59 protein-coding genes and 1 riboswitch (2 of these 60 only partly in view) are annotated in these 55914 nt (G+C 56.6%); of the genes, 31 read left to right on the forward strand and 28 right to left on the reverse strand.

The window, feature by feature from the left end:
* The 3 genes from H7F20_RS08810 to H7F20_RS08820 form a co-directional block, all read right to left on the reverse strand.
* On the reverse strand, positions 1–499 hold the 5' end (the start) of the coding sequence (locus tag H7F20_RS08810; protein WP_185785718.1) for a phospho-sugar mutase. 1220 nt of this gene lie to the left of the window's left edge; 499 of the gene's 1719 nt are visible here — the first part of the coding sequence; it begins with the start codon at positions 497–499; its stop codon lies beyond the left edge, outside the window.
* Between the two features lie 107 nt (positions 500–606).
* Positions 607–1596 (reverse strand): glycosyltransferase family 2 protein, encoded by a 990-nt coding sequence (locus tag H7F20_RS08815; RefSeq protein WP_185785876.1) that lies wholly within the window; start codon positions 1594–1596, stop codon positions 607–609.
* 45 nt (positions 1597–1641) lie between these two features.
* Complete coding sequence (locus H7F20_RS08820; protein ID WP_185785719.1) at positions 1642–2157, reverse strand: DUF4199 domain-containing protein; 516 nt, start codon at positions 2155–2157, stop codon at positions 1642–1644.
* A 166-nt stretch (positions 2158–2323) separates the two neighbouring features.
* Here H7F20_RS08820 and H7F20_RS08825 point away from each other — a divergent pair, with 166 nt between their 5' ends.
* The 3 genes from H7F20_RS08825 (at position 2324) to mtaB (ending at position 5317) form a co-directional block, all read left to right on the forward strand.
* Entirely contained in the window at positions 2324–2599 is a 276-nt protein-coding gene (locus H7F20_RS08825) for a type B 50S ribosomal protein L31 (protein ID WP_185785720.1), read from the forward strand.
* Positions 2600–2740: 141 nt separating this feature from the next.
* Positions 2741–3916, forward strand: a complete 1176-nt coding sequence (locus H7F20_RS08830; protein ID WP_185785721.1) for a GlmU family protein — start codon at positions 2741–2743, stop codon at positions 3914–3916.
* 72 nt (positions 3917–3988) lie between these two features.
* Positions 3989–5317 carry a tRNA (N(6)-L-threonylcarbamoyladenosine(37)-C(2))-methylthiotransferase MtaB gene (gene mtaB, locus H7F20_RS08835; protein ID WP_185785722.1) on the forward strand — a complete coding sequence of 443 codons (1329 nt, stop codon included), beginning with the start codon at positions 3989–3991 and terminating at the stop codon, positions 5315–5317.
* 71 nt (positions 5318–5388) lie between these two features.
* Here the strand turns inward: mtaB and H7F20_RS08840 are convergent, their stop codons facing one another.
* Complete coding sequence (locus H7F20_RS08840) at positions 5389–5682, reverse strand: GNAT family N-acetyltransferase (protein ID WP_185785723.1); 294 nt, start codon at positions 5680–5682, stop codon at positions 5389–5391.
* A gap of 198 nt (positions 5683–5880) precedes the next feature.
* Here H7F20_RS08840 and H7F20_RS08845 point away from each other — a divergent pair, with 198 nt between their 5' ends.
* Genes H7F20_RS08845 through cls form a run of 3 tightly spaced genes read left to right on the forward strand, consistent with a single transcriptional unit; the run spans position 5881 to position 8984 of the window.
* Complete coding sequence (locus tag H7F20_RS08845) at positions 5881–6528, forward strand: alpha/beta fold hydrolase (protein ID WP_185785877.1); 648 nt, start codon at positions 5881–5883, stop codon at positions 6526–6528.
* Positions 6529–6561: 33 nt separating this feature from the next.
* Complete coding sequence (locus H7F20_RS08850) at positions 6562–7521, forward strand: lytic transglycosylase domain-containing protein (protein WP_185785724.1); 960 nt, start codon at positions 6562–6564, stop codon at positions 7519–7521.
* A complete protein-coding gene (gene cls / locus H7F20_RS08855; RefSeq protein ID WP_185785725.1) occupies positions 7521–8984 on the forward strand; it encodes a cardiolipin synthase in 1464 nt (487 codons plus the stop codon). The genes H7F20_RS08850 and cls overlap by 1 nt, the downstream gene beginning before the upstream one ends.
* 4 nt (positions 8985–8988) lie before the next feature.
* Here cls and H7F20_RS08860 read toward each other — a convergent pair whose 3' ends face one another.
* Together H7F20_RS08860 and H7F20_RS08865 are read right to left on the reverse strand one after the other, a co-directional pair.
* Positions 8989–9504, reverse strand: a complete 516-nt coding sequence (locus H7F20_RS08860; RefSeq protein ID WP_185785726.1) for a DUF2892 domain-containing protein — start codon at positions 9502–9504, stop codon at positions 8989–8991.
* A complete protein-coding gene (locus H7F20_RS08865) occupies positions 9494–10438 on the reverse strand; it encodes a DUF6263 family protein (protein ID WP_185785727.1) in 945 nt (314 codons plus the stop codon). Before H7F20_RS08865 ends, H7F20_RS08860 begins: the two co-directional genes overlap by 11 nt.
* Positions 10439–10547: 109 nt before the next feature.
* Between H7F20_RS08865 and rpmH the strand changes: the two genes are divergently transcribed.
* Both rpmH and carB read left to right on the forward strand, forming a co-directional pair.
* Positions 10548–10706, forward strand: a complete 159-nt coding sequence (gene rpmH, locus H7F20_RS08870; protein ID WP_185785728.1) for a 50S ribosomal protein L34 — start codon at positions 10548–10550, stop codon at positions 10704–10706.
* Positions 10707–10795: 89 nt separating this feature from the next.
* Positions 10796–13648, forward strand: a complete 2853-nt coding sequence (gene carB, locus H7F20_RS08875; protein WP_185785729.1) for a carbamoyl-phosphate synthase large subunit — start codon at positions 10796–10798, stop codon at positions 13646–13648.
* Between the two features lie 88 nt (positions 13649–13736).
* On the opposite strand, the gene H7F20_RS08880 is transcribed toward carB, so the two are convergent.
* The 3 genes from H7F20_RS08880 to H7F20_RS08890 form a co-directional block, all read right to left on the reverse strand.
* The gene (locus H7F20_RS08880) at positions 13737–14330 is read right to left on the reverse strand and encodes a YkgJ family cysteine cluster protein (protein WP_185785730.1); all 594 of its coding nucleotides are present in this window, start codon (positions 14328–14330) and stop codon (positions 13737–13739) included.
* Positions 14331–14408: 78 nt separating this feature from the next.
* Positions 14409–14960, reverse strand: coding sequence for a YceI family protein (locus H7F20_RS08885; protein ID WP_185785731.1), 552 nt, complete (start codon positions 14958–14960; stop codon positions 14409–14411).
* A complete protein-coding gene (locus H7F20_RS08890; protein ID WP_185785732.1) occupies positions 14957–15355 on the reverse strand; it encodes a hypothetical protein in 399 nt (132 codons plus the stop codon). Before H7F20_RS08890 ends, H7F20_RS08885 begins: the two co-directional genes overlap by 4 nt.
* Before the next feature lie 221 nt (positions 15356–15576).
* Here H7F20_RS08890 and H7F20_RS08895 point away from each other — a divergent pair, with 221 nt between their 5' ends.
* Entirely contained in the window at positions 15577–16437 is an 861-nt protein-coding gene (locus H7F20_RS08895; protein WP_185785733.1) for a DUF5777 family beta-barrel protein, read from the forward strand.
* A gap of 10 nt (positions 16438–16447) precedes the next feature.
* Here H7F20_RS08895 and gndA read toward each other — a convergent pair whose 3' ends face one another.
* Entirely contained in the window at positions 16448–17863 is a 1416-nt protein-coding gene (gene gndA, locus H7F20_RS08900) for an NADP-dependent phosphogluconate dehydrogenase (RefSeq protein WP_185785734.1), read from the reverse strand.
* Between the two features lie 110 nt (positions 17864–17973).
* On the opposite strand from gndA, the gene zwf reads away from it, so the two are divergent.
* On the forward strand, positions 17974–19497 hold the full coding sequence (gene zwf, locus H7F20_RS08905) for a glucose-6-phosphate dehydrogenase (RefSeq protein WP_185785735.1): 1524 nt from the start codon (positions 17974–17976) through the stop codon (positions 19495–19497).
* A gap of 9 nt (positions 19498–19506) precedes the next feature.
* Positions 19507–20229 carry a 6-phosphogluconolactonase gene (gene pgl, locus H7F20_RS08910; RefSeq protein WP_185785736.1) on the forward strand — a complete coding sequence of 241 codons (723 nt, stop codon included), beginning with the start codon at positions 19507–19509 and terminating at the stop codon, positions 20227–20229.
* Here the strand turns inward: pgl and H7F20_RS08915 are convergent.
* The 5 genes from H7F20_RS08915 to H7F20_RS08935 all read right to left on the reverse strand — a co-directional run bounded on the left by H7F20_RS08915 (position 20209) and on the right by H7F20_RS08935 (position 25080).
* Positions 20209–20574 (reverse strand): 6-phosphogluconate dehydrogenase, encoded by a 366-nt coding sequence (locus tag H7F20_RS08915; RefSeq protein WP_185785737.1) that lies wholly within the window; start codon positions 20572–20574, stop codon positions 20209–20211. The two genes, pgl and H7F20_RS08915, sit on opposite strands and share 21 nt — an antisense overlap.
* Before the next feature lie 6 nt (positions 20575–20580).
* Positions 20581–21945, reverse strand: coding sequence for a DNA recombination protein RmuC (locus tag H7F20_RS08920; protein ID WP_185785738.1), 1365 nt, complete (start codon positions 21943–21945; stop codon positions 20581–20583).
* Between the two features lie 62 nt (positions 21946–22007).
* The gene (locus tag H7F20_RS08925) at positions 22008–22823 is read right to left on the reverse strand and encodes an ABC transporter ATP-binding protein (protein WP_185785739.1); all 816 of its coding nucleotides are present in this window, start codon (positions 22821–22823) and stop codon (positions 22008–22010) included.
* Between the two features lie 68 nt (positions 22824–22891).
* Complete coding sequence (locus tag H7F20_RS08930) at positions 22892–23923, reverse strand: iron chelate uptake ABC transporter family permease subunit (protein ID WP_370588492.1); 1032 nt, start codon at positions 23921–23923, stop codon at positions 22892–22894.
* Positions 23920–25080 (reverse strand): ABC transporter substrate-binding protein, encoded by a 1161-nt coding sequence (locus tag H7F20_RS08935; RefSeq protein ID WP_370588493.1) that lies wholly within the window; start codon positions 25078–25080, stop codon positions 23920–23922. The genes H7F20_RS08930 and H7F20_RS08935 overlap by 4 nt, the downstream gene beginning before the upstream one ends.
* Before the next feature lie 68 nt (positions 25081–25148).
* A riboswitch (cobalamin riboswitch) is annotated at positions 25149–25358 on the forward strand.
* Positions 25359–25431: 73 nt separating this feature from the next.
* On the opposite strand from H7F20_RS08935, the gene H7F20_RS08940 reads away from it, so the two are divergent.
* Positions 25432–27294 (forward strand): TonB-dependent siderophore receptor, encoded by a 1863-nt coding sequence (locus tag H7F20_RS08940; RefSeq protein WP_185785740.1) that lies wholly within the window; start codon positions 25432–25434, stop codon positions 27292–27294.
* Positions 27295–27333: 39 nt separating this feature from the next.
* On the opposite strand, the gene H7F20_RS08945 is transcribed toward H7F20_RS08940, so the two are convergent.
* Complete coding sequence (locus tag H7F20_RS08945; protein ID WP_185785741.1) at positions 27334–28851, reverse strand: S41 family peptidase; 1518 nt, start codon at positions 28849–28851, stop codon at positions 27334–27336.
* A gap of 232 nt (positions 28852–29083) precedes the next feature.
* On the opposite strand from H7F20_RS08945, the gene H7F20_RS08950 reads away from it, so the two are divergent.
* The 5 genes from H7F20_RS08950 (at position 29084) to H7F20_RS08970 (ending at position 32135) form a co-directional block, all read left to right on the forward strand.
* Positions 29084–29596, forward strand: a complete 513-nt coding sequence (locus H7F20_RS08950) for an RNA polymerase sigma factor (RefSeq protein ID WP_185785742.1) — start codon at positions 29084–29086, stop codon at positions 29594–29596.
* Positions 29597–29612: 16 nt separating this feature from the next.
* Entirely contained in the window at positions 29613–30005 is a 393-nt protein-coding gene (locus H7F20_RS08955; RefSeq protein WP_370588494.1) for a hypothetical protein, read from the forward strand.
* 10 nt (positions 30006–30015) lie between these two features.
* The gene (locus H7F20_RS08960) at positions 30016–30567 is read left to right on the forward strand and encodes a DUF4252 domain-containing protein (protein ID WP_185785744.1); all 552 of its coding nucleotides are present in this window, start codon (positions 30016–30018) and stop codon (positions 30565–30567) included.
* Positions 30568–30634: 67 nt separating this feature from the next.
* Positions 30635–31186: a DUF4252 domain-containing protein gene (locus H7F20_RS08965; protein ID WP_185785745.1), complete on the forward strand. Its 552-nt coding sequence runs from the start codon at positions 30635–30637 to the stop codon at positions 31184–31186.
* Between the two features lie 133 nt (positions 31187–31319).
* Positions 31320–32135 carry a mechanosensitive ion channel family protein gene (locus H7F20_RS08970; protein ID WP_185785746.1) on the forward strand — a complete coding sequence of 272 codons (816 nt, stop codon included), beginning with the start codon at positions 31320–31322 and terminating at the stop codon, positions 32133–32135.
* A gap of 17 nt (positions 32136–32152) precedes the next feature.
* Here the strand turns inward: H7F20_RS08970 and purB are convergent, their stop codons facing one another.
* Positions 32153–33496: an adenylosuccinate lyase gene (gene purB, locus H7F20_RS08975; protein WP_185785747.1), complete on the reverse strand. Its 1344-nt coding sequence runs from the start codon at positions 33494–33496 to the stop codon at positions 32153–32155.
* A 35-nt stretch (positions 33497–33531) separates the two neighbouring features.
* Entirely contained in the window at positions 33532–34101 is a 570-nt protein-coding gene (locus tag H7F20_RS08980; protein WP_185785748.1) for an adenylosuccinate lyase, read from the reverse strand.
* Positions 34102–34139: 38 nt separating this feature from the next.
* On the opposite strand from H7F20_RS08980, the gene H7F20_RS08985 reads away from it, so the two are divergent.
* Positions 34140–34613 (forward strand): heme-binding domain-containing protein, encoded by a 474-nt coding sequence (locus H7F20_RS08985; protein WP_185785749.1) that lies wholly within the window; start codon positions 34140–34142, stop codon positions 34611–34613.
* Here H7F20_RS08985 and H7F20_RS08990 read toward each other — a convergent pair.
* Positions 34573–35268, reverse strand: a complete 696-nt coding sequence (locus H7F20_RS08990) for an NAD-dependent deacylase (RefSeq protein WP_185785750.1) — start codon at positions 35266–35268, stop codon at positions 34573–34575. The two genes, H7F20_RS08985 and H7F20_RS08990, sit on opposite strands and share 41 nt — an antisense overlap.
* A gap of 153 nt (positions 35269–35421) precedes the next feature.
* Between H7F20_RS08990 and H7F20_RS08995 the strand changes: the two genes are divergently transcribed.
* From H7F20_RS08995 to H7F20_RS09005, 3 genes are all read left to right on the forward strand, one after another.
* The gene (locus H7F20_RS08995) at positions 35422–36075 is read left to right on the forward strand and encodes an RNA methyltransferase (protein WP_185785751.1); all 654 of its coding nucleotides are present in this window, start codon (positions 35422–35424) and stop codon (positions 36073–36075) included.
* Between the two features lie 78 nt (positions 36076–36153).
* Positions 36154–36684 carry an SRPBCC family protein gene (locus H7F20_RS09000; RefSeq protein WP_185785880.1) on the forward strand — a complete coding sequence of 177 codons (531 nt, stop codon included), beginning with the start codon at positions 36154–36156 and terminating at the stop codon, positions 36682–36684.
* Between the two features lie 40 nt (positions 36685–36724).
* Complete coding sequence (locus H7F20_RS09005) at positions 36725–37105, forward strand: VOC family protein (RefSeq protein ID WP_185785752.1); 381 nt, start codon at positions 36725–36727, stop codon at positions 37103–37105.
* A gap of 21 nt (positions 37106–37126) precedes the next feature.
* On the opposite strand, the gene H7F20_RS09010 is transcribed toward H7F20_RS09005, so the two are convergent.
* The 4 genes from H7F20_RS09010 to H7F20_RS09025 all read right to left on the reverse strand — a co-directional run bounded on the left by H7F20_RS09010 (position 37127) and on the right by H7F20_RS09025 (position 42255).
* Positions 37127–38815: an alpha-amylase family glycosyl hydrolase gene (locus tag H7F20_RS09010; protein WP_185785753.1), complete on the reverse strand. Its 1689-nt coding sequence runs from the start codon at positions 38813–38815 to the stop codon at positions 37127–37129.
* Positions 38816–38865: 50 nt separating this feature from the next.
* The gene (locus H7F20_RS09015) at positions 38866–39639 is read right to left on the reverse strand and encodes a carboxypeptidase-like regulatory domain-containing protein (RefSeq protein WP_185785754.1); all 774 of its coding nucleotides are present in this window, start codon (positions 39637–39639) and stop codon (positions 38866–38868) included.
* A gap of 72 nt (positions 39640–39711) precedes the next feature.
* Positions 39712–41487 carry a DEAD/DEAH box helicase gene (locus H7F20_RS09020; RefSeq protein ID WP_185785755.1) on the reverse strand — a complete coding sequence of 592 codons (1776 nt, stop codon included), beginning with the start codon at positions 41485–41487 and terminating at the stop codon, positions 39712–39714.
* Between the two features lie 189 nt (positions 41488–41676).
* Positions 41677–42255 carry a non-canonical purine NTP diphosphatase gene (locus H7F20_RS09025; protein ID WP_185785756.1) on the reverse strand — a complete coding sequence of 193 codons (579 nt, stop codon included), beginning with the start codon at positions 42253–42255 and terminating at the stop codon, positions 41677–41679.
* A 65-nt stretch (positions 42256–42320) separates the two neighbouring features.
* Here H7F20_RS09025 and H7F20_RS09030 point away from each other — a divergent pair, with 65 nt between their 5' ends.
* Together H7F20_RS09030 and serA are read left to right on the forward strand one after the other, a co-directional pair.
* The gene (locus tag H7F20_RS09030; protein ID WP_185785757.1) at positions 42321–42782 is read left to right on the forward strand and encodes an isoprenylcysteine carboxylmethyltransferase family protein; all 462 of its coding nucleotides are present in this window, start codon (positions 42321–42323) and stop codon (positions 42780–42782) included.
* Positions 42783–42927: 145 nt separating this feature from the next.
* On the forward strand, positions 42928–44811 hold the full coding sequence (gene serA / locus H7F20_RS09035; RefSeq protein ID WP_185785758.1) for a phosphoglycerate dehydrogenase: 1884 nt from the start codon (positions 42928–42930) through the stop codon (positions 44809–44811).
* Here the strand turns inward: serA and H7F20_RS09040 are convergent.
* Positions 44805–45554, reverse strand: a complete 750-nt coding sequence (locus H7F20_RS09040; protein WP_185785759.1) for a class I SAM-dependent methyltransferase — start codon at positions 45552–45554, stop codon at positions 44805–44807. The genes serA and H7F20_RS09040 overlap by 7 nt on opposite strands.
* 32 nt (positions 45555–45586) lie before the next feature.
* Positions 45587–46060 carry a 23S rRNA (pseudouridine(1915)-N(3))-methyltransferase RlmH gene (locus tag H7F20_RS09045; protein WP_185785760.1) on the reverse strand — a complete coding sequence of 158 codons (474 nt, stop codon included), beginning with the start codon at positions 46058–46060 and terminating at the stop codon, positions 45587–45589.
* Positions 46061–46190: 130 nt separating this feature from the next.
* Here H7F20_RS09045 and nadC point away from each other — a divergent pair, with 130 nt between their 5' ends.
* Genes nadC through priA form a run of 3 tightly spaced genes read left to right on the forward strand, consistent with a single transcriptional unit; the run spans position 46191 to position 50535 of the window.
* Positions 46191–47048 carry a carboxylating nicotinate-nucleotide diphosphorylase gene (gene nadC, locus H7F20_RS09050; protein WP_185785761.1) on the forward strand — a complete coding sequence of 286 codons (858 nt, stop codon included), beginning with the start codon at positions 46191–46193 and terminating at the stop codon, positions 47046–47048.
* On the forward strand, positions 47049–48020 hold the full coding sequence (locus H7F20_RS09055; protein ID WP_185785762.1) for a YihY/virulence factor BrkB family protein: 972 nt from the start codon (positions 47049–47051) through the stop codon (positions 48018–48020).
* The gene (gene priA / locus H7F20_RS09060; RefSeq protein ID WP_185785763.1) at positions 48013–50535 is read left to right on the forward strand and encodes a primosomal protein N'; all 2523 of its coding nucleotides are present in this window, start codon (positions 48013–48015) and stop codon (positions 50533–50535) included. The genes H7F20_RS09055 and priA overlap by 8 nt, the downstream gene beginning before the upstream one ends.
* Here priA and H7F20_RS09065 read toward each other — a convergent pair whose 3' ends face one another.
* Entirely contained in the window at positions 50536–51228 is a 693-nt protein-coding gene (locus H7F20_RS09065; protein WP_185785764.1) for a LytTR family DNA-binding domain-containing protein, read from the reverse strand.
* Between the two features lie 243 nt (positions 51229–51471).
* On the opposite strand from H7F20_RS09065, the gene rpsF reads away from it, so the two are divergent.
* From rpsF to hisS, 5 genes are all read left to right on the forward strand, one after another.
* Entirely contained in the window at positions 51472–51810 is a 339-nt protein-coding gene (gene rpsF, locus H7F20_RS09070; protein WP_185785765.1) for a 30S ribosomal protein S6, read from the forward strand.
* Positions 51811–51814: 4 nt separating this feature from the next.
* Positions 51815–52111 carry a 30S ribosomal protein S18 gene (rpsR, locus tag H7F20_RS09075; protein WP_185785766.1) on the forward strand — a complete coding sequence of 99 codons (297 nt, stop codon included), beginning with the start codon at positions 51815–51817 and terminating at the stop codon, positions 52109–52111.
* A gap of 12 nt (positions 52112–52123) precedes the next feature.
* Positions 52124–52576: a 50S ribosomal protein L9 gene (gene rplI, locus H7F20_RS09080; RefSeq protein WP_185785767.1), complete on the forward strand. Its 453-nt coding sequence runs from the start codon at positions 52124–52126 to the stop codon at positions 52574–52576.
* A gap of 112 nt (positions 52577–52688) precedes the next feature.
* Positions 52689–53162 carry a DUF6495 family protein gene (locus H7F20_RS09085; protein WP_185785768.1) on the forward strand — a complete coding sequence of 158 codons (474 nt, stop codon included), beginning with the start codon at positions 52689–52691 and terminating at the stop codon, positions 53160–53162.
* 59 nt (positions 53163–53221) lie between these two features.
* Entirely contained in the window at positions 53222–54604 is a 1383-nt protein-coding gene (gene hisS, locus H7F20_RS09090; RefSeq protein ID WP_185785769.1) for a histidine--tRNA ligase, read from the forward strand.
* On the opposite strand, the gene H7F20_RS09095 is transcribed toward hisS, so the two are convergent.
* Together H7F20_RS09095 and H7F20_RS09100 are read right to left on the reverse strand one after the other, a co-directional pair.
* On the reverse strand, positions 54605–55153 hold the full coding sequence (locus tag H7F20_RS09095) for an NUDIX domain-containing protein (RefSeq protein ID WP_185785770.1): 549 nt from the start codon (positions 55151–55153) through the stop codon (positions 54605–54607).
* A gap of 3 nt (positions 55154–55156) precedes the next feature.
* Positions 55157–55914, reverse strand: the 3' portion of a protein-coding gene (locus H7F20_RS09100) for a M42 family metallopeptidase (protein WP_185785771.1). The gene runs 331 nt beyond the window's last position; the window shows 758 of its 1089 coding nt (coding positions 332–1089); its start codon lies beyond the right edge, outside the window; the stop codon is at positions 55157–55159.

Consider the following 55914-nt stretch of genomic DNA (forward strand, 5'->3'; position numbering starts at 1 on the left):
TCTGCCCGCCGTCGGTCCAGTACACCTTGTAACCGTTGTATTCCGGGGGGTTGTGGGAAGCCGTAAGCACCACCCCTGCATGGCAGTTGAGCCTGCGGACGGCAAAGGAGAGTTCCGGGGTGGTCCGGAGTTCCGAAAACAGGAAAACCTGGATGCCGTTGGCGGAGAATACCTCGGCCACCAGCCGCGCCAGGGACTTGCTGTTGTTGCGGCAATCGTAGGCAATAACCACCTGGATCTTCTCGCCTTCATAGATGCTTTTCAGGTAGTTACTCAGCCCCTGGGTGCTTTTGCCCAGGGTGTATTTGTTGATGCGGTTCGTGCCGGTGCCCATGATCCCGCGCATCCCGCCGGTGCCGAATTCCAGGTTTTTGTAAAACCGGTCTTTCAGCTCCTCGGGATCGTTTTCAATAAGGTCCTGAATTTCCTTTTTAACGGCCGGGTCAAAGAAGTCGGTCAGCCAGCTTTTCGCGGTTTCCAGGATGGTTTCCGAATCCATATTCTCAATTTTAAACAAAGGTACATTAGAATTACAAAACAGGGGGAACCGGCTGGCAAAAGCCGTGGCTGTACAGGCAACTGATCCGGCGCCGGCCAGGGTGCCGGTCAGGGGTTTGCCCGGGGGGCCGGAACCTGCTGAGCGGTTTCACCCAGGTTGACCGTTTCATAGATGGAATAGCGCTCCCCCCCGCGTTTGGTCCTCAGGATCATCTCGCCCACAAAGCCGGAGAGGAAAAACTGCGTCCCCATAATCATGGCAGCCAGGGCCAGGAAGAATTGCGGCCTGTCGGTAAGCAGGCGGCCCGCCGGGTTCAGGAACAGCTTATCGATACCCAGGTAGAGCGCAAAGCCAAAACCAATCAGGAACATGAGTACCCCCAGTGCCCCGAAAAGGTGCATGGGCCGTTTGCCGAACTTGGAAACGAACCAGATGGTGATCAGGTCCAGGAAGCCGTTGATAAATCGTTCGGCCCCGAATTTGGTCTTCCCGAATTTCCGCGCCTGGTGTTGCACGACCTGTTCCCCGATCCGGGTAAAACCAGCATTCTTGGCGAGCACTGGGATATACCGGTGCATTTCCCCCGAAACCTCAATTTCCTTGATCACCTCGCTGCGAAAGGCCTTGAGCCCGCAGTTGAAATCGTGCAGCCGCACCCCGGAAGTCTTCCGCGCCGCCCAGTTGAACAGTTTGGACGGCAGGTTTTTCATCAGCAGGGAATCGTACCGCTTTTTTTTCCAGCCCGAGACCAGGTGATAGCCCTCTTCCCGGATCTGACGGACCATCGCGGGGATCTCCTCCGGGTTGTCCTGCAGGTCAGCGTCCATGGTGATGACGATGTCCCCCTGTGCCTGGCGGAACCCGGCATGGAGCGCCTGTGATTTTCCGTAATTCTTCAGGAAGCGGATGCCCCGCACGTTGGGGTTGGCTGCCGCCAGCCCTTCGATGACCTCCCAGCTGCCGTCCGTGCTCCCGTCGTCTATGAAGAGGATATCGTACAAAAAACGATTGGACTGCATCACAGATACAATCCAATCGTGGAGTTCGCTTAGCGATTCCGCCTCGTTCAGCAAGGGGATGACAATGGACAGGTGCATGGTTGGAATTCCGGTTCTGCCCAAATGTACAATTTTAGGCCTAAATCAGGCTTCTTCCGATTTTTTGAAGATGAGTCCGCCTACCAGGCCGATAATCAGTCCGAAAACCACGGAGACGATCAGCATGACCGGGTAGCCGAACCAGAAGAATTTCTTGCCCATCTCAATACTCTGCTCGATTTGCTCCGGCGTCATGTTCTGGGTGGAGCTGGCATCCGCCATCCGCGCCTCCATGATCTTGGTGGCAAAATCCGGATCCAGGACGTTGGCCATCAGGATGGTATATAGTACCTGGATCAGGGCGGCAATAACGGCAATCCCGGCGCCCAGCTTCAGGGCCTCGCCGATACTCAGCAGCCCCCCGTTGGCCTTTTTGAAACTGAGGATGCCCCAGAATATGACCGCGACGGAAATCACGATATTGACGACCTGAATCACGGGGCTTTGGGTGGTGTGGGCATCCACCAGGAAGAGCATCAGGGCAAATGCCACTCCGATCACGCCCAGTATGAGTCCGTAATTCAGGGAATATTTGCCGGTTTTTGGTTGGTTCTGTTCCATTTGTCGAATTTTAGTTTTTTGTTGGTTGTTAGTTGCGTTTGCGGCTCAAATGTTACAGGAAAGATAGTGATTCTCTGGAGAAAAATCTTTGCGACACTTGGAGGTTTATCATTAAATTTGTTTACATTTGCAGCCTGAAAAATTGAGGATTCAAAACAAGCGTACGATGAGAAAAGATATTCATCCTGACAATTACCGGTTGGTGGCATTCAAAGATATGTCGAATGATGACGTATTCATCACCAAATCTACCGCGGAAACCCGGGAAACCCTCGAGGTTGATGGGGTGGAGTACCCGCTGGTCAAGCTGGAGATCTCCCGTACGTCCCACCCATTCTACACGGGCAAATCCAAACTGATCGATACCGCCGGCCGGATCGACAAGTTCAAGAACAAATACAAGAAGTTCGACAAGAAGGAAGAGCAGAAGGAAGAAAAATAACCCGGTACTTTTCTGTCAACATATTAACGGCCCTTCAAGGGGCCGTTTTTTTATGCCCTTTTCGATCATCCGCCAACAATCGGGGTCCAACCGGAATTTGTCCGTGAACCGCTTTTTGTAGCTTTGCGGTAAAACGGCTCCATGCAGTACATCCTTTTTGACGGGGACCGCAGGACGGCCCTCCTGCCTTTCACCTATACCCGCCCGGTGGGCGACATCCGGATAGGGATCCTGACCCTGCGCGAAAAATGGGAAAAGCACCTGGACGCCCCGGTAAGTTTCAGGACGGAGGAATACCTTTCCGGTAAGTTCCCCATGGAAGCAGGGGGCGACAACCTGCTGATCCACGCTTCTGTTTTCCCCGAGGCCCCGCTGGTGGCTGCCCTGAAACAACTCAAATCCGGTGAAGCCCTCTGGAAGGGGGACCTGATCCTGGGCTTCCGCAGTGCGGATCCGGATGTGGAGGCCGACCGGTCCGGGTTCCGGAACCACGAATACCCGGGCGAGGTCTGGCAGCTGCGCAATACCTGGGATATCTTTTCCATGAACGGCCGCGCCCTGGAGGCCGATTTCGAGCTGGTGACCCGGGGGCGGACCTCTGCCCCCATATCGGAGACCAACCGGCTGGTAAACCCCGGGCGGATTTTCCTGGAAGCCGGGGCAGAGGTGGAGCACAGCATCCTCAATGCAAGCGAGGGACCGATCTACGTAGGGCGGAATGCGCTGATCATGGAGGGCAACCTGGTCAGGGGAGGTCTGGCCCTTTGTGAGCACGCGGTGGTCAAAATGGGGGCCAAGATTTATGGACCCACAACGGTGGGGCCGTATGGGAAGGTCTGCGGGGAAATCAACAATTCCGTGATTTTCGGCTATTCCAGCAAGGGACACGACGGATACCTCGGGAATTCCGTCCTTGGGGAGTGGTGCAACATCGGGGCGGATTCCAACAATTCCAACCTGAAGAACAACTACGCCAAAGTGCGGCTCTGGAACTACGAGTCCGAGCGTTTCGACCCTACCGGCCTCCAATTCTGCGGCCTGATGATGGGTGATCACAGCAAAACGGCCATCAATACCATGTTCAATACGGGGACGGTCATCGGGGTCAACTGCAATATCTACGTGCCCGGTTTCCCGAGGAATTTTGTCCCGAGCTTCAGCTGGGGGGGTGCTTCCGGATTTTCCACCTACCAGCCGGGAAAGGCCTTTGAGGCTGCACAGGTCATGATGGCCAGGCGGGGAGTTGACTTCACGGAGGAGGATGCACGCATCCTGCAACACGTCTTTGAGGAAAGCGCCAGATGGCGAAAACAGTAAGCCGGCCTGCTGCCCGCTTGCCCAAAGGGCGCAAATCCGTATCTTTGCCCACCTGAATCCGGAAGCCCGACTATGGATCGTACCGTTGCCTATTACACCCTGGGATGCAAGTTGAATTTTGCCGAGACCTCGACGATCGCCCGCGACCTGTCACGGCAGGGGTTCGTCAAGACAGCCTTTGAGGAGCCCGCGGACCTGTACGTGATCAACACCTGTTCGGTCACCGACAATGCGGATAAACGCTGTCGGGGGATCGTTCGGCAGGCCCTGAGGACCAACCCGGAGGCATTTATCGCGGTGGTGGGGTGCTACGCCCAGCTCAAGCCGGAAGAAATCGCTTCCATCCCCGGAGTTGACCTGGTCCTGGGGGCTTCCGAGAAATTTGAGCTTTCCCGTTACCTGGACGACCTCTCCAAGAACGATATGGGGGAGGTGCATTCCTGCGAAATCGGGGAGGCCGATTTCTATGTGGGCAGCTATGCAATCGGCGACCGGACCCGGGCATTTTTGAAGGTTCAGGACGGTTGCGACTACAAATGTACCTATTGCACCATCCCGCTGGCCCGCGGCATCTCCCGCAGCGATACCCTGGAGAACGTACTGGCGAACGCCAGGGAAATTTCGGAAAAGGGGATTCGGGAAATCGTACTGACTGGTGTAAACATCGGCGATTACGGCAAAGGAGAATTCGGGGACAAGCGACACAAGCACACTTTCCTCGACCTGGTCCGGGCCCTGGATGAGGTCCCCGGTATTGAGCGGGTTCGGATCTCATCGATCGAGCCAAACCTGTTGCGGAACGAGACCATTGACTTTGTCTCAGGGAGCCGGCATTTTGTACCCCATTTCCATATCCCGCTGCAGAGTGGCAGCAATGACATCCTCAAGCAGATGCGCCGCCGCTACCTCCGTGAACTGTACGCGGACCGGGTCGGGCGGATCCGGGAGGTAATGCCCCACGCCTGTATCGGGGCGGACGTAATCGTTGGCTTTCCCGGGGAAACCGAAGCCCACTTTATGGAGACCTACCGGTTCCTCCATGAACTGGATATCTCCTACCTGCATGTGTTTACCTATTCCGAGCGGGACGATACCGCGGCCGCGGCCATGGAGGGTGCAGTTCCCGTTGCCGAGCGCCGCAGGCGCAGCAAGATGCTCCGGAGCCTTTCTGCCAAGAAGCGGCGGGCCTTTTACAGGGGGCAGTTGGGTACGGTGCGGACAGTTTTGTTCGAAAGTGAGAACAAACGGGGCTACATCCACGGCTTTACCGAAAACTACGTGAAAGTGAAGGCCCCCTGGGATCCATCCCTGGCGGGTACCCTGCAACGCATCCGCCTGACGGCGATTGACCCGGATGGCCTGGTGCGGATCGAACCTGTTTCCGAAGAAATACAGGCATAAAAAATCCCGGGTGTGACCGGGATCATATCGAGGGGCACGGCAAACAGGGATGTTTGCCAGGCCGGAAACTGTCAGATACGGATGCCAACGGGCAGCATCTCCTTATATTGCCTGTTCTTCCTGAGAAAGCCTGCTATCTGGGGACTGGTTGGGACTACCCTGAGATTCTGATCCTGGATGTGGTTCAATACCGCCTTGATGAAATCCTCCTTGAAACCCTCCCGGGTAATATCTTCCGGAATCACCAGTTTGGTCAGGAACACCTTGCGTTCCTGAGAAGAGTACTCAATCTTGGCCAGATGCCCGTTTTCCCGCGTTTCAAATTGACGCAGAAAGCTATTGTCCTTAATCGCCAGCTCGCTCATATGTTGTGATTTATTTTGGTTTCAGATAAAAAAATTACGAACTATGGAAAGTCGTAATTTGGCTTTGAAGGGGCCTGGTTTTTCGATTATGCAAAAATTAACCCCGATAGCGATCAAATTTAGGCAAAATTATGCTAAAAACCTAAGAATAAACCGGTTTTGACCAAAGCTCAGAATTCCCCGATCCCCGTATACCTGATGCCTGGTCTGGCCGCCAGCCCCGATATCTTTGAGCATATCAGCCTGTCGGAGGCTCGATTCAGGATTCACTATCTGGAATGGTTCCTCCCCGAAGCCGGGATGAGCCTCTTGGACTATGCCCGGAAAATGAGCGAACAGGTGGGAGAGGCGAACCCGGTGCTGATCGGGGTTTCATTCGGCGGGATGCTCGTCCAGGAGATGACCCGATTCCTTTCCGTCCGGAAAGTGATCATTATCTCCAGCATCAAAAGCAGGAATGAGATGCCACGCCGGCTGCTGGTAGCCCGGTACACCAAACTGCACAAGCTCCTGCCCACCTCGCTCGTAAACAATGTGGAGGTGCTGTCCCGGGTTGCCTTCGGGGAGGCCATCGGGAAACGGCTGAAACTCTATGAGCGCTACCTGGGCATCCGGGACGCCGGTTACCTCGACTGGTCCATTGACAAGATCGTAAACTGGGACCGCGAAGAGCCAGTTCCGGGCCTGGTGCATATCCACGGGGAGAAGGACGCCGTATTCCCATTCAGCTACATAGGGGATTGCATTGCCATACCGGAGGGTACCCATACGATGATCCTGCACCGGCATCGCTGGTTTAATGAGCACTTGCCTGCAATTATTTTGCAGGATGGGAGTTCTATTTAATACCTTTGGGCAACAAACCTTAATCTTTTTCCTATGCGACTTCTGAAAAACGGCCTGATGCTGATCGGTTTGCTGAGTGTTCTCAGCACCCTGGTTTTTGCGGTACAGCAAACAATGGAACCGGAGGAACAGCCCCTTGCGGAGACCCCAATTCAGGACCCGGAGAAGAATGTTTCCCCGGCCTACCGGATATCTGCCATCGATATCCCGGAAGACCTCAACTTTTCCGGTGAGCCCGTACCCCAGGAAGACCCGGAAATCATGGAACGCGTAGACCGGGAATTTCTGGTCAACACCTACTGGCAATCCAATGCCCTGCTGCTGATGAAACGGGCGCATAAATACTTCCCCGTGATCGAGCCCATCCTCGCTAAAAACGGCGTCCCGGACGATTTCAAATACCTGGCCGTTGCGGAAAGCGGGCTGGAGAATGTGGTTTCCCCGGCAGGCGCAACCGGTTTCTGGCAGATCATGAAGGCGACCGGACGGGAGTACGGCCTGGAAATCAACGACAACGTGGACGAACGGTACCATCTGGAAAAGGCGACTGAAGTAGCCTGCCGCTACCTCAAGCGCTACAAGGAAAAATACGGCAGCTGGACCATGGCCGCAGCCGTCTACAATACGGGGACAGGTTCCATCGACAGGTACATGGGCATCCAGAAGGTGGAAAACTATTACGACCTGCTCCTCGGTGCCGAAACGGGCCGCTACGTGTTCCGGATCCTGGCCATCAAGGAAATCCTTTCCCACCCGGATAAGTACGGGTTTATCATCGAGAAAGGGGACCTCTACAGCGACGTGCCCACCTTCTCCGTGGAAGTGGATACGCCTGTTGCAGACTTCGCGGATTTTGCGCGCCAGTACGAGATCAACTATAAAATCCTCAAACGCCACAACCCGTGGCTGCGCGAGCCGCACCTGAACAATGCCTCCGGCAAGATGTACCAGATCGCCATCCCGCATAAAGGATACTACAAGACGGGTCCCTGATGTCTCAGTACCTGCAGGACAATCTCTGGACATTCCTCCTGCTGGTCAATTACCTGCTGGCCATTGTCATTGCGTTCATCATATTGCTGAAGAACGACAATCCGGTAAAGACGCTAACCTATATTTTTGCACTGGCTACCCTGCCCTTTGTGGGCCTGCTGGTGTATTACTTCTTTGGCATTGATCACCGCAAGAACAAGATCTTCCAGAAACGCTACCTCACCGACAATACCAAGTTGCAGAAATGGCGCAGCCGGTTCGGCCTCACCGAAGCCCAGGGGGAGGACCTGGAAAAGCGCTTCGGGCCGGGCATTTTCCGCGTCTACCAGTTGCTGCAGTACAACCAGCGTTCCGTTCTCACCTTTGAGAACAACGTGGAAATCCTGATCAACGGGGAGGCCAAGTTCCCGCGGCTGCTTGCGGACCTCGAAAAGGCCACCCACCATATCCATCTGGAATACTTTGTGCTTTACGACGACGCGGCCGGCCTTCCGGTCATCGATGTGCTTTGCCGCAAGGCACGGGAAGGGGTCATCGTCCGGGTCATCTACGACGATGTGGGCAGCAAGCTGTCGGCGAGCACCAAGAAGCGGATGAGCGAAAGCGGGGTGCGGCATTTTCCGTTCATGCCGGTGCTGTTTACGCGTTTCAGCGGGAAATTCAATTACAGGGACCACCGGAAAATCATTGTCATCGACGGGCATACCGGGTATGTGGGCGGTATCAACATCCGCCGGAAGTACGACAATTCCCTGTCAAATGACCGGTACTGGAGGGATACCCACCTGCGGATCGAAGGCCCGGCCACAGGCTCTTTGCAGGCGAGTTTCCTGCTCTCCTGGGATTTTGTATCCGAGGATATTACCTCCATTGACCTCGACCTCTTTCCGGAAGCCAAACCCGAGACCCAGGAACCGGTGGCCGTGCAGATTGCAGCCAGCGGGCCGGATTCGGACTATGCGAACATCATGGAGGCCCTCTTTACCGCCATCAACAACGCCATGGACTACGTGTATATCACCACACCCTACATGATACCTAACGGGTCCATCCTGACCGCACTTACCACAGCTGCACGCTCCGGGGTGGACGTGCGGGTCATTATCCCTTACCAGTCGGATTCCTGGGCGGCCCAGTATGCCACGGATTCTTATATCGAGACCATGTTGCGTTCCGGCGTGCGCATCTTTCGGTACCGGAAGGGCTTTGTTCACGCCAAGACCCTGGTGCTGGACGACCTTTTCTCCAGTATCGGGACAGCCAACCTGGACTACCGCAGCTTCTCCATCAATTTTGAAGTCAATGCGCTGCTGTACAGCCCCGCCAAGGCCACCGAGATGAAAGCGGTTTTTATGGAAGATTTAAAGGAAACGGAAGAGGTGGAGCTGGAGCGCTGGGAAGAGCGCGGTTTTTCCCGCAAGTTCCAGGAATCCCTAAACAGGCTCTGGGCTCCCTTGCTCTAGGGGATCAGATCTTTTTAAGCTGCTGTTGCATCATCCGGATCTGGTCCGTGAGCATGTTGTTCTTGTCGAGTTTTTTGGCTTCACCGAGCAGCGTGGTGGCCTCCCGCTTCCGCCTTTTCTGCATGGCAATCCCCGCCAGGCTCAGTTTGGCCATCGCCACGTCATAATCCATGTTAAGCCCAAGCTTCAGAGCTTTCCGGAAATGCTTCTCGGCCTGGGTCAGGTTTTTCTGGGAATAGATAATGCCGTGGAGGTATTCGTAGTACCCCTGTTGTTTGGTGGTGAGGGCGGCCTTGGGGTTGCGTATTTTCCCCAGCCATTTCTCCGTCCCTTCCAGGTCCTGCTTGCGCATGCGCAGGAAGGCTAGTAGGATGAGTTCGTTCCTGAAGTACAGGAATACGAAGATCAGGGAAAGAAGGATCAGGGCGATCCCGTTGCCAATCTCTCCTTCTACAAACTGGTAGCCCGCAAAGCCGATGATCAGTACGGCCAGGACGAGCTTGATGTTTTTATTGAACATGTTTATGGTCTATTAGTGTATAGCTGCTTTTTGTCCGGATCCGGGTCGGGACGGGGTCACCCCCGGCAACGGCCGCCGGCCCGTTTCCAGAGGCCTCGCCTGAGACCACCATTTTTCGGATGAACCCGCTGCCAGCCTCGGTCTGTACCTGAATGGTCTGCCTGCCGGAAAGGCCTGCCCCGTCAAAGCGGCCGCCGTCCCGCATGCGGATGTCCGCCTCCCCGCTGATTCCTGCGCTGCCGTCACTGTAGGTGTCCAGGGTCCAGGTATTCAGGGCCTCAACGCCACCGTCCAGACGGTTTTGCCAATGGTCCCCGGTGCGCACCCTGCGGGCCGGATAAAAGAAGGTCATCTGTTCAAAACTGGCGGCCAGGGCCTTGGAGCTGTATTCTGCATCCAGGGTATGCTGCATGGCGGAACGCTGCGTTCCGGGCGCCAGGTGCGTACTGGCCATCATCCGGCTCACAAGGCTGTCGCCTCCCACGACCCGGAGGATTTCTCCCCGCCTGGAGATCTCCATGGAAACCGGGACATCAATCAGGCTGTTGAATACACGGGACTGCAGGTCGGAGGTGTCGAGTTCCCTAGCCCGGATATTCAGCAGGACCCCCTGCATGTCGCTCTCAATTTTGAAGAACAGGTCCCGGAACCGGAATTCGAGCAGGTAAGAGGTATCCCGGGATTCCCGGACCCGGAATTCCAGCACGGCCGCTATTCGGTTGGTCAACTGATGGAACCCTTCCCCGAGCTGCTGGGAAACGATTTGTTCGCCCCGTTGTTCCACCGTAAAGACATCCCCTTCCCGAAGCGTATAGCCCAGGGACTGCTGGGCCTGGATGCCGCCGCAAAAGAGCATGGCCGAAAGCGTGAAAACAAGGGGTTTGAGCATGTCTGTCAGGTACTGGAAAATCTGCTGCAAAAGTAGTAAAAACAATTCGAAAAAAAATTTATTTGCATTTGGGATTGCCAAAACTCTTCGTATATTTGCGCCCAGATTTTCAAGAGGCTCCGGGCCCATATCCACAAGCGGAAAAAAATTCAAAATGAAAAGAACATTTCAGCCTTCTAAGCGCAAAAGAAGAAACAAACACGGCTTTCGCGAGCGAATGGCATCTGCCAACGGTCGCAAGGTGCTGGCCCGCAGAAGATCCAAAGGACGTAAGAAACTGAGCGTATCCTCTGAGCCACGGCACAAAAAATAATGGTTTATCCAATCATAAAATCTGAAGGTGTTACTTTTGAAAGTAACACCTTTTTTTTATCCTTTAACTGCTAAACAAAGAATGACCCCATGCCGAAAAGAAAAGACCTGAAATCCATCCTGATCATTGGTTCCGGCCCTATTATTATCGGACAGGCCTGTGAGTTTGACTATTCCGGTTCCCAGGCGCTCAGGTCGCTGCGTGAGGATGGCATCGAGACCGTCCTGATCAACAGCAACCCCGCCACGATTATGACGGACCCCTCCATGGCCGACCACGTTTACCTGTTGCCGCTGACCACCAAATCCATCCTGGAGGTACTGCGCAAACACCCGGAAATCGACGCTGTATTGCCCACCATGGGAGGGCAGACGGCCCTGAACCTTTGTATCGAAGCCGGGGACAAGGGGATATGGGAGGATTTCGGGATCAAGATCATCGGGGTGGATATCGATGCGATCAACATCACCGAGGACCGGGAAAAGTTCCGCGACCTGATGTCCCGGATCGGTATCCCGATGGCACCCCAGGCCACCGCGACCTCCTTCCTGCAGGGAAAGGAAATTGCACAGAAATTCGGATTTCCCCTGGTTATCCGGGCCAGCTACACGCTGGGGGGTGCCGGGGCGTCCATCGTATACAAACCGGAGGATTTTGACGAAATGCTGAGCCGTGGCCTGGAGATTTCCCCTATCCACGAGGTGATGATCGACAAGGCGATGATGGGGTGGAAGGAATACGAGCTGGAGTTGCTCCGGGACAAGAACGACAACGTGGTGATCATCTGTACGATCGAAAACATGGACCCCATGGGGATCCATACGGGGGATTCCATCACCGTGGCCCCGGCCATGACCCTTTCGGACCGGACCTTCCAGCGGATGCGGGACATGGCGATCCACATGATGCGGAGCATCGGTGATTTCGCCGGTGGGTGCAACGTGCAGTTTGCGGTGAGCCCGGACGAGAAGGAGGATATCATCGCGATTGAAATCAACCCCCGGGTGTCCCGTTCCTCGGCCCTGGCTTCCAAGGCCACCGGGTATCCGATTGCCAAAGTGGCGGCCAAACTCGCGATCGGTTACCACCTGGACGAGCTCGAAAACCAGATCACCAAATCTACCTCGGCCCTGTTCGAGCCTACCCTGGACTACGTGATTGTAAAGATCCCGCGCTGGAATTTCGATAAATTCGAAGGGGCCGACCGCACCCTGGGACTGCAGATGAAGGCCGTGGGCGAGGTGATGGGGATTGGCCGCTCCTTCCAGGAGGCCCTCCACAAGGCCACCCAGTCCCTTGAAATCAAACGCAACGGCCTGGGTGCCGACGGCAAGGGGTATACGGACTACGACAAGATCATCGACAAGCTCACCCACGCGAGCTGGGACCGGGTCTTTGTCATCTACGATGCGATCCAGCTGGGGATCCCGCTGAGCCGCATCCACGAGATTACCAAGATCGACATGTGGTACCTCAAGCAATATGAGGAGCTCTACCAACTGGAGAAGGAAATTAGCAAATACACCGTGGAGACCCTGCCCAAGGCGCTGCTACTCGAGGCCAAGCAAAAGGGCTTCGCGGACCGGCAGATCGCCCACATGCTCGAATGCTGGGAGAGCGAGGTGCATTCCAAGCGGATGGCACTCGGCATTAAACGGGTCTATAAGCTGGTGGATACCTGCGCAGCCGAATTCAAGGCAGTAACCCCGTACTATTACTCCACCTTCGAGGAGGAGATTCAAACCCCGGACGGCGACCGGTACGTGGCCAATGACAGCCAGGTGACCGACCGCAGGAAAATCGTGGTGCTCGGTTCCGGGCCCAACCGGATCGGGCAGGGGATCGAATTCGACTACTGCTGTGTGCACGGAGTCCTGGCTGCGGCCGAATGCGATTACGAAACCATCATGATCAACTGCAACCCGGAAACCGTTTCCACCGATTTTGACACGGCGGATAAACTGTATTTCGAACCCGTGTTCTGGGAGCACATCTACGATATCATCCTGCACGAAAAACCGGAAGGGGTCATCGTGCAGCTCGGTGGGCAAACGGCCCTGAAGCTTGCGGAAAAGCTGGACAAATACGGCATCCGCATCATGGGGACGAGCTTTTCCTCCCTGGACCTGGCGGAGGACCGCGGCAGTTTCTCGCGGTTGCTGCAGGAAAATGATATCCCCTATCCGCAATTCGGGGTGGCCGAGAGCGCCGACGAGGCACTGGCCCTTGCCGATGAGCTGAACTTTCCCCTACTGGTACGCCCTTCGTACGTGCTGGGGGGGCAGGGGATGAAGATCGTCATCAATAAGGAGGAGCTGGAATCCCACGTGGTGGACCTGCTCCGGAAAATCCCCAACAACAAGCTCCTGCTGGACCACTACCTGGACGGGGCCATCGAGGCAGAGGCAGACGCCATTTGCGACGGGGAGGACGTGTACATCATCGGCATCATGGAGCATATTGAACCCTGCGGCATCCACTCGGGGGATTCCAACGCCACCCTGCCGCCTTTCAACCTGGGCGAATTCGTCCTGCAGCAGATCAAGGACCATACCCGGAAGATCGCCCTGGCGCTCAACACGGTGGGTCTGATCAACATCCAGTTTGCCATCAAGGACGACAAGGTGTACATCATTGAAGCAAACCCACGGGCTTCCCGTACGGTGCCCTTTATCGCGAAAGCCTATGGGGAACCCTACGTGAATTACGCCACCAAGGTGATGCTGGGGCACAACAAGATCAAGGACTTTACCTTCAACCCGAAACTGGAAGGGTTTGCCATCAAGCAGCCCGTTTTCAGTTTCAACAAATTCCCGAACGTCAACAAAAACCTGGGGCCGGAGATGAAGAGCACAGGCGAGAGCATCCTCTTTATCGACAGCCTCAAGGACGATGAGTTCTACAACCTGTATTCCCGCCGGACCATGTACCTGAGCAAATAGGCGGCCGGCTTACGGAACATTGCGCCTAAGCGAGATCTGGCAATCAGCCGGGACTTGGATTTAGGGGCACCTGGGGAACAGGGGGGTATCAAATGGTTTTCCTGGGCCTGCGGTAGGCGTAGTAGGCCAGGACGGCCTCCAGGGCTTCCCGTATGGCCTCGCGGATGGGCAGGTGCCGGCCGGCGAGCTTTTCATCTATGGCCAGCAACTGGAAATAGTAATCCCGGGTAAGGGGCACGGCCCCTCCCGACCGGATGTGTTCCGTGGCCCGGGTTACTTCCAGTGGTTTTTCCTCCTTGATGGTCCGGCAGGTCGCAAGCCTCGGGTTCCCCAACTTGTCCAGCACGGCCGAAAACCCAAAAATCCGGCAGATCAGCCCACGGTTGCCGTAGGCGTTGCAAAAACCGCCTGCCCCGGGTTTGAGGAAGGGTGCAAAGGCAGGGCAAAGACCATCTGTTTCTTCCTTCAACTTGTCGTACCAGGCCTGGGCCTCATTGGCCTTAAACAAATGGTAGGCGAGCGGCAGGAATTCAAGGGGCGTGGCAAATATGTCCGGTTTCCGGCAGCACTTGCCACAGCCGGAAAGGCAGGAGAGGTTTGTAGCTTGCTGAAAGGTGGCTACTTCCTTTTCCAGTTGGCGGAACACCCGTTCCACCGCCCGGACTTTATGGTACAGGATCAATCGTCATTTAAAAGCAGGCGCAAAGATACACCGCGTGCTGCCACTCCCGACAAAGGGGTGAAAATATTATTCCCCTGCTTATTTACCGGTAGCTTCCAGGGCCAGGTCCACATAAACCTGGACCTCCTCGGCAATCTTTTTGAAGACGATGGTCGGTATATCAATCCCATGGTCCTCCGTACGAACGGTAAAGTTGGCTCCGACCAGCCACCGGTCTCCCTGGCGGGTAACTTCGGCCTCCGTTTCCACCTCCCGGGGAATTCCGTGAATGGTCAGGGTGCCGCTTACCGGCAAGTGTCGGGTTTCTCCGGGATCAAGCCCGGAGATCCCCTGAATCCTGCCGCTAAAGGTCGCTTTGGGGTACCTGTGGGATTCCATATAGTTTTCATTGAAGTGCTCCTGCATCAGTTTGCGCCGGAACTGGAACTCAGACACCAGCATCACCACCGCGAACCCTTCATCTGCAGGACTCAGAATGGCATTCACCTGATGGTTGGTGGCATCGATATCCTCCAGGGGGGTGGAGGCATTGATGCGCACTTCACCCTTCCGGGTAATCCACCGGTCCTGTGCCCGGGCCTGGCAGGCGAGGAAAAAACAACAGGCCAGCAAAAAGTAACTACGACTCATTCCGGGAAGCCTTGGTTGACCCACTCTTCGATCAGGTCGCGGGTGGATTGTGGAAGGCGGCCCGTGGGCGGCATGGGGTCGGAGGTGCTGTTGATCCGCCCGAGCAGACCCCGGTTCTCGACGGCACTGCGTACCTGCTCCAGGGTAAGAAGCGACATGGGGGCGTTTTGGGTGGGTGGATCACCATGACATGTGGTACAATTGGAACTTATGATGGGAGCGATATCTGCCTGATAGGATACGGCTGAGGGCTCCGGGGTATCCGGGTCGGTATCCGGCCCGCTGTCGGGGTTGTTGGTGGGGGGGTCGTTCAAGGGATCGGAATCCCCGCCTTTGGAACAGGCCAGTGATGTGGCCAGCAGCATGGCAAGGGACAAATAGATCAGCTTTTTCATAGTTTGTTTTTTTAGGTTAGGAATAAAGATTCACCTAATGGACTGGAAGCCAATAGCGTGCCTTCCTTTAATAGATGTAGAAATTCCGGCAGGGTTGCTTTGCGTACCATAGAATTGGAAGGTTCAATTGGGGTGGACAAAAAATTAATTTACTAAGTTTAAAGAAAAAAGCCCCTGGTAATTCTCGGCCATCGGGCATAACCTAACCAATTTCAACAGCTATGAAAAAGTTATTTGTAACAGCCTGCCTGGCCCTGTTTTTGCCCGGCTGCCTGCTCGGTCAGGAAGACCTCCTGGCCTCCATCGACAAGTCCGATTCAACGCGAATAGAGGATGCCGCCTTCAAGGGCCTCAAAATAGTCAACTTCGAATCCACCAAGTTATTGTCAAAGCGGGAATTCTATTTTATCGTTTCCCACCGATTCGGGAGTATCAGTAACGGATTCGATGATTTCTTCGGCCTTGATTTCGCCAATACCCGCCTTCATTTTTTATATGGGATATCCGATGGTTTCAATATCTCCGTATCCCGGAGCTCTTTCAACAAAACCTACGATCTGTCCTTGAAATACAGGCTGATACAACAGGATTTGAACATGCCCGTAACCATTGTGGGATACAGTCAGATGGCGATCAATACCCAGCTGGACGAAGACCTGCTCACCATTCCCGTGGATTTCGGGGATCGGCTTTCCTTTACGCAACAGGTTCTTATTTCCCGCAAATTCAACGACCGGCTGTCGCTGGAATTGATGCCGACTTATTTCCATGAAGGCTACGTGGACTACCTGCCGCAGGATAATTCCCAATGGGCGCTGGGGATTGGAGGAAGGTATAAGCTGGGCAAACGCTGGAGCCTGAACGTCGATTACGGCTGGCACCTGAACCGGGCGGATGGATCGCCCTTCCGCAACCCCTTGTCCATTGGGGTGGATATCGAAACAGGCGGTCACGTTTTCCAGCTGCATTTCACCAATGCGCAACCTACTTTCGAAAGCGGGTTCCTTGGCAATGCCGTGGGAGACTGGTCGGACGGCATCATCTATTTCGGTTTCAACCTGAGCCGCGTATTTAATTTCTAAAGCGACCGCTTTAGCTTTCCCAATCCGTGTGGAAGGTGCCTTCCCGGTCGGTTCGCTGGTAGGTATGGGAGCCGAAAAAATCCCGTTGGGCCTGCACCAGGTTCATCGGCAGCCTGCCCGTGGTATACGAATCAAAATAGGAGAGGGCGCTCGAGAGGCCGGGCAGCGGGATCCCTGAAGCTACCCCCAGGGCAACCACGTTCCGTGCAGGCGCCACCGTTTCCCGCAGGGGGCTCCTGAAAGTTTGCGAGAAAACCAGGTTGACCAGGGAAGGCTCCTGCTCATAGGCCATTGAAATGGCTTCCAGCAGGGCTGCGCGGATGATGCATCCCGCCCGCCAGATCCGGGCCACTGTGGCCAGCTCCAGTTCGTAGCCGTAGGTTTCGGAGGCTTCGGCCAGTTGGTGCAGCCCTTGGGCATAGGTGAGCAGGAAACCAAAATAGAGGGCGGCTTCACAATCACGCACCAGGGTCTCCCTGTCGGGGGCCTTGCCGGCGGGCCGGTCAAACAGCCCGTCTGCCCGCAGGCGGTCGGCCTTAAAGGCTGAGATTGCCCGCATGCTGACGGCAATGTCGATAGTGGGCACGGGGATGCCCAGGTCCATGGCGTTCTGGGAGGTCCATTTGCCCGTACCTTTCTGTTTGCCCTGGTCCAGGATTTTATCTATCAGGTCGCCCGAATCCAGGTCGTCTTTCTTCCCGAGGATTTCCGAAGTGATTTCCACCAGGAAGGATTGGAGGCGGCCCTGGTTCCAGCGGGCGAAAACCTCCCGGATCTCCGCATTGCCCAGGCCCCCGGCCCGCCTCAGCAGATCGTATACCTCCGCGGTGAGCTGCATCAGGCCGTATTCGATGCCATTGTGCACCATCTTGACGTAGTTTCCGGCGGATTTCGGCCCCAGGTAGGCCACACAGGGGGTACCCTCGAATTGGGCAGCCACGGCTTCAAAGATGGGACGGACTTCCCCATAGGCTTCCCGGTCGCCGCCGGGCATGAGGCTGGGCCCCTTCCGCGCCCCTTCGGCCCCCCCGGAGACCCCGGCCCCGAAGAAGTGGATTTTCTTTTCCTTCAGGTAGGCCTCCCGCCGGTCCGTATCCCTGAAAAACGAATTCCCGCCATCGATGATCAGGTCCCCTTCGGATACCAGGGGCAACAAATCCTCGATGACGGAATCTACAATAGGCCCCGCGGGGACGAGCAGCATAATTTTCCGGGGGGTTGCCAGGCCGTGTACGAATTCCTCCAGCGACCCGGTGGCGTTTACCTTTTCCAGGTCACCCCCTTCTTCTTTCAGCGCTTCCACCTGCCCGGGATCGAGGTCATATCCCAGGGCGGAGAAGCCGTTATCGGCCACGTTGAGGATGAAATTCCGGCCCATGACCCCAAGGCCGATTAAACCAAATTCGTATTGTTTGGATGCTTGCATAGTGGATGTCCTTAAATCTGAAGGCGGGAAAGGAGGAAGTCTTTTCCGCGCCCGATTTTCGACGTATATTCGTCTTTTACCTCAAAAATAGGGCAAATAATCTACATACCATGAATGGCATAAACGGACAACTCCTGATCATTTTCGGGGCTTCTGGAGACCTCACCGAGCGCAAGCTCATCCCCTCGCTGATGAACCTGTACCAGGGGGGGCACCTGCCGGAGTCCTTTGCGGTCCTAGGGGTGAGCCGTAGCGATATGGACGATGCGGATTTCCGGAAAAAAGTGGCGCTCGAAAACCCGCATATTCCGGAGACAGTGGGCAATTTCGGGGACCGTAAGGAATTTGCCAAACGGTTGTTCTACCACGACCTGGAGAGTTACACCGAGTCCTACGAGGGGCTGAAGCAGCGGATTGATGCGCTGGATGAGGAACAGGGTACCCAGGGGAATTTCATGTTCTACCTCTCCGTGCCGCCGCGGATTTACGAGACGATTGCCTCCAAACTGGATGATCAGGGATTGTCCTCCGAGGAAGGGGGAACCCGCCGGCTGATCGTGGAGAAGCCCTTTGGTTACGACCTGGAAAGTGCCCGCGAACTAAACACCGGGCTGCAGCGCTACTTCAGGGAGTCGCAGATTTTCCGCATCGACCACTACCTGGGTAAGGAAACCGTTCAAAACCTCCTGGTTACCCGGTTTTCCAACAGTATCTTCGAGCCGCTCTGGAACCGCAACTACATCCGCCATGTGGAAATCACCAACGCGGAGAGCGTTGGGGTCGGCAAGCGCGGGGGGTATTACGACTCGGCCGGCGCCCTGAGGGATATGTTCCAGAACCATTTGCTGCAGATCATCTCCCTGGTGGTCATGGAACCGCCCATCGGGCCGGACGCAGAGGAAATACGGAATGAAAAGGTAAAGGCCCTCAAGTCGCTGCGGATCATGCGCGACCCGGAAACCCTCTACAAGCACACCATCCGGGGTCAGTATATGGCCGGGGAAATCGATGGGAAAGCCGTCCCGGGCTACCGGGAGGAGGAGGGGGTGGACCCGGAATCGACTACGGAAACCTATGCCGCCCTGAAGTTTTACGTGGACAACTGGCGATGGGCAGAGGTCCCGTTTTACGTGCGTACCGCCAAGCGGATGCCTACCAAGGTGACCGAGGTGGTCATCCACTTTAAATCGCCCCACCACCAGATATTCCGGGACATCGGCATGGACAGCAAGGACAACAAACTGATTATCCGGATCCAGCCCAACGAGGGGATCCTGATCAAGTTCGGAGTGAAGGTCCCGGGACAGGGGTTCCAGGTGGAGCGTGCCAACCTGGATTTCTATTATTCCGACATGACGGATGCCAACATCATGGCCGCCTATGAGCGCCTGCTGCTGGACGCCATGCAGGGGGACGCCACTCTCTATGCGCGTGCCGATGAGGTGGAGGCGGCCTGGGAATTCGTGGACCCGATCCTGACCTATTGGGAACAATCGGAGGATGTGGTTACCTACGGGTATTCCGCCGGGGTCTGGGGCCCGAGGAATGCCGACGACCTGATCGAGGGGGCCTACGGCTGGAGGAACCCGGGCACCCACCTGACGGATGACCCCGGCTTTTGTGTGATAACTTAACTGAAGACTATGGAAATACAGGTTTACCCCGGCAAACAGGAGGCTGCTGAAGCCCTGGCCGAACAAATGGCCGAATGGGCCCGGGAAGGCAGCATGGAACACATCGCCCTATCCGGCGGGAGCACCCCGGAGGTGCTTTTCGACACCCTGGCGGAAGACTACTGGTTCCGCCTGCCCTGGAAGGAATTCCAGTTTTACTGGGGGGATGAGCGCTGCGTGCCGCCCACCGATCCGCAGAGCAACTTCCGGATGACCCGGGAGCACCTTTTTGACCCGCTTCCGATCCCGGACGCACACATCCACCGCATCCGGGGTGAGGCCCAGCCCGCCGAGGAGGCTACCCGGTACGAGGCATTGCTGCGCAGCCAGTTACCCCTTGAAAACGGGTTGCCCCGTTTTGACCTGATCCTTTTGGGGATGGGGGACGACGGACACACCGCCTCGGTGTTCCCCCACCAGGCTCACCTGTGGGATTCCAAAAATCTCTGTGAAGTTGCCCAGCATCCGGAAAGCGGCCAGCTGCGGGTAACCCTGACAGGAGGGATCATCAACAACGCCGCCCGCATCGTATTTCTGGTGACGGGTGCCGGCAAGGCAGGTCGCGTGGCAGACATCCTTGGCGGAAAAGGGGATGCTGCTTATCCGGCGGGGCGGGTGGCACCCGGGGACGGCAGGCTGATCTGGATCCTGGATGAGGCGGCTGCTTCGGGCTTACTGCCGGACATGCGGTGATTCGTCCTGCTCGACTCGGGTGATGAAGTATTGGGTATCCCCCAGCCAGGGAAAGGTGGCGTATCGCTCCATATAGTACAACTTCACATAGTCCCCTTCAAATTCCTGCAGGTCGCGGATTACCTCCTCATCCTTGTCCAGGACCGAGAATTCAAAGATCTGGGCCCCTGAGATGCCCTGGCTGATTTCGCCTTCGTACGTCTTGATAAGCACCCCTTTCCGGCTGAATTTGATCAGTTCCCCGGAGCGCACCCCCTCGCTGTAGGGGACGTAGTAAATAAAGGCATAGCTGGCCGCCAATATGATTGCAAGGATCGCCAGGAATAGGAACAGCGCTTTTTTCACGATCGGTTATTTTAAGGACCCTGACGGGTCGGTGATGGAAACTTCGGACTCTTCCTCTTTTTCGAGTGCCCTTTTGATCAATGGCTGGGGCAGCGTCTTTTTGGCTTTGGCTCCCAGTTTTTTGAGGTTTTCCACACGGGAAATCAGGTTGCCACGACCCGTGTACAGTTTTTTCATCGCTTCTTCGTAATCGGTTTTTGCCCCCTGGATCTTATTGCCCACATTGGTCATATCGGCGATAAACCCTTCGAACTTATCGTACAGGGCCCCGGCCTGCCGGGCAATTTCAATGGCATTCCGCCTTTGTTTCTCATTGCTCCACATACTGTCGATGGTCCGCAGGGTGGCCAGTAGGGTGGAAGGGGTGACAATGACGATGTTTTTGACAAAGGCGTTGTTGTACAGGTCGTTGTCAAAATTGATGGCAATGGAAAAAGCCGTTTCTATAGGCACGAACATCAGGACAAAGTCCGGGCTCTCCATTTCGTATAAATCCTCATATTTCTTGGCCGACAGCTGTTCCACATGGCGCTTAAGGGAGGCCACATGGTCCTTCAGGTGGCGTTCGCGCTCCTCCTCTTCGGCATTCACATACCGCTCATAGTCGGTCAGGGAAACTTTGGAGTCGACGATCATCTTGTTGCCGTTGGGGAGGTGGATGATCACATCGGGGAGGAGGCGGCTTCCGTCTTCCCGGGTGAAGCTCTGCTGTACGGAATATTCCCGGTCGCGTTCCAGGCCCGATTTTTCGAGTACGCGTTCCAGGACGAGCTCCCCCCAGTTGCCCTGCATCTTGCTGTCCCCTTTCAGTGCCCGGGTCAGGTTTTCGGCTTCCTGCGTGATTTTGAGGTTCTGGCTCTGGAGGTTCATCAATTGCTCCCGGAGCGCCTGGTGGATCCCGTAATTTTCCTTCCTTGTCTCCTCCACTTTTTTCTCGAACATCTGGATGCGTTCCTGGAGGGGAAGCAGGATACTTTTGATATTTTGCTGGTTCTGCTCGGTAAACTTGCTGCTCTTTTCGTCCAGGATCTTGTTGGCCAGGTTCTCGAATTCCTTGGTGAACCGCTCCTGGAGTTCCTCCAGTTGCTGTTGCTGTTCTTCCTGTTTTTCCCGGAGGTTTGCGATTTCGGCGTCCTTGCGCACGATTTCCTGCCCGAGCCGCTCTTTCTCGAGCTGGAGGGATTCGTTGCGTCCCCGTACCTCCTTCAGGTCGGCGCCCAGGTGTTCGAGGTTCCGGCCCAGTTGCTGCTCCCGTTCCTTCAGCGTGCTCTGGTCCGACTGCGTCTTGAGCTTCACAATGTAGCTGCCCAGGAAATAGCCGGCCGCAAGGCCTGCTACGGCAATGATCCCAACTATCCAGAATTCGCTCATCAGTCTGTGACTTTCAGGTAAAGATAACAAGAAGCCCGAAGAAAGAAAGCGGGAATATCGGATTACTTATTGATCCGGAAAACGCCGCTGTCGGGATCAAATATCACCGTGTCTTCCGGGAACAGCTCCTCAAAGGCCCCTACCCGGATCAGCTCACAGGGCTCCCCGAAAACCGATTCCGCCTGCTGCAGGATAAGCATGCGATCGCAGAGCTGGATGGCCAGGTCTATTTCGTGGGTGGTAAAGAGGATGGTTTTCCGGGTTTCATGGGCGATGCTGCGCAACCCCTTCAGGATACGGACCTTGTGGTAGAGGTCCAGGTGGGTGGTGGGTTCGTCCAGCAGGATCAGCGGGGTATCCTGTGCCAGTGCCCGAGCGATCAGCACCCGCTGCAGCTGCCCGTCGCTGAGGGTATGGCAGGGTCTGTCGCGGAGCGCTTCCAGCTCCATCCGCCGGATGGCCTCCCCGGTGATCCGGGAGTCTTCGGGAGAAAGTTTCCCCAGCCAGTTGGTATAGGGGTGCCGCCCGAGGGCCACCAGTTCGGCCACCGTCAGGTTCCGGGAGGCAGGGGGTTCGGTCAGCACGATGCTCTGGAGCCTGGCCCTGCTGGCTGCCGGGATACCACTTGCTGGCTGCCCGCCGATGCGTATCCGGCCGCTTATGGCCGGTTGCAACCCCCCCAGCGTCCGCAAAAGGGTGGATTTACCCACCCCGTTCACCCCGATCACTGCCGTCAGGACCCCTTCGGGCAGGTCGAATTCCAGGGTACCGCAGAGGGATAGGGGTGGATTGGCGCCGGGATACCCGATCTGCAGCCCCTGGACTTCCAGGGCCGGCTTCTCCGGAGAATTTTCAGTATGCAGGGGCGTGGTTTTCACAACGTTCTAAAATTAGGGGCTCTGGCCTGGAAATCCTAGACAAATCAAGGCGCTTGCCGGTTTTTTGCTCAGAACAGCATGCGGTTCCTGCGCAGCAGCAACCAGATGACCACCGGGGCGCCTACCACCGAGGTAATGGCATTGATGGGGAGTACATAGGAGGAATAGGGCATCTGGGCCACCGTATCGCAGATGAGCATCAGCAACCCCCCGTAAAGCAGCACCCCGGGCATCAGCAGACGGTGGTCCGATGTTCCCAGGAGTTGGCGGGTCAGGTGGGGTACGGCGAGCCCGACGAAGGCGATGGGCCCTGCGAAGGCCGTTATGCCGCCTGCCAGGAGGCCGGTGGCGATCAGGATCCACAAACGGAGCCGCCGGATCGGAATTCCCAGGCTGGTCGCGTAATGCTCCCCCAACAGCAGCGCGTTCAGCCCTTTCAAAAGCAGCAGGGATACACCTGTCCCGATCCCGAAGAGCAGGGCAAGGATTCCCAGCTGGCTCCATCCCAGGCTGCCGACGCTCCCATAGGACCAGAAAATATACTGCTGCAGGCGTTCGGCCCGGGCAAAGGATGACAGTACCGTAACCACTGCGGCCGTGATACTGCCGAACATGAGTCCCACGATCAGGAGGGCCATGGCATCCTTCAGGCGAGTAGCCACCAGCAGGACGGTGAGCAGGACCAGCAGGCTTCCCAGGCTGCTCGCGAGGGCCAGGGACCAGTCCGATACAACCCAGGCCGCAGCCGCCGGGCCCAGGAGGGAGGCCCCCATGATCAGCAGGGCGGCGCCCAGGCTGGCCCCGGAACTGATCCCGAGTACGAAGGGTCCCGCAAGGGGGTTACGGAAAAGGGTTTGCATCAACAACCCGCACAGGGCCAGCCCGCTGCCGGTGAGGATGGCTGTCAGGGCCTTGGGTAGCCGGTAGTCCCGGATGATATAGGCCCAACTGGGCTCGGTGGGTTGCCCGCCAAAAAGCCAGCTGACCGTTTCGCTAAAGGGGATATCCACGGAACCCAGGCCTAAATTGACCAGGAAGGCTACTGCCAGCAGAAGTGCCAGCAACAGGAACCTGCCGGGTTTTCGGGCCGCTGGAATCACGGTTTCAGCGGTTTAAAAAACACGGGTTCATAATCCTGCAGGAGCCCCGGGTGCAGGTAATGGACCAGGTCTTTGAGAATCAGGTCGGGCCGGCTGGGGCCGAGTTCATAATATAACAGCCCGCGGGCGGGGCCCCGGGTGCCGGCATACCCGAAGATACGCCGCTCCCGGAACGCCCGGAATTGTTCGTAATGGGGGTTTGCGGCTGCCATTTCCGAATACGAGGTATACTGGGAAGGGGAAACCCAGAAATCGGCCTGAACCCCCTTGTCGAGGACCGCTTCCAGGCTGAGGGAAAGGCTCCCGCCACCAGGCGTATCGGCCCAGAGGTAACGTGCGTTGGCATCTTCGAGGAAGGCGGCTGCCCAACTGTCGCCCCCGGGCAGGTACCAGATATCCCGGTAGAGCGCCCCGCTGAGTACACTAGGTTGCGAGGTTGCAGACCGGGCCACTTCCCGCGCCTCGAGATAGGCAGCCTCCACCTCCGCAAAATAGGCCTCGGCCCGCGGGAGGTCATTGAGCAGCAACCCGAAGAATTTTACCCATTCGGCCTTTCCAAGCGGGTTTTGCTCCATCCAGTCCCCGTTGTATACGACCGGAATCCCGGCGTCGGCAATTTTCCGGTACGAACCCGGTGCATCGGATACACCGAACCCGACCACCAGTTCCGGCGCGGTTTCCATCACCATTTCGATGTTCAGTTGTTCATTTGCCCCCAGTTCAGCAATCTCCCCCCGGGCGATCCGCTGACGGACCCCGGGGGAGGAGATGTAATCGAGCCCCGGGAAACCGACCAGGGTTTCCAGGGCCCCCAGGGCTTCCAGGGAAGGGATATGGGTGGTGGAGGTCAGGACCAGTTTACTAACGGGTACCGGGATAATGGCATCAAAGGCATCGGCGGGGAGGGTGACCGAAGCCAGTTGCTCCCTGGGGACAAGGGCATATTCGAATTTGCGAGAAGCCCCCGGCCAGGGGTCGCTTATGGTGAGGTAGGTGATGCCGGAGCTGTCCGTCCTGGCTGTAAAGCCACTGGCGTACTGCAGTTCCAGATGTGACTCCCGTCCTGCCTGAGGCAGGGGGGGCTTTTGGGTCTCGGGCTTTTCCCGGCACCCCAGGGGCAATAGCATCAGGAATAGGAAACAAAGGGTACGGCCCACGGATTGCGTATTAGGATTTTCAAAAGTAGCCTGAAAATTTCGGGTGTCAAAGTCCCGGACAAATGCGTAACTTGAGCCCGGATAACGGTTCCTGCAGCCCTCCGGGTCGCAGGATTAAAAGGGAATCCGGTTAAATGCCGGAGCTGTTCCCGCAACTGTAAGCTCAGTCCCCGATGGGGATGCCCGCTGCCAACTTCGTTTTACCACTGTCCTCAGGGACGGGAAGGTAGGCGGCCGGGACGCAAGCCAGGAGACCTGCCGCCATCCGTATTCATTGTTAAACTTTCGGGATAAAAGTTTAGGTAGCAGTTTTCTGTGAAAAACCTTTCCCGTGTCTTAAAACACGAAGACATGCAACATCTAATGCGGACCTGCTCCGCTGCAGCCTGTTTGGTTGCGGCCATAGGGGCGATGGGTCAAACGGACACCACGATCGTTGAAAAACTGGACGAAGTGGTCGTCTCCGACAGCCGCTTTCCCCTGCGCTGGCAGCAAAGCGGCAAAACGGTCATCCGGCTGGGCCGGGAGGAACTCGAAAACTACCGGGGGGCGAGTATGGCAGAAATACTCAACGCCCAGACGGGCTTTGAAATTTCCGGCAGCCGGGGACGGCCCGGGGAGGTACTCGGCGTTTTTGCCCGAGGCGGGCGCGGCCGGCAGGTGCTGGTGCTCATCGACGGGGTGCGCGTGACCGACCCGTCCTCCGCTTCCCAGGAATACGACCTGAGGTTCCTGCAGGCAGGGGACGTCGAATTGGTGGAAATCATCAAGGGTGCCGCCAGCACCCTGTACGGCACCAATGCGGCAACAGCAGTCATCAACATCCGTACGCGCCGGCCCCCGGACTCTCCCCTGGGCCTGCAGGTGGGCAGCGAACTGGGCACCCACCGGTCCAGACAGGACCCGGAAGGCCAGCTCGGGAACTACAGGCAATATGCCCGGCTGGGGGGCAATTCCGGGCGGTTTGGCTACCAGGCGGGGGTTTCCCATGTGCGCGCCACGGGGCTTTCGTCTTTGCGGTCCGGGGAGGAAACCGACCCGTTCGGCAACGTGTCCCTCAGCGGGCGCCTGGCTTACCGGCCGGATGACCATTCAGACCTCGAATTCAGCATTAACAGAACCAATATGCGCACCGATTACGACGATGCATTCAACGGCGCCGATGCCCCATTCCGCTACCTTTCCGAACAAACCCGGCTGGCCCTGTTTTACCGGAATGACCTCGGCAAGGGTTCCCTGGAAGCCCGGGCGGGCTATGCGGCATTCCACTCAGAGAACCGCAGCGATTTCCCCGGGGAATTCAGCGGGAGTACCTGGACGACCGATTGGGTCTACAAGCACCGGGTGAGCGAGGAGGTTTCCGTCCTGGGCGGGCTGATGGCCACCGAGGACCGGGCCGGGGATCCGGAACGGAAATCCTTCCGGTTTGTGGACCCGTATTTCAATTTGCTCTGGGCGTCGGACATGGGCTTCAACCTGAATGCGGGAGGCAGGGCCAACCTGCATTCGGAATACGGCACCCAGTGGGTGTACCAGGTCAACCCTTCCTTTTCCTTCCGCAGGGGAAGGGATACCTATAAGATCCTGGCGACCTGGGCCACCGCCTACCTGACGCCGACGCTGAGCCAGCTTTTCGGGGATTTCGGCGCCAACCCGGACCTGCAGCCGGAGACGGACCGCACCCTCGAAGCCGGCCTGGGGTGGCAACGCAGCGGGTCGTTGCGAATCAGCGCGGTCTATTTTTCACGGAAGGAAACGGATGCCGTCATATACGACGGCGCGAACATGCAGTACCGGAACAGCCTTTCTGCGATCGACGTAAAGGGCGCGGAAGTGGAAATCACCTGGATTCCCATGGACGGCTGGCAGGTGACCGGGGGGTACACCTATACCGACAGGCAGGGGGATGCTGCCATACGGATACCTGCGCACAAGGCGCAGTTGCGGCTGGATGCCCGCTTTTCACAGTGGTGGCGCGCCTCCCTTTATTACCGGTACACGGGGACGCGGACCGACACCGACTTTTCCACCTTTACCAACCGGGAACTCGCGGCGTTTTCACTGGTGGGGGGACGGATCGGGTACCAGCTGCTACCGGGGAAGCTCGATGCCTACCTGCGGGCGGATAACATCCTGAATACCGATTACACGGAGGTGATCGGTTACCAGGTGCCCGGCCGTACCCTGAGCATCGGCTGGTCCCTGAAGTTGTAAAACAACAAACCTCCCGGGACCTTTACGGGTGACCGGGAGTTACTGCTGCGGCATGCGCTCCAGCAGGCCCTGTGGCAACTCAATTTCCTTGTCGAGGACCATGTTGTTGCCCAGGGGGGTGAACATCCGGTTGTCCGTAAAGGTTTCAAATGGGCGTTCCGGTATCCAGCTCCGTTTGGCGGCTACCCCGGTGATTTCCTGTATGGCCCTGGCCAGCAGCGGCTCGTTGGCATCCCCAAGCACGCCCATGTTCCCCAGGTCCTCCCGGAGTTCGATCTCCGGTGCAAAGCCTGCCGTATAGTCAAAGAAACCATCCGCATTTTCATTCCTGCCCACCAGGGGCTGGATGGCCCAGGCATTTTCCGGGTCGATCTGGTTTACCCGGCTGGGGCTATAGATAAAGGGGGCGCCGGGCCGGCCGGGATCGTCTACCATGGTCAGGGAAAATTCGTTTTTCCCGGTGGTGGTCGTGCCAATCTGGATGACCTCGATGTACGGGTCCAGGCCATTGATGACCAATTCGCTGGCCGAAGCCGTACTGCGGGTGGTCAGGATATAGACCCGTTGCAGATTCAGCGTATTGATGGGGGTTCCCGCCCCGGTCTGGGAGGCGAAATAATCGTTTAATGCAGTGGCATCGTCCCGGGTAAAGGCCTCCTGTATCTTGTCGTTCCAGCGCTGGCGCAGGTAGAGGTCGTTGGTCTTTTTGCCGTAGATCATGCTGGAGAGCAGGCGGGAGGAGTTTACCGATCCCCCGCTGTTGTAGCGCAGGTCGAGCACCAGGTCGGTCACCCCGTCCGCCACCAAGCTGCCGAAGGCGTTGTTGAGGTCCTCGTCGTACTCGTTGGTAAATCCGTTGTACATCAGGTACCCGATCTTATCGGCCCCGATCTCAAAAGATTTGACGATATAGACCGGGTTTTCGGACAGGTTTTCCTCCTTGGTCAGGGTAACTTCCTTATTGTTGGGTACGGGGTCGCCCCCGTTGTAGTCGGCCATCATCAGGGTGTAGGTCGCATTGTCGCCAAAGAGCAGCCCGGCATAGTTCCCGCCGTTGAGCATGGTGCCGTCCACGCCCACGAAGATTTCGCCCCGCTCGATATCGGCGGTCGCTGCATTGGAACCACTGACGATATAACGGACCACGCCAAAGATGGGATCCGTGTCGTCCAGCTGGTTGTTGCCGTTGGCATCGTCGAATATCAGTCCGAACTCCAGGCCGTTGCTGCGGGAAATCCCTGCCAGGTTCTGGGTCAGCTCGGTGTAATCGTCACTGTAAAAACTAAACCGGTCCTCTACAAATCGCAGCCGGTTGTCAAAAAAAGCCTCCGGACCGGTCTCCGAGGCGAGGAATTCGCTGTATTCGGCATCGGTGGCAAACCTGTCGTCAGCCAGGTCGGCTACATCCCCCTGCCAGAAATACCAGAGGTTCATGGCCTGCCACATAAAATTTTGGACGTTGACATCGGCAGTGGTACCGGGGGGGGTAGGGCCATCGTCATCTTTGCTGCAGGAGAGCACAAGAAGGCCGGCCAGCAGGTACACTAACTTTTTCATGGTCAATTTTCTTTTTTAATATTTGGAGCAAAGACCGTTCCAAAAAAACGGCCCTATCTTTGCAAAAGCACTGAGAAATAACGCGTTAAACCCTTTTAATCAGTAGTCTTACGTTTCAAAAATATAGACAACTCCACGAATAAAAAATTTTTTGTAACAAATTTCGTCCTCTTTCGTCTTCCTGTTGAAAAGCAATGACAAATTGGTAACAACCGCCACCGACCGATCGATAATGACACAAGCTGAGTTCTTGCAAATCGTAATGCCCTTTAAGGATAAGTTGTACCGGGTAGCCAAACGGCTGCTGATCTCGTCCGAAGAGGCCGAGGATGCCACCCAGGAAGTCCTGATGAAGCTCTGGGCGGGCAAGAAGAAAATGGGCCGGTACAAGAACGTCGAGGCTTTTGCAATGACCATGACCAAGAATTTTTGCCTGGACCGGCTCAAGTCCAAGCAGTCGGGAAACCTGAAACTGGTGCACAGCAATTATGCCGACAAGGGGGCATCCTCCCTGCAGAAGCAGGTGGAAGCCCGGGACAGTGTTTCCCTGGTGGAACGGATCATGGACGATTTGCCCGAGCAGCAGCGACTGATCCTCCAGTTGCGCGACGTGGAGTCGTACGAGTATGAGGAGATTGAAAAACTGATGGATATGAAGCCCACCGCCGTACGGGTGACCCTCTCCAGGGCGCGGAAGGCGGTTCGCGATAAACTAATTGAAATGCATCGCTATGGAATTGGATAAAAAAATAGAAACGTTATTGGAAAAGTACTTCGAGGCCACCAGCACGGCAGCCGAGGAGCGCGAACTCCGGGAGTATTTCTCAGGAGGGGACGTAGCACCCCACCTGGAGCACCACGCACCGATGTTCACCTTCTTTTCCGAGGCCAAAAATCAGAGGTCTACCCGGAAGGTCCCGCTAAAAGCCAGAAGAAACTACGTTCGGTGGGTATCCGTTGCCGCAGTGGCCGTCCTGATGCTCGGCCTGTATTTCGGGAACCAGTACCGGGAGCAGCAAAAAGCTGAATTCGCCTACCAGGAAACCCGTAAAGCCCTGGGCCTGATTGCCCAGAACCTCGACCGGGGTACGCAGAAAGTAGCCCACCTGAGTGAATTCGAAGAAACCAAACAAAAGATTTACAAAAACAATTAAACCCAGAAAAATGAAAAAGTACGCAATAATTGCCCTGATGCTCATCGCCCCCCTGGCCGCTTCGGCCCAGTCGATCTTCGATAAATACGAGGAAATGGATGAGGTGAGCTCTGTGATCGTCAACAAGAACATGTTCGAACTCCTGATAAAAATGGATGTGGACGTGGACGATCCGGAAGCCAAGGAATTCATGGAAATCGCCAAGAGTCTGAACGGTGTGAAGGTATTTGTCACCGAAGACAAAGGGGTTTCGGCCGATATGAAATCCACGGTGGACCGCTACCTGAAATCCGCATCCCTCAGTGAACTGATGCGGGTGAAAGACAAGGACGCCAATGTCAAATTCTATATCCGCCAGGGAAAGGACAGCGACCACGTGAGTGAACTGCTGATGTTCGTAACCGGGATCAAGAACATGGACCTGGAAATGAACGACCGGAAGGTGGAAACCGTCCTGCTGACCCTGACCGGCGATATCGACCTGACCAAGATAGGCGCCCTTACCCGGAAGATGAATCTCCCGGAGGAGCTGAACAAAGCAGAGAAGAAATCCAATAAATAACAAACTGACGGGAGCGGTTCCGGGCGGCCATGCGCCGCCCGGACGTCCCTGTTATAACCCCATGGGGATGAAAAGATCAACTACATACGGTTTGCTGTTTGCGGGACTTGCCTCCCTGCTGCTGTTTATGGGCTGTTCCAGTACCCAGAGCCTGCAGGAGTATTACGTGGACAGTTCGGAAAACCCTAATTTTCTGGTGCTGGACGTCCCGGCAAATATCCTGAAACTGGATGAAGCCGGCCTCAGTGCAACGGAACTTGAAGCGCTCAGCTCCCTCCGTAAACTTAATATCCTGACGTTCCGGAAGACTGAAGCGAATGCCGACTCTTATAAAGAGGAAAGCGCAAAGATCAAGGCAATCCTCAAGGAATCGGAATTCAAGGAGCTCATGAAACTCAACACGAAATACGGCCGGGGGGTCGTCAAATACCTGGGCAATGAAGATGCGATAGACGAGGTGGTCATTTACGGGGACAGCAAGGAAAGCGGCTTTGCCGTCATCCGCGTGCTGGGGAAAAACATGAACCCCGCCCATTTCATGCAGCTGCTCCAGGCTATTGAGAATGCCGACCTGGAAGGGGAGGGGCTGGCCGGACTCTCAGGCCTGCTGAAAATCTGAAAACCAGACTCCGCCAGACGAATCCCAATCCCGCTGTTTTCAGCGGGATTTCTTTTTTTTGGCGGTTGTACTTATCTTGACAGGCGCCGCCCTCCCCCTGCCGGCCATTTGTAAACTCAAACCAACTACTATTATGGAAGAAGCACAGATCTGGATCGACAAGAGCGTCGATTTTATTATGGAATTCGGCCCGCGCCTGATCGGCGCCATCCTGCTTTACTTTGTCGGGGCATGGGTTATCCGGAAAATCACCGGCGCACTGCGGCGGATGATGGAGCGGAGCAACTACGACAAATCCCTGCAACGCTTCCTGATGAACCTGATATCCTGGGGGCTCAAGGTCTTCCTGATCCTCGTCGTTATTTCCCAGCTCGGGGTGGATGTCACCACTTTCGCAGCGGCCATAGCGGCTGCCGGCCTGGCCGTTGGCCTGGCTCTTCAGGGCTCCCTGTCCAATTTTGCAGGAGGGGTGCTCATCATGATCTTCAAGCCCTACCGGATCGGGGACCTGATAGAGGCCCAGGGATTATTGGGGGTTGTCCGGGATATCGATATCCTGGCCACCAAGCTCAGTACGCCCCAGAACAAACTCGCCATTGTGCCCAATGGCGCCATGGCCAACGGAAATATCGTGAATTACACCACCCAGGGGAAGATCCGGGTAGATACCGTCGTGGGCGTGGGCTATGGAGAGGACATCCGGAAAGCCAAGGAAGTCCTGCTGGGCGTACTCACTGCCCAGGAGAAGGTCCTGAAGGACCCGGCCCCGTCCGTCAACGTGCTGGAGCTGGCGGACAGTTCCGTGAATTTTGCCGTCCGCCCCTACTGCAAACCCGAAGACTACTGGGAGGTCTATTTTGCCACCTATGAAGGGTGCAAGCTGGCGCTTGACCAGGCAGGGATCGAAATCCCCTTCCCGCATCGCGTTCAGATCCAGAAGACAAGCTGAAACGGGTTGGCAGGCCGTCAGATCCCGGTATAGGTTTCAGGCCGGATGGCCCGGAGTTCGGCCTTTAGCGCATCCGATACGTCCAGGGTGTCGATGAAGGCCGCCAGGGTATGGGCCGTAATGGCTTCATTCGTGCGGGTCAGGCCCTTCAGGGCTTCGTAGGGGTTCGGGTACCCCTCCCGCCGGAGGACCGTCTGTATGGCCTCGGCGACCACTGCCCAGTTGGCTTCCAGGTCGGCTTCGATTCGCGCAGGCTGCAGCAGGAGTTTCCCAAGGCCCTTCAGGGTTGCCCTGAAAGCGATCAGCGTATGGGCCAGGGGCACCCCGACGTTCCGCAGTACGGTACTGTCTGTCAGGTCCCGTTGCAGCCGGGATACCGGTAGCTTGGCCGAGAGGTGCTCGAAGAGGGCATTGGCGATCCCGAGGTTCCCTTCGGAGTTTTCGAAATCGATGGGGTTCACCTTGTGCGGCATGGCCGAGGATCCCACTTCCCCTTTTTTGATGCGCTGCTTGAAATAGTCCATGCTGATGTACGTCCAGAAGTCCCTGTCCAGGTCGATCAGGATGGTGTTGATGCGTTTCAGGTTGTCGAAAAGCGCCGCCATGTGGTCGTAATGCTCAATCTGTGTGGTCGGGAACGAATGGTGCAGGCCCAGCCGGTCCTGGACAAATTCCGACCCGAAGGCTTTCCAGTCTATATCCGGGTAGGCGATATGGTGTGCGTTGAAATTCCCGGTGGCACCACCGAATTTGGCGGCCTGGGGGATATGGTCCAACAGGTTTGCCTGTTCCTTCAGGCGGGTGGCGAAAACGCTGATTTCCTTGCCCAGGCGTGTAGGGGAGGCCGGTTGTCCGTGGGTACGCGCCAGCATGGGCACGTCTTTCCACTGCAGGGCGAGTTCGGCTATTTTTTCCTGCAATTCCATGAGCAGCGGGAGATACACCTCGCTTACAGCCTCCTTCAGGGAGAGCGGGATGGCGGTATTGTTGATATCCTGGGAGGTGAGGCCAAAATGGATGAACTCCTTGAACTCCTGCAGGCCCAGTTCGTCGAACCGCTGCTTGATATGGTATTCCACAGCCTTCACGTCGTGGTTGGTGGTTTTTTCGATTTCCTTCACCGCCCGGGCATCCTCCGCCTCGAAGTGCAGGTACAGGGCACGCAATTTTCCAAACACCCCCGGGTCGACCCCCTTCAATTGGGGAAGTGGCAATTCGCACAAGGCGATAAAGTACTCCACTTCTATGCGAATCCGGTAGCGGATCAGGGCAGCTTCGGAAAAATATGCCCCCAGGGCGCTTACCTTGGAATGGTAACGCCCGTCGATAGGCGAAATGGCAAATAGCGGATCGTTGGCCATGGGATTCCTGGTTTTGGAAAGGGCAAAGATACTGATTACTGCGGTTTTTCGAGTAGGTTGAGTATCTGACGGGCACGAGCCCGGTAGGCGGCTCCCTCCCGGGGGTAACTCGCGGTCAGGATGGCCTGGAGTTCCGGACGGATCCACCCGAATTCACCCCCGAACCAATACAGCGCGGCCATGCTGTAGGCTTTGGTGGCCACCTTATGCGGACCGATCAGCCAGTCGAAGCAGGTTTCCACCAGGCACTGTTTGTGAGGCGTTTCCAATGGAGGCACCTGCCCGTGCCCGGGACGGTAATACGCGGTTGCGAGCATTTCGCATATCTTGGCCATCGGCCGGATGGAAGATTCATCCCGGAGGCCGGAGAGCTCTTCAGAAAAGGAACCCAGCAACGGATAGAGCATGCCGGGCTCCTGCTTGAAAACGAATTCCACCACCCAGCAGGCCCGGGGCCCTTCTGCCTCCCGGCACTGAAGTGCAATCCGGAGCAAATCCCCGAAGAGCCCGGGCCGCTCCCGGATGTACCGCGCCATTTCCAGGCGCTTCTCACGGGTGGCATCCACATTTTGAAGCCGTTCCAGCAATTGGGAATTTAATTCCAATGGTGTATTTTAGGTCGACCAAAATCAATTAAACGTATATGAAAATAGGTAAAAAAATTGCCTGGGCCCTGCTCCTGATATTTGTGGTGATGCAGTTTATCCGCCCGGAGAAGAATGAAGATACCTCCGACCACCTGGCCGCATTCCTCTCGGAGACCAACCCGCCGGACCCGGTCTTGCATGTGATGAAGACCAGTTGTTTCGATTGCCACAGCAACCATACGGTGTATCCCTGGTACAACCAGGTTGCGCCGATAAACTATTGGCTGGCGGACCACATCGAACACGGCAAGGGCCACCTGAATTTCTCTGCCTGGACGGAATACGATACAGGGGAAAAGGATCACAAACTGGAGGAAATCTACGAAACGGTGGAATCCGGCGAGATGCCGTTGAAGGAGTATACCTGGACCCACGGCGAGGCCCGCCTGACCCAGGAACAACGCGATGCGGTGATGGATTGGGTACGGGTTACCCGGACCCGCCTTGCATCAAACGCCTTGCCAGAATAGGCAGGCCTACGGAGGCGCGCTCCGGGATGATCTCCAGGTTTTCGAAATCCCCGGGACGCACCTGGGGTGCCGGGTCGACAAAATAGATGGGGGTCCCTGTTTTCTTGTAGTGTACCAGGCCGGCAGCCGGGTACACCTGCATGGAAGTGCCCACTATAATCAGAATATTTGCCCGGGCCGTCACCTCGGCCGCCCGCTGCAACATGGGCACTGCTTCGCCAAACCAGACGATGTCCGGCCGCAGTTGGTATCCCTCCGGGCAGGTATCCCCGATCCGGATATCGGTTTCCCAGGGCAGCACCAACTGGTTCGGTCCGGTGCTCCTGGCCTTGAGCAATTCCCCGTGCAGGTGCAGCACGCGGCTGCTGCCGGCCCGTTCGTGCAGGTCGTCGACATTCTGGGTAACAATGGTGGTGCGGAAGGTCCGTTCCAGTTCGGCGAGGCTCCGGTGCCCGGCATTGGGCGCTACTTCGCGCAACTGCCGCCTGCGCTGGTTGTAAAAGTCGAGTACCAGAGCAGGGTTTCGCCGGAATCCCTCGGGGGTTGCAACTTCCTGTACATCGTGCCCTTCCCATAGCCCCCCGGAATCCCGGAACGTCCTGATACCACTGTCCGCACTTACGCCGGCACCGCTGAGGACAACCAATTCCCTCATAACTTCCCGGTGGTTGGAGCTAGCCTTCCCAGGGTATCCCCCGGGATATCTGCCGTGTCGCGCCGGGAGGCAGGCCCGGAAAGGGCAGCATGAAATTTTAGTACTTTTAGACGCATGGGGAAGGGGATGGATTTATTCAGATGAAAGATACGCATGGATATTGACCTGCTGGAATATTTGGAGGGATTTCTCACCGAGGCGCGACGGAACCGTTTCCTGGAGGTCCTCTCGTGCCGCACCCGCCATATTACGGTAGCCCTGGAAGATGTGTACCAGTTGCACAATGCGAGTGCGGTGATCCGTTCCTGCGATATCTTCGGCATACAGGATGCCCACCTGATCGAGGCGCGCTTCGGCAGCCGGCTGGATAAGAAAATCGCCATGGGCGCCCAGCGGTGGGTAGACATCCATAGGTACGACTCCACCAGGGCGTGCGTGCATACCTTGCGTGAAAAGGGCTACCGCATTGTGGTCACCAGCCCCCGCGAAGGCAGCGCGACCCCGGAGTCCCTGTCGCTGGACCAACCGGTGGCCCTATTTTTCGGCACGGAAAAAGAGGGGCTGAGCGACGCATTGCTCCAACAGGCAGACGAAGCCATACACATCCCCATGGTCGGGTTTACCGAGAGCCTCAACGTTTCCGTGGCGGCGGCCATCATCCTGCGCCAACTGGCAACCCGCCTCAGGGCATCGGGAATCCCCTGGCAGCTCACCGAACCGGAAATCCTCGAAAAGCGCCTGGACTGGACCAAAAAAACCATAAAATCCGCCCCGGACATTATCGCCCGCTACCGGAAATCCACCTGATTTTTTGTATCTTACAGTTGGGAGGATTAGCGGTTTTCCCAACCAATTTCGACCACAGACAACCAAACCTGCCAGATGATGACTTTTATCTATATCCTCGCAGCCATTCTGGTACTGCTTATCGCGCTCTACCTGATTGCCCCCGCCCGTTACGATGTATCCCGGAGCATCCGTATCGACCGGCCGCCCGGTGAAGTCTTCGAATACCTGAAATACCTGAAAAACCAGGACGAGTGGTCTCCCTGGTCCCGGCGGGATCCGGACATGAAGAAGGATTTCCGGGGGACAGACGGTACGGTGGGGGCCGTAAGCAGCTGGGAAGGGAACAAGGAGGTAGGCGCCGGGGAGCAGGAGCTGACGCGAATCGAGGAAGGCACCCGCATCGAAAGCCAGCTGCGCTTTTTGAAGCCCTGGAAATCCACCTCCGACGCCTATCTGGAAGTGGAACCTGCCCCGGGCGATGGCAGCAAGGTGCGCTGGGGCTTCTCTGGGCAGAGTGGTTTCCCCATGCGGCTTATGATGCTGGTGATCAGCATGGATAAAATGGTTGGAAAAGATTTTGAAGAGGGCCTGGCATCCCTGAAGGCAAAACTGGAGGGGGCCGGTTAGTCCGGAGGGCCCCGGTTAGTCAATAATTAAATTCATGGTTATGGAAAATAATCCTGTAGGCTGGTTCGAGATACCAGTCACCGATATGGATCGGGCCAAAAAGTTTTACGAGCAGATACTGGGCGTCGAGATCTCGGTACATGACATGCACGAACTGAAAATGGGCTGGTTTCCCATGGACCCGGGAAAGCCGGGGGCTTCCGGGTCCCTGGTTTACCATAAGGAATTCTACGAGCCGAGCGATTCCAAAGGGGTATTGATTTACCTGAATTGCGGGGACGTGGAACCGACCCTGGAATTGGTGGAGAAGGCAGGAGGGAAGGTGCTGCAGCCGAAAAAGCAGATTTCCCCGGAGCATGGCTATATGGGGTTGTTTATCGACTCGGAGGGCAACCGTATGGCCTTGCATTCGCGCAGGTAACCCGCTGATACGGCCGAAACCTTATTGGGCGGCAAGTTCCAGAAGGGCCACCGAATAGGGTGTGTCCAGCGTCGCACGACCGCCCTTTACCACGGTTTCGGTATCCGAATAGGTATCCCTCAGCCGGGTACCCTCCCCGAAAAAGCCCCGTACATAAAGGGACTTCCTGCCCTCGGGCAAATCGAGCCCGACCACGACCTTGTCCCGGTAGGCCTCGTCCGAATAGGATCGGCTGAATACATACGGCCTGCTCGAAAGTCGTTGATGCCGGCCGGCCCCGATGGCCGGGTGGCGGCTGCGAAAGCGCCCCAGTTTCTGCCAGTGTGCCAGCACCTCCTGCTTTTCCTGCAGGCTGTCCAGTTCTTCCCAGTTCATAAAGGACCGGAGGGTGGCATCCCCCACGGTCCCCGCCACGGTCAGGCTGCGGGCGGTCTCGTCCCCGTAATAGACCTGGGAGGCACCCGGCGTCAGCAGCAGGACGTTTGCCGTCCGGAAAGGCTGAGTTCGTTCCGGGTCAAAAGGGCTCCCGTCATCGTGGGAACTCAGGTAATTCAGCACGCCAAGCCCTTTCAGGTCCGAATTGAGCAGGGTGCTGTATTTGGTAAAAATGCGGTCGTACGATTGCTCCGCATCCGTTTTCAGCTCAAAATTGATCAGGCTTTTGAAGCCGTGGTCAAAATAGTCCACCTTCCGGTCGCCAAAATCGTATTCCCGCCCCCCGGAAGCCCCGTAACCATAGACCTCGCCGACCATGAAAAAGGGGGTATCGTCCAACACCTCGCCGGGATGCTTCTTCTTCCAGTTTTCAAAGGCATAGGTGGCCTCTGTGTACAGTTCGGACCAGGCGTTTTCATTCACGTGTTTCGCCGTATCCACCCGAAACCCGTCAATACCGAGGTCATTCACATAGTCCGTGAGCCATTTGATGATATAGTACCGGGGTGCCCGGGGATAGCCCGTGCGGTCGAAAAAAACCTGCAATTCGTCCAGCTCAAGGCTCAACCGGCCCTCGGACTTCCATTTGGCCAACAGAGCATCCGGCAGTACCACGGCCTCTTCGGATTCCGTGCGTACGTCGGGCAGGTTATCGACCAGGGTGCAGGCGGTCGTCGTCTCGTAGTCCTCAAAGGTGCAGGTGGGCTCCAGCCGCACCCAGGGTTCCGGCCAGGCCGGGTCCTCCTCCGTAACCGGCCCCGTGTGATTGAGCACCACGTCCATCAGGATGCGGATACCCTGGCCATGGGCCTTTTCCACCAGCTCCTCCAGTTCCTGCCGGGTGCCAAAATTCGGGTCAAGGGCGGTCCAGTCCTTGGCCCAGTACCCGTGGTAGGCATAGGTGTTGCCCGTGCCTTCGTCCGTGTCTCCGTGGACCTGTTCCACCACCGGGGTAAACCAGATTGCGTTGATCCCGAGGTCACGGAAATACCCGGATTCTATTTTCTGGGTGATGCCGGCCAGGTCGCCCCCCATAAAGCCGCGAAGCGGTCCGGTTGGGTTGGTCCGGTCGAAATGGATGTCATTTTCGGGTTGTCCATTGTTGAACCGGTCTGTAAGGAGAAAATAGACGTTGGCAGCTTCCCAGAGGAAGGGGATGCTGTCGGCCCGGGCGATCTCTTCCGTCGCTGTTGCCGGGGGTTGTTTGGTCTTCGGTTCGGGCTTGCACCGGATAAAACACACCGAAACCACCAGGATCAACAGGAGTCGTCGCATCGCAAAAGGATTTTGCCTAAAACTAAAAAATGGAAGGGGATATATAAAATTTATTTTTGGCGGTTGAGGACCTTGTACTCCTCATAGCAACTGCTGAGGGCATCGAGGATTTGCAGATCGTTTGCCGTCCGGATAAAGGAACTGGAGTAATTGCAGTTGGTGAGGATGTCCTCGATGTCGACCTTCTGCAACTGCAGGAGCTCTGTGAGCGTTTCCCTATCGAATTTGGAAGCCAGCAGATCCCGGATGCGGTCGTCTTCCTTGATCTGCCGCAGCTTGCGCATCTGCCTCGGGTGCCTCCCGAAGAGGTTCCGCAGCAGGTCCGCCGGGTTCATGATCGCCCCCAGGACCTTGGTAACGGCATTCGGGCTCTTGCTCCCGGCCTCATAGCTTACCGGAAGCCCGGAAATGCTGTACTGGTAGGCCGTGTTGATCGGCAGGTTCTTCACGTCGATTTCCAGGTAGCCCGTCAGCTGGTAAGGCTGCACCACCACCTCTTCCAGGGCATAGGCCAGCTCCGTCAGGGCGATTTCTGTTTCCTGGAATTTGAACATGTCGTTGGTGACCCGGATCTTCTGGGATTTGAATCCCAGATAGGAGAAGTACAGTGTATCATTCACCGCTGCGGGAATCGCAAAATCCCCCCGCTGATCGGTAATGGTCCCCACCACCTGGTTCAGGTTGATCACATGCACGCTTTCCAGAGGCTGGTCCGTTTGGGCGTTGATGACCTTTGCCCGAAATACTCCTTCGGGTGCCGGATCCTGGGCCCATACGCGGGGCAATGCCAGGAAAAGGAGCAGAAGGAGCAGGTAGTTTTTCATTGGGATGCCGGGAATCGGGTTGCTAAGAAAATAAAAAAAATGGCTGATTCCCAAATTTTAGCGTGGCCTTAACTAATAGAAACCAGCCCGTTTTCCGGACTTTTTGCCGCCTTTTTTCTTTTTGCCCCCGGGGCCCTTCCCCTTTTTCGGATACCCGCCTTTCTTGGAAAAGCCCCCTTTTTTGGGATATCCGCCTTTTTTGCCAAAGCCGCCTTTGTTGTATTTCTTTCCCCCTTTCGGGCGTTGCCCGCTACCCTGGGGATCCGAGGAAATTTCCACGCGGACTTCCCGCCCCTCGAATTGCACGCCGTTTACGCTTTCCATGACCAGGGGTGCCAGGGAGGCATCCGTGTTGAAAAAGGAAAAACTGTCCTTGGTCTCCACCTTGTAGATGTCGTCCTTGCCCAGCCCCGTGGCGGCCTTGAGCAGGTCCTTGAGTTGCATCCAGTCCAGCCCGTCCATCTCGCCGACATTGATAAAGAACCGCGTGCTCCCCTTATCTGCGGACTCCTCCGCGGAAGCTGCCGCCGGGTTGAGGTCCCGGGTGCTGCTGTAAAAATCGTAAAAGCGGCTGAATTCCACCGAAACCATCTTCCGGATCAGCGCATCCCGGTCCAGGCCTTCCAGGACGTCCTCGATGGCCGGCAGGTAGGCGTCGATGGAAGGATTGATTTCGGTAGACCGGATCTTGTTGGCCAGGTGGTACAACTGGATTTCGCAGATTTCCATACCGCCCGGCAGCTTCTTCTGTTCAAAAGGCCTGCCGATGATCTTTTCGATGGCCCGGATCCGGCGTTGTTCCGAACGGGTCAGGATCACCATGGAGACCCCGGATTTTCCGGCGCGCCCGGTCCTTCCGCTCCGGTGGGTATAGGTTTCGGTCTCATCCGGTAGCTGGTAATGGATCACGTGGGTGACGTCGTCCACGTCGATGCCACGGGCCGCCACGTCCGTGGCCACCAGGAGCTGCAGCTGCCTTTTCCGGAAGGCATTCATCACCAGGTCGCGCTGCTGCTGGCTCAGGTCGCCGTGCAGGGCCCCGGCGTTGTAGCCGTCCTCGATCAGTTTCTCGGCCACTTTCTGGGTATCCCGCTTGGTCCGGCAGAAAATCACCGAGAACAGGCCCGGGTTGGCATCGGCCAGGCGCCTGAGCGCCGGGTAGCGGTCCCGGCCGGTTACCATGTAGTATTCGTGGTGGACGCTGGCCACCCCTTTGTTACGGGTACCGACAGTCACCTCCTTTGGCTTGTCCATGAAATCCTTGGCAATGCGCGCCACCGGGTCCGGCATGGTGGCCGAAAACAGCCACGTGGACTTGTCGGCAGGCGTGTGCGAAAGGATATCTACCAGGTCTTCGTAGAAACCCATGTTCAGCATTTCGTCGGCTTCGTCGAGCACGCAGTATTCAATGGCAGATATATCCGCCATCCTGCGGCTGATCATGTCCTTCATCCGCCCCGGTGTCGCCACGATGATCTGCCCGCCACTTTTCAGTGCTTTTGCCTGGGTCTGGATGGAAGCGCCCCCGTATACGGAAACGATGGACAGGCCTTTGATGAATTTTGCGTAGGACTGCAGCTCAGCGGTAATCTGCAGGCAGAGTTCCCGCGTGGGGGCCAGGATAAGTGCCTGGCTTTTCCGGCTGGCCGGATCTGTCTTTTCCAGCAGGGGCAGGCCAAAGGCCGCCGTTTTGCCGGTTCCGGTCTGGGCGAGGGCTACCAGGTCGGTTTCCCCTTCCAGTAGCAAGGGGATGGTTGCCTGCTGCACGTCTGTGGGGGTTTCGAAGCCAAGGGCTTCAACTCCCTGAAGGAGCGGCTCGCTGAGCCCCAAATCTTTAAATGATGTCATAGGATAAAACTTGCTGTACAAACGCAAATAACAGGGGAGGCGATCGGATTGTTGGTGCCCCGTAAACCCGGGATTACCGGCGGTTGAAATTCGGCGGCAAAGATATCCCGAAAATTCGACATACCAACGGCAATTTATCTTTTTCTGTCCCAGGCACTTGCATCCTGCTGAAGGCCCGGTGGAAGTCCCCTACACCCGTCCTTTCAGGAAGGATTCCAGCGCCCGGAAGGCCTTCCCCCTGTGGCTGATGCGGTTTTTATCGGCCAGGGGGAACTCGGCAAAGCTCCTCCCGCTACCCGCCGGCATAAAGATGGGGTCGTAGCCGAACCCCTGGTCCCCTTTTGGTTCCCACAGGATCTCGCCCGTAACCTCGCCTTCGAAAAAATGGTATTCCCCGTCCAGGGACAGGGCAATGGCCGTCCGGAAACGGGCCCTCCGGTCGTCGCAGCCAGCCATTTCCGCCAGCAGTTTGCGCATGTTCGCGACGGCATCGGCCCGGGGTCCGGCGTATCGGGCTGAAAATACCCCGGGGGCACCCCCAAGGGCTGCCACCTCAAGCCCGGTGTCGTCGGCAAAACAGTCGTACCCGTACCTCTCGCGGACGTACTTGGCTTTCAGGCGGGCATTGCCTTCCAGGGTAGTTTCGGTTTCCGGGATCGGTTCGGAACAACCGATATCGTCCAGGGACAACAATTCGATACCTCCCGGCAACATTTTCTGTATTTCCAGGACTTTGTTGGGGTTGTGGGTGGCAAAGACCAGTTTCACGGCTAGGCGTTAATTCGTTATTGAAGCTGTGGCAAAAGTACTATTTTTGGGGATCCCCGCCCGTTATGAAAGCACTGGAATTACGCATCCCGCCCGCACTTGTCTTTTTGTCCTTTGGAGGCGCCATGTACCTGTTGGCCTTGTGGCTCCCGGTAGGGCACTTCGATTTTTTTGGCAGGCGCTGGTTGATTTATGCCCTGTCAGGCGCCGGGTTGGTGGTCATGACGGTCGCCTTGATTCAGTTTGCAATCAAACGGACAACGGTGGATCCGATGGCCCCTCGAAATGCAGGTCAATTGGTCACTTCCGGCATCTACAACTACACCCGCAACCCGATGTACCTCGCCATGCTGATGTTCCTGCTGGCCTGGGGGCTGCACCTTGAAAATGCCTTCAATACGCTGCTTGCCGCCGGGTTTGTGGGGTATATGAACCGCTACCAGATCCTTCCGGAAGAACAGGCACTGCTGGAGCGTTTCGGGGCGGCCTACCGGCAGTACTCCAAACTGGTACGCCGATGGTTTTAGGAAAATCAGGGATCCCATCCAGCAGAAAACCACTGAGAATGTAACAACCTGCCACGGCTTTGTACTACCCGTTTCATTTTGGCCGCGGCATGGAGGGGTTGCCGCAATTTCTTTTTATCTTCACGGCCTTAAACAAAAGTTGTACGTGAGCCGGAAATTCGTCTTTGATTTTGACAGCACGCTGACCCGGGTGGAGGCCCTGGACGTACTGGCCGAAATCACCCTGCACGATCGCGACGACCGGGAGGAGGTCATCCGTGAGATCCAGCACATCACCAACCTGGGGATCGACGGGGATATCTCCTTCACCGAATCCCTGGAAAGGCGAATCCGGCTGCTGGGCGCCAACAAAAAAGATCTGGAACCCCTGATAAGGGAGTTGCGCCAGAAAATTTCCCGGTCGATAGCCACCAACAAGGAATTCTTTGAAAAGTACGCATCGGATATCTATGTGATCTCCTGTGGTTTCAAAGAGTTTATCGACCCGATAGTCCGGGAGTACAATATCCCGGAAGAACGCGTATTCGCCAACACCTTTGAATTCGATGAGCAGGGAAATATCATCGGGTTTGACACGGCCAATGTCCTGGCCACCCACAATGGGAAGATCGAGTGCCTGAAGGCGCTTGGCCTGGAGGGGGAGGTACAGGTCATCGGCGACGGATACAGCGACTACGTGATGCGTGAAGCAGGGATCGCCCACAAATTCTTTGCCTACACCGAGAATGTCCACCGCGAAAAAGCGGCCCGGAATGCGGACCACATCGCACCAAACCTAGATGAATTTTTATTTGTAAACGATTTGCCACGAAATCTATCCTACCCCAAGAACCGGATCAAGATCCTGCTGCTGGAGAATGTCCACCCGGCAGCTTTTGAAAACCTCGCCGAAGACGGATTTTCCGTTGAGCTTGTCAAACACAGCCTTTCCGAGGAAGAGCTGATCGAAAAGATAAAGGGGGTCCATGTACTTGGGATCCGCTCCAAAACAAGGGTTACCAAAAAGGTGCTGGACGCTGCAGACAAATTGCTGATCGTCGGGGCCTTCTGCATCGGCACAACCCAGATAGAGCTGGAATACGCCCGCAGTAAGGGGGTCGTTGTCTTTAACGCCCCCTACAGCAACACGCGGAGCGTGGTAGAGCTGGCCATAGGAGAGATCATCATGCTCATGCGCAGCATTTTCCCCAGAAGTACCGAGATCCACAACGGCCAATGGAATAAAACTGCCGCGAATTCCAGGGAAATCAGGGGGAAGAACCTTGGAATCGTGGGGTATGGGAATATCGGCAAGCAATTATCCGTACTGGCAGAAGCCATGGGAATGCGGGTTTACTATTATGATGTGGACGAACAACTTGCATTGGGGAATGCCGTAAAGTGCCAATCCCTCGAAGACTTGCTGGGGGTATCTGACGTGGTGACCCTCCATATTGACGACAACCCGGCCAACCGGAATTTTATAGGGGAACGGGAACTTTCCCAAATGCGCACCGGGGCGCACCTGATCAACCTTTCCCGGGGGTTTGTGGTGGACATCCCGGCCCTGGTCGCCGCCCTGAAATCAGGGAAACTTGCCGGGGCGGCCATAGACGTCTACCCGGAAGAACCTGCCAGCAACGGCGCCTTCGAGACCGAGCTTCGCGGCCTGGAGAATGTGATCCTTACCCCGCACATCGGGGGAAGCACAGAAGAAGCCCAACGGGATATTGCGGATTTTGTCCCGAATAAAATCATGGACTATATCAATACAGGGAATACGGTGGATGCCGTCAATTTCCCGAACATCCGGCTGCCCAAGCAGCAGAGTGCCCACCGATTCCTGCATATACACAAGAACGTACCGGGCATCATGGCGCATATCAACAAGATCCTGGCCTCTTATGATATGAACATCATCGGCCAGTACCTGTCCACGGAACCGGAGGTGGGGTATGTAATCACCGACCTCGACCGGGAATACAACAAGGCAGTCATCAAGGAGCTCAAGGCGATCGAGCACACGATCAAGTTCCGCGTGCTCTATTGAGCAGCCCGCCCGATCCGGAGGAAAATATCATGGCGGCCCTCCCGGGTCAGGTTGCCCCCCCAGATGGTTTTCAACCGCCCGATCCATTCGGGTACCGGGTCGTCCTCCGTACGCAGCAGGTGCTGTGTAGCCGACCAGGAGTAGAGGTAGCCCGCAATGTCTTCCAGGCCTAATTCACGCCGGATGGTATAGGTTGCGGGCAGGGTCAGTTCCTCCCAGGGAAAGGGGAGGTTGGCGTAACCGGCTTCCACATACGTTCGCTCCGGTTCCCAGTAGGGCCCCGTTACCTCCCGGTAAAATCGGTCCAGCCAGGCATCGGTCCGGGGCTCCACCCGCAGGAGCCCGTAGCCCCAGACGGCCAGGATGCCGCCCGGGCGCAGCAACCTCCGCGCTTCCAGGTGGAATTGGGGGATATCGAACCAGTGGATGCCCTGGGCTACAGCGATCAGATCAAAGCTGTCATCCGGGAATCCGGTGGCTTCCGCACGTTGCCGGCTGTAGGTAACCCCGGGGCTTGCGGGGGCTCGCTTCAATTGTTCTTCACTGATGTCCACGGCATCCACCGACTCGAAATAGGTTGCAAGGGCACGGGCAACCTGCCCGTTGCCAGTTGCGCAGTCCAACGCCCGTCCACGGCCTGGTGCCAGGGCTGCGATATCCTGAAGCAGGCGCGCCGGGTAAGAGGGCCGGAACCGGCGGTAATCGGCTGCCTGATCCGAAAAAAGGTCCTTGGGTTGCTTCATTTGCGTACAGGTTTCATCGGGTTTCCGGGAATTCAGTCATTGTGGTACGGGTCTCCCCTCAGGATTGAAAAACCGCGGTAGAGTTGCTCCACCGCGAGCAACCGCACTACCTGGTGATTGTATGTCATCCTGGACAGGCTCACCAGGGCATCGGCCCGTTCCCGGACCGCCCCGTCAAACCCGAAGGCCCCGCCGATTACCAGTACAAGCCGTTTCGGGCCGGCATTCATGCACTTCTGCAGGCGACTGGCAAAGCCCCGGGAGGTGTATTCCCGGCCTTTCTCATCCAGGAGCCAGACGGCATCCTGCGGCTGCAGGGCTCTCAGGAGCAATTCCGCTTCCCTTTGCTTTATTACAGTGGGGTCCGGTTTCCCCTTCAGGCGGATGTCCGGTATGATTTCCACCTTAAAAGGGATATAGCGGCCAATCCTCCTGGAAAAGTCCCCGATAAGGGATTCCAAAGGGGCGGAATCGGTTTTGCCGATAGCCAGCAGGATCACTTTCATCTATCAAAAATACGCTTTGCCGCCGAATTTGGGAAACGCCTGCCCCGCTTCCCGGGAAGGAATCGATTCGGCCCCTAAGTATCAGGCCAACCCACCACAATTTGTTACTTTAGTGGCAGAAACGCCAAGCATGATATCCGCCGAGAAATTCCAGCAGGAAATAGACCGCATCATCCAGATGTCCCTCGAGGAAGACATCGGGGACGGCGACCACAGTTCCCTTGCCTGCATCCCCGAAAGCGCCTCGGGAACCGCGCGGTTGCTCATAAAGGACAAAGGAATTTTGGCCGGGGTGGATTTTGCCTCCCAGGTATTCAGGGCGGTGGACCCCGGCCTGCAGCTGGAGGTATACCTGCCCGATGGCGCGTCCGTGACCCGCGGGGATACGGCTTTTCAGGTGCAGGGTTCCTCCAGGAGCATCCTCAAGGCGGAACGCCTGGTACTGAATGCCATGCAGCGGATGAGCGCCATTGCCACCAAGACACGCAGATACGCAGATCTACTGGAGGGGACCGGCACCAGGATACTCGACACCCGGAAGACCACCCCGGGGATCCGCGCCCTGGAAAAATGGGCCGTGCGGATCGGGGGAGGTACCAACCACCGGTTTGCCCTCTACGACATGATCATGCTCAAGGACAACCATATCGATTTTGCCGGGGGGATCACGGCAGCCATCCGGAAGACCCGGGAATACCTGGAGGCGACCGGGAGGGACCTGAAGATTATCGTCGAAGCCCGGAACCTGGCAGAGGTGGACGAAATACTGGAATCCCAGGGTATCCACCGGATCCTGCTGGATAACTTCAACTATGCGGATACCCGGGAGGCCGTCCGGCGCATCGGGGACCGTTGCGAAACCGAATCCTCCGGGGGCATCAATGAACAAACCCTCCGGGCCTACGCCGAATGCGGCGTGGATTATATCTCCTCCGGGGCACTTACCCATTCGGTCCACAACCTGGACCTTAGCTTAAAGGCTGTTTAGATGGGGCAAACGATCGAGGAAAAGCTGGAAAGGATCCCGATAATACGTTGGGTGGTTTTTGCCCTGAAGCGGGTGCAACTCCGGGCCTTCGAGGGGCTCTCCCTTTACGACCTGATTGCCATGTACACCAAGGGGATCATCCGCGGGGCACTGTCTACAAGGGCCAGTGCGATTTCCTTCAGCCTGTTCCTGGCCATTTTCCCCCTGCTGATCTTCCTGGTGACCCTGATCCCCTTTGTCATTCCCCTGGTTAGCGTGGGGAACAGCAATTTCGACGCCCAGTTCCTGAGTTTCTTGGAGGCGTTCCTGCCCCGGGCAACCGGCGAGTATTTTACGGAAGTCTACCAGCAGATACGCGACCAGAAACAGGGGGGGCTGGTTTCCTCTGCCTTCATGCTTTCCATCCTGCTGATGGCTAACGGCGTAAACTCGATCTTCGCCGGCTTCGAAAACAGCTACCACATCGAACTGACCCGTAATTTCTTCAAACAGTACGCCTATGCGACCTTCGTAGGGCTGATCCTGTCCCTACTCCTGATCGTCGGGGCTGTGTTCTATGTGTATTTTGAATTTTACGTCCTGGGGTACCTGACGGATTTTACGGCCCGCAACAGCGGCGTGGTCCTGGATGAAGGGGAAATCCTGGGGGTGCAGGTGGGCAAGGTGCTCTTTTTAATCCTGCTAACCTACCTGACCACGGCCATCCTCTACTATTTCGGGACGGCAGAGGGAAAACAGGCAAAGTTTTTTTCTTACGGCGCGCTGATGACCACCCTGCTCATCCTGCTCACCTCCTACCTGTTCGGCGTTTATATTGACAATTTTGGGCGTTATAACGAGCTGTATGGCGCCCTGAGCGGCCTGCTGATCCTGATGATCTATATCTGGATCAACTCCAACATCCTGTTGCTGGGGTTCGAACTCAACGCGACGCTCAACTACCTGCACAAAAGCTACGAACGGGATGAATAGCACGGGGTCCGGACCAGCCGGTGCACCGCCGGAGACCCCTGCCGCCCGGGAGGGAGGATCCGGGCGTTTTGTGGAAGTCCTGCTGCCATTGCCCCTGGAGCGGAATTATACCTATGCGGCGGGCCCGGGCGAAGGCTATTCCCTGGAACCCGGGACCCGGGTCGCTGTCCCCTTTGGAAAATCGAAGTTGTACACCGGGCTGGTCCTGGGGGTCCACGATAACCCGCCGGAGGCCTATGAGCCCAAGGAAATCTACCGGGTACTGGACGAAACCCCCCTGGTAAGCCCGGGTCAGATCCGGCATTGGCGCTGGATTGCCCAGTATTATATGTGTACCCTGGGGGAGGTTTTCCGCACTGCGGTCCCATCGGTTTTCCTGCTGCAAAGCGAAACCCGGGTGGTCCTGCGGGAGGGCAGCCGCCCCGACCAGGAGGACCTGGACGATACCGAGTTCCTCATCCTGGAAGCCCTGGAGCACCAACCCGTATTGTCTGTCAGTGAGATCAGCGATATCGTGGACCGCAAGCACGTGCTCCCCATTTTAGACCGGATGATTGCCAGGAAAATCCTGATCCTCCAGGAGAAGCTGCAGGAGGGATACAAGCCCCTGCGGGCCCGGTACATCCGCCTGCACCCGGATTTCGAAGACGAGGAGGCCCTGTCTGAACTGATGGACTCCCTTAGCCGGGCCCCCAAACAATCGGGCCTGATCCTGCACCTTTTCCAGTTGCGGGAGGGCACCGACAAACCCATCCGTAGCAAGGCGCTGCAGGAGCGGTCGGGCGTTTCACGCGCTATCCTCAAGGCATTGATCGACAAGGGCATCCTGGAGGAATATTTCCTGGAGGAAGACCGGGTCACCTACGAAGGGGAGGCCCCCACGGGCAATCTCCCCGAACTGAACCCCGGGCAAACGGAGGCGCTTTCGGGCATCCGACTCGGGTTGGATGCCGGCCGTCCGGTGCTCCTTCACGGGGTAACCTCCTCCGGGAAAACGGAGGTATACCTGCGGCTGATTAAGGAGATCGTTCAGGCAGGCCGCCAGGTGCTTTACCTGGTACCGGAAATCGCCATCACGGAGCAGCTGGTGCGCCGTCTGCAGCGGGTCCTGGGACACCGGGTGGTCGTCTTCCATTCCCGCCACAGCATGCAGGAACGGGCGGAACTCTGGTATCACGTTCAGGCCGGTCAGGAAAAGGCTTCCGTGGTCCTGGGCGCGCGTTCGGCACTTTTCCTTCCCTTTGCGGACCTCGGGCTGATTGTCGTGGACGAGGAACACGAGAATACGTACAAGCAATTCGACCCGGCCCCTCGTTACCATGCGCGGGATGCCGCCATCGTACTTGCGCAGCAGGCGGGGGCCCGGATCGTGCTGGGATCGGCCACCCCCAGCATCGAGAGCTACCACAATGCCCGGTCGGATAAGTACGCCTATGTGCGGATGGACCGCAGGTACGGGAACGTGCTCCTGCCTGAAATGGAACTGGTGGACCTGTCCGAGCAATTCCGTAAAAAAAAGATGAAGGGGCATTTTTCCGAGCGCCTGCGGGAGGAGGTTTCAGCGGCGCTGTCCGAACGCCGGCAGATCATCCTCTTCCAGAACCGGAGGGGCTATGCGCCCATAGTGGAATGCGCCAGCTGCGGGCATGCCCCGCAGTGCAGGAACTGCGATGTCAGCCTGACCTATCACCAGCACCGTAAGGAATTGCGCTGCCACTACTGCGGCTTCCACCGACAGCTGGAAACCACCTGCGAAGCCTGCGGCAATGCGACCCTCGATACCAAGGGCTTCGGGACGGAACAGGTCGAATCCGAACTGGCTGAATTATTCCCGGAGGCCCGGTGTTCCCGGATGGACCTGGACACTACCCGGGGGAAACACGCATACGGCCGGATTATCCAGGCCTTTGAAGCCCGGGAAACGGATATCCTGGTGGGGACACAGATGCTGACCAAGGGGCTGGATTTCCGGAATGTAGGGCTGGTTGGCATCATGAATGCAGATTCCCTGCTCAACTTCCCCCATTTCCGCGCCCACGAGCGCTGCTACCAGCTGCTGACCCAGGTAGCCGGGCGCGCGGGCCGCACGAGGGAGCGCGGGAAGGTGATCATCCAGACCTACAACCCGCACCACCAGATCCTCAAACAGGTTTCAACAGGATCTTACGAAGAAATGTATGCAGACCAGGTGTATGAAAGGGAGCAATTCGGTTACCCGCCCGCCCTTCGCATCATAAAAATCACCTTCCGCCACCGGGAGTACAACCGGGTAGGGGACGGGGCGGCCTGGTTTGCCAAATCCCTCCGGATGCATTTTGGCAAGGATGTGCTGGGACCGGAGTTCCCGCCGGTGGCCCGTATCCGGAACCAGTACCATAAAAACATCCTCTTAAAGATCCGGCCCGGCCAGGGACTGGCACAAACGAAAAATAGCATTAAAAGAATCGAGGCGTCCTTTAATGCTATTTCGCAATTCAGAAGTATTCGTGTTATCTATAATGTAGACTACATTTAATTACACATTGCTGAGGGCCTCCGCGAGTTCCGTCTTCTTGTTCCGGCTCAGCGGGATGGACCTTCCGCTCACTTCCACGTTTTTGCTGTTGAATTTCTCAATCTTCTCCAGGTTGACGATATAGGATTTGTGGATCCTCAAAAATTTGTCTTCCGGCAGCTGTTTTTCAAATGCCTTCATGGTGGAGAGGATCACGATATTCGCCTCGTCGGTTACCAGTTTGATATAATCCCCGAGGGCTTCGATCCACTTGATGTCGTTGAGGATGACCTTGCGCTTTTTGAGGTTGCTTTTTACAAAGATGTGCTCCTCGTCCTCATTGACCTTGTGCATTTGCTCGAACTTGGCCACCGCGCGTTTCACGGAGGCGTCAAAGCGCGCCATGGTAATGGGTTTGTGCAGGTAATCGGTGACGTCGTAATCAAACGCCTTGAGGGCGTAATCCGGTTTTCCGGTGATCAGGATCACCTGAGGGCGGTTTTCCAGGGATTCCAGAAGGTCGAAACCGTTGATGATCGGCATCTCCACATCGAGGAAAATCAGGTCAATTTCGTTGTTTTTGATGCCGTTTTTGGCTTCGATCGCATTGCTGTACTCGGCAACCAGGGCTAAATTTGGATGATTATTCACCAATTTCGCAACCGCCATTCGTTGCATTGATGAATCGTCAACCACAATACTCCGTAGTTTCATAAATGGTTGATTTGTGGGGTTAAATCGTGAGCAAAGTTCTTAAAAGCCAGCGGTATCCACAACAAAAGTTGTAAACATGGTGTGAATTACTGTATAACTTGCAAACGACATTCTTAACTATTGATTTGGGTTTAGGTTAAGCTGTTGTTTTTAATCCTTCCTAGCTATAACGAACTTTTTTTTGATTTCTTGTAAATAGCCCAAAGAATTCTTACTTTTGCGCTCCTTAAATAATATCTATATATGAACCATTACGAAACTGTTTTCATTTTAAATCCCGTTCTATCTGACACCCAGATAGAGGAAACAGTTAAGAAATTCGAGAATTTCTTGACCAAGAATGGTGCCAAGATGGTCTCCAAGGAGAATTGGGGACTCAAGAAACTGGCCTATCCCATTCAGCACAAAAAGAGCGGATTTTACCATCTGTTCGAGTTCACGGCTCCCGGCGAGGTCATTGGCCCGTACGAGCAGGAGTTCAAGAGGGACGAGCGCATCATGCGCTTCCTTACCGTGAAGCTCGACAAACACGCCGTCGCATGGGCGGAAAAACGCCGTAACAAATTAAAAGCTAAAGCCTAAGGATATGGCCACACTGCAACAACAGGCAAAAGGAAAAAAAGACGGGGAGATCCGGTATCTGACTCCGCTCAACATTGAAACCACCAAGGACAAGAAGTACTGCCGCTTCAAGAAGTCCGGGATCAAGTACATCGATTACAAGGATCCGGATTTCCTGATGAAACTGGTAAACGAACAGGGCAAGATCCTGCCGCGCCGGCTTACAGGGACCTCCCTGAAGTACCAGCGCAAAGTAGCGCAGGCAATCAAGCGTTCGCGCCACCTGGCGCTGATGCCCTATGTTGGTGATTTATTAAAGTAAACCGAAGGAATCATGGAATTGATACTCAAAAAAGACGTAGAGAACCTCGGCTTTAAGGACGACCTGGTATCCGTCAAGAACGGCTATGGTCGGAACTACCTGATTCCGCAGGGAATGGCGGTACTGGCAACCCCTTCCGCCAAGAAAGTACTGGCAGAAGACCTGCGCCAGCGCGCCCACAAGGAGAAACAAGCCATCGAGGCGGCCGAAAAGACCTCCGAAGCCCTGAAGGCACTGGAAATCAAAATCACCGCCAAGGTTGGTGAGGCTGACAAGCTCTTTGGCTCGGTTACCAATATCGACCTGGCTGCTGCCCTTGAAAAGGAAGGCCACACCATCGATAAGAAGTACATCAGCATCAAGGGAGGCGCCATCAAGCGCGCCGGTCCCTATGAGGCCGAAATCCGGCTGCACCGCGAGGTACAGTTAGAGTTTGCCTTTGAGGTGGTACCCGAACAGAACTAAGCCGGAACGGCTTGAGCATCTAAGTCCATCCCGGCCAACGGGGTGGACTTTTTTTATGAAACCCGGGACCCCACGGGGACCCGTATCCCGAAACCCAAACCGAATCAATGCGATGAAATACGAGCGCCTGACCCGCGAACAACTCGAAGAACTGCACCCGGAATTCATCAACTTCCTGGCGACCCAGTCCATTACCGCCGAGGAGTGGTCCCGGATCAAGGAGGAGCAGCCCGGGGTGGCCGAAGAGGAACTGGACGTCTTCAGCGACCTGGTATGGGAAGGTGTGCTGACCCGGGTGGCCTATATGGAGAACATCGCCCAGCAGCAAATGCACCTCTTCCACCTGACCGAAAAGGAAATGAAACTCATTTCGGTGAAGGTGATGAACCCGGACATCGACCTGAGGACCCCTGAGGGGTTTGGCTGGTTCAAAAAGAACTGGCAATCCGATTTCGTGGAATACCTCACGGCCTCCAAGGCGTATACGGACGACCCGAATGCCGACAAATTCGAACTGGTGCGGCAGGGCGCGGTCATTACCAGGGGGGACCTCTACCGCTGGTTCGACCAGGTCATCGAAAACTAGCACCGGCACTGGCATCCTGAGGCCTTTCCGTTATATTTGCAGCAGCTCAAGGCGCAATTATGGCACAGAAACCATCCATCCCCAAGGGAACCCGCGATTTCAGCCCGCAGGAAGTAGCGAGGCGCAACTACATCACCGGTGCCATCCGCGAGCAATTTGAGCGCTTCGGCTTCCAGCCCATCGAGACGCCGTCCTTCGAAAATTACGACACCCTGATGGGGAAATACGGGGAGGAGGGGGACCGGCTGATTTTTAAAATCCTGAATTCCGGGGACTACCTGAAAAAGGTGGATGAATCGGCCTGGAGCGAGAAGGATGTCGTCAGGTTGACGCCCCAGTTGAGCGAAAAAGCCCTCCGCTACGACCTTACCGTCCCGTTTGCCCGCTATGTGGTGATGCACCAGAACGAAATCGAATTCCCCTTCAAGCGGTACCAGATACAGCCCGTATGGCGGGCGGACCGGCCCCAGCGCGGCCGATTCCGGGAATTTTACCAGTGCGATGCGGATGTGGTGGGCGCCCCGGGGATCGTGCAGGAACTGGAATTCATCCAGCTGTACGACCGGGTCTTTGCGTCCCTGGGCCTGGAAGGGGTGACCATCAAGCTCAACCACCGGAAGGTGCTCAGCGGCATTGCCGAAGTTATCGGGGCGGGGGACCGGCTTACTGATTTCACCGTGGCCCTGGACAAGCTCGATAAGATCGGTCGGGATAAGGTGGAGGCCGAAATGGCCCAGAAAGGAATTTCCCCCGATTCCATCCGCAGGGCAGCGCCCCTGTTCGAGATGCAGGGGAGTACCTCGGAACAGCTCGGGGCCCTGAAAAAACTGCTCGCGGGATCTGCGGCGGGCAGGGAAGGCGTTGGGGAACTGGAGGAAATCCTCGCCCAAACGGAAGCGCTCGGCCTGCGGGCAGCGACCTGTCAGTTGGACGTCACCCTGGCACGCGGCCTGAATTATTATACGGGGACCATCTTCGAGGTGGCCGCACCGGAAGCCGTAAACATGGGCTCCATCGGGGGCGGGGGGCGGTATGACGACCTCACGGGCATCTTTGGCCTCAATGACGTTAGCGGGGTCGGGATATCTTTTGGCCTGGACCGGATCTACCTGGTCATGGAGGAACTCGGCCTCTTCCCGGAGACACTGGACCGGGCCCTGGATGTTTTCTGCATCAATTTCGGTGAGGAAGAGGCACGGGAGGCCCTCAAACTGGTCATGCGGCTGCGGTCCCGCGGCATCCGGGCCGACCTGTACCCGAACGATACCAAGGTAGGAAAGCAGTTTAAATACGCGGACAAGCGCGAAGTTCCCTATGTCGTGCTGATCGGGGACGAGGAACTCCGGGCGGGGCAGTTTACCGTCCGGGACATGCGCAAAGGGGAACAGCGTTCCTATCCGCTGGAGGCGTGGTCCGATTTTGCGGACAGCCTGGAGCCCTGATCACAGCCGCTTTTTGATCTCACGGATGATTGTTCCGTAGTATTTCGGCCCATGGGGCACATAACTGCCCGGGCGAGCGAGGCCCCAGGCCTCTTCGGCAAGCCGGGTGTAGGGCATGAGTCTGAGCGCAGCCACCTCCTCTTCCTGGGGGCGCAGTTGGTTCAGGGGGGAGTTTAACCTGCAGAGGAACACGTGGTTGAATTCCCGGTCGCAAATGCCGCCGGGGTGCTGCCGGTCGGAAGGGAATACACCTATCGCTTCCAGGGCAGTTGGGGGCACCTCCAGGCCAATTTCTTCCCGGATTTCCCGCAGGGCACCTTCCCGTATGGTTTCCCCGGCATCGATATGCCCGGCCACCGAGACGTCCCAGAGGCCCGGGTCCGTGGCTTTTGTTTCGCTTCTGCGCTGCAGCAGGATTTCCCCGCGGTCTGTGTAAAACCAGACATGGGCCGTGGGGTGCCAGAGGCCTTGCCGGTGGGCTTCGGACTTCAGGGCCGTTTGCCCCGTCGGTTCCCCGTCCGCCGACCAGATGTCCACGAGCTCGTCCACGGTTTAGTCAAAGTAGCTGAACGTTTCCCCTTCCTCAATGGTGAGCAGCGTTTCGTAGATCAGCCGGATCACATTGGCCACATCTTCCTTCTGTACCATCTCCACGGTGGTGTGCATGTAGCGCAGTGGAAGCGATATGAGGGCAGAGGCAACACCGCCGTTGCTGTATGCAAAGGCGTCCGTATCCGTGCCAGTCTGGCGGGAGGCCGCCAGGCGCTGGAAGGGGATATTGTGCTTCTGGGCCGTTTGGAGGATGCGCTCCCGCAGCTTGTTCTGCACCGCCGGGGCGTACGAAATAACGGGGCCTGCCCCGATTTCGGTATGGCCTTCCTTTTTCTTGTCGATCATCGGGGTGGTGGTGTCGTGGCAGACATCCGTGATGATGGCCGCATTCGGACGGATCCGCTGGGTGATCATTTCCGCCCCCCTCAGGCCGATTTCTTCCTGAACGGAGTTGGTCACATACAGCCCAAAGGGGAGTTTTTTCTTGTTTTCCTTCAGCAGGCGGGCCACCTGGGCAATCATAAAGCCACCTGCCCGGTTGTCGATGGCCCGACATACGAATTTGTTGTCGGCCAGGACCTGGAAGTTGTCCGGGTAGGTGATCACGCAACCCACATGGACCCCCATCTTTTCTACGGCCTCCTTGTCCTTGGCTCCGATATCGATAAAGATATTTTCCAGCTTGGGCGGTTCTTCTTTTGATTTGTCCCGAGTGTGGATGGCCGGCCAACCGAAGATGCCCCGGACAATCCCATTTT

This window comes from Robiginitalea sp. SC105, assembly GCF_014243345.1.
Taxonomy (GTDB): domain Bacteria; phylum Bacteroidota; class Bacteroidia; order Flavobacteriales; family Flavobacteriaceae; genus Robiginitalea.

Bases quoted from the DNA above. Each gene is read 5' to 3' on its own strand.
- H7F20_RS08860 (WP_185785726.1), bottom strand. From the start codon at position 9,504: ATGTTCAATAAAAACATCAAGCTCGTCCTGGCCGTACTGATCATCGGC.
- H7F20_RS08920 (WP_185785738.1), bottom strand. From the start codon at position 21,945: ATGAGCGAATTCTGGATAGTTGGGATCATTGCCGTAGCAGGCCTTGCG.
- H7F20_RS08950 (WP_185785742.1), top strand. From the start codon at position 29,084: ATGACACAAGCTGAGTTCTTGCAAATCGTAATGCCCTTTAAGGATAAG.
- H7F20_RS08815 (WP_185785876.1), bottom strand. From the start codon at position 1,596: ATGCACCTGTCCATTGTCATCCCCTTGCTGAACGAGGCGGAATCGCTA.
- mtaB (WP_185785722.1), top strand. From the start codon at position 3,989: ATGGATCGTACCGTTGCCTATTACACCCTGGGATGCAAGTTGAATTTT.
- rpmH (WP_185785728.1), top strand. From the start codon at position 10,548: ATGAAAAGAACATTTCAGCCTTCTAAGCGCAAAAGAAGAAACAAACAC.
- H7F20_RS08965 (WP_185785745.1), top strand. From the start codon at position 30,635: ATGAAAAGATCAACTACATACGGTTTGCTGTTTGCGGGACTTGCCTCC.
- H7F20_RS09065 (WP_185785764.1), bottom strand. From the start codon at position 51,228: ATGAAACTACGGAGTATTGTGGTTGACGATTCATCAATGCAACGAATG.
- H7F20_RS08825 (WP_185785720.1), top strand. From the start codon at position 2,324: ATGAGAAAAGATATTCATCCTGACAATTACCGGTTGGTGGCATTCAAA.
- H7F20_RS08945 (WP_185785741.1), bottom strand. From the start codon at position 28,851: ATGAAAAAGTTAGTGTACCTGCTGGCCGGCCTTCTTGTGCTCTCCTGC.
- H7F20_RS08885 (WP_185785731.1), bottom strand. From the start codon at position 14,960: ATGAGTCGTAGTTACTTTTTGCTGGCCTGTTGTTTTTTCCTCGCCTGC.
- H7F20_RS08985 (WP_185785749.1), top strand. From the start codon at position 34,140: ATGAAAATAGGTAAAAAAATTGCCTGGGCCCTGCTCCTGATATTTGTG.
- H7F20_RS09010 (WP_185785753.1), bottom strand. From the start codon at position 38,815: ATGCGACGACTCCTGTTGATCCTGGTGGTTTCGGTGTGTTTTATCCGG.
- nadC (WP_185785761.1), top strand. From the start codon at position 46,191: ATGATATCCGCCGAGAAATTCCAGCAGGAAATAGACCGCATCATCCAG.
- H7F20_RS09020 (WP_185785755.1), bottom strand. From the start codon at position 41,487: ATGACATCATTTAAAGATTTGGGGCTCAGCGAGCCGCTCCTTCAGGGA.
- pgl (WP_185785736.1), top strand. From the start codon at position 19,507: ATGGAAATACAGGTTTACCCCGGCAAACAGGAGGCTGCTGAAGCCCTG.
- cls (WP_185785725.1), top strand. From the start codon at position 7,521: ATGTCTCAGTACCTGCAGGACAATCTCTGGACATTCCTCCTGCTGGTC.
- H7F20_RS09085 (WP_185785768.1), top strand. From the start codon at position 52,689: ATGAAATACGAGCGCCTGACCCGCGAACAACTCGAAGAACTGCACCCG.
- H7F20_RS08940 (WP_185785740.1), top strand. From the start codon at position 25,432: ATGCAACATCTAATGCGGACCTGCTCCGCTGCAGCCTGTTTGGTTGCG.
- hisS (WP_185785769.1), top strand. From the start codon at position 53,222: ATGGCACAGAAACCATCCATCCCCAAGGGAACCCGCGATTTCAGCCCG.
- H7F20_RS08850 (WP_185785724.1), top strand. From the start codon at position 6,562: ATGCGACTTCTGAAAAACGGCCTGATGCTGATCGGTTTGCTGAGTGTT.
- rpsF (WP_185785765.1), top strand. From the start codon at position 51,472: ATGAACCATTACGAAACTGTTTTCATTTTAAATCCCGTTCTATCTGAC.
- H7F20_RS09045 (WP_185785760.1), bottom strand. From the start codon at position 46,060: ATGAAAGTGATCCTGCTGGCTATCGGCAAAACCGATTCCGCCCCTTTG.
- H7F20_RS09055 (WP_185785762.1), top strand. From the start codon at position 47,049: ATGGGGCAAACGATCGAGGAAAAGCTGGAAAGGATCCCGATAATACGT.
- H7F20_RS09030 (WP_185785757.1), top strand. From the start codon at position 42,321: ATGAAAGCACTGGAATTACGCATCCCGCCCGCACTTGTCTTTTTGTCC.
- H7F20_RS09015 (WP_185785754.1), bottom strand. From the start codon at position 39,639: ATGAAAAACTACCTGCTCCTTCTGCTCCTTTTCCTGGCATTGCCCCGC.
- purB (WP_185785747.1), bottom strand. From the start codon at position 33,496: ATGGCCAACGATCCGCTATTTGCCATTTCGCCTATCGACGGGCGTTAC.
- H7F20_RS08890 (WP_185785732.1), bottom strand. From the start codon at position 15,355: ATGAAAAAGCTGATCTATTTGTCCCTTGCCATGCTGCTGGCCACATCA.
- H7F20_RS08970 (WP_185785746.1), top strand. From the start codon at position 31,320: ATGGAAGAAGCACAGATCTGGATCGACAAGAGCGTCGATTTTATTATG.
- H7F20_RS08830 (WP_185785721.1), top strand. From the start codon at position 2,741: ATGCAGTACATCCTTTTTGACGGGGACCGCAGGACGGCCCTCCTGCCT.
- H7F20_RS09040 (WP_185785759.1), bottom strand. From the start codon at position 45,554: ATGAAGCAACCCAAGGACCTTTTTTCGGATCAGGCAGCCGATTACCGC.
- H7F20_RS08960 (WP_185785744.1), top strand. From the start codon at position 30,016: ATGAAAAAGTACGCAATAATTGCCCTGATGCTCATCGCCCCCCTGGCC.
- H7F20_RS08895 (WP_185785733.1), top strand. From the start codon at position 15,577: ATGAAAAAGTTATTTGTAACAGCCTGCCTGGCCCTGTTTTTGCCCGGC.
- gndA (WP_185785734.1), bottom strand. From the start codon at position 17,863: ATGCAAGCATCCAAACAATACGAATTTGGTTTAATCGGCCTTGGGGTC.
- H7F20_RS08845 (WP_185785877.1), top strand. From the start codon at position 5,881: ATGCCTGGTCTGGCCGCCAGCCCCGATATCTTTGAGCATATCAGCCTG.
- H7F20_RS09005 (WP_185785752.1), top strand. From the start codon at position 36,725: ATGGAAAATAATCCTGTAGGCTGGTTCGAGATACCAGTCACCGATATG.
- priA (WP_185785763.1), top strand. From the start codon at position 48,013: ATGAATAGCACGGGGTCCGGACCAGCCGGTGCACCGCCGGAGACCCCT.
- H7F20_RS09000 (WP_185785880.1), top strand. From the start codon at position 36,154: ATGACTTTTATCTATATCCTCGCAGCCATTCTGGTACTGCTTATCGCG.
- H7F20_RS08995 (WP_185785751.1), top strand. From the start codon at position 35,422: ATGGATATTGACCTGCTGGAATATTTGGAGGGATTTCTCACCGAGGCG.
- rplI (WP_185785767.1), top strand. From the start codon at position 52,124: ATGGAATTGATACTCAAAAAAGACGTAGAGAACCTCGGCTTTAAGGAC.
- H7F20_RS08840 (WP_185785723.1), bottom strand. From the start codon at position 5,682: ATGAGCGAGCTGGCGATTAAGGACAATAGCTTTCTGCGTCAATTTGAA.
- H7F20_RS08990 (WP_185785750.1), bottom strand. From the start codon at position 35,268: ATGAGGGAATTGGTTGTCCTCAGCGGTGCCGGCGTAAGTGCGGACAGT.
- H7F20_RS08820 (WP_185785719.1), bottom strand. From the start codon at position 2,157: ATGGAACAGAACCAACCAAAAACCGGCAAATATTCCCTGAATTACGGA.
- zwf (WP_185785735.1), top strand. From the start codon at position 17,974: ATGAATGGCATAAACGGACAACTCCTGATCATTTTCGGGGCTTCTGGA.
- rpsR (WP_185785766.1), top strand. From the start codon at position 51,815: ATGGCCACACTGCAACAACAGGCAAAAGGAAAAAAAGACGGGGAGATC.
- carB (WP_185785729.1), top strand. From the start codon at position 10,796: ATGCCGAAAAGAAAAGACCTGAAATCCATCCTGATCATTGGTTCCGGC.